Genomic DNA, 57,671 nt, shown 5'->3' with positions numbered 1-57,671 from the left:
CTCCAGCATCTCGTCATCGACCTGGCAGAGGGTGAACGACGCGCCCGCCATGTCCAGACTGGTGACGTAGTTGCCGACCAGACTCCGCGCGATGGTGACGCCGCGTCCGGCGAGGAGCCGGGACACCTCGTGGAAGAGGATGTACAGCTCCGACAGCGGGGTCGCGCCCAGCCCGTTCACCATCACGATCACGTCGCCGCCGTCCGCTCCGGTTCCGGCTTGGGCTCCGGCCTGGGCTCCGGCCTGGGCTCCGGCGAAGACCGGTTCGGCCAGGATCGCGTCCAGGGCGAGCTTCGCCACCTCCCGGGCCGAGGCCAGCTTCGCCCGCCGCCGGCCCGGCTCGCCGTGGATGCCGACGCCGACCTCCATCTCGTCCTCGGGCAGCAGGAAACCGGGCTTGCCGTTGGCAGGCGTCGTGCACGCCGTGAGCGCCACCGCGAACGAGCGTGACCTCGCGTTGACCCGGCGTCCCATGTCGGCCACGGCCGCCATCTCCGCGCCGCGCTCGGCCAGCGCCCCGGCGATCTTCTCGACGAGCACCGTCGCTCCGGTGCCGCGCCGCCCCGCCGTCCACGTCGAGTCCTGGACCGCCACGTCGTCGTCGACCAGGACCGTCTCGACCGCGATCCCGGCCTCCTCGACCGCCAGCTCCGCGGCCATCTGGAAGTTGAGCACGTCGCCGGTGTAGTTCTTCACCACGAACACCACGCCCGCACCGCTGTCGACCGCCCTCACGGCAGCGAGCATCTGGCCGGGCACCGGGGAGGTGAACACCTCGCCGGGGCACGCCGCGTCGAGCATCCCCACGCCCACGAAGCCACCGTGCAGCGGCTCGTGGCCGGAGCCACCGCCGGAGACCAGCGCCACCTTGCCGGGCCGGGTCCTCGCGGTCCGCCGCACGAACGTCGCCCCGCCCTCCGCCGCGTCGGTGACCACCGTGAGCGTCGGGTGCGCCGCCGCCAGTCCGGCCAAGCTCTCGGCGACGTAGGCATCGGGGTTGTTGAGGAACTTCTTCACGACAGACATCCCTCCCGTACGGCCGACCCGACCCGACCCGCGCGGCGCGCTTCCGGTTCGGCGAGCCGCGAATCTAGCATCGCGAACATGACCGAGAGCAGTAACGCGCCCACCGATCGTGTCCGCGTCTCGCCTCCGGCGGAAGAGGGCGGGCGCTCTGCCGGACCAGGACCGGTCACCGTCGGCCTGGTCCTGGTCTCCCACAGCGCGCGCCTGGCCGAGGGCCTGCGCGAACTGCTGGAGCCGCTGGGCGGCGGGCTGGTCCCGATCGCCACGGCCGGCGGCGCGGAGGACGGCTCCCCCGACGGCGGCCTGGGCACCAGCTACGAACGCATCGAGGCGGCGATCACCGCCGCCGACGCCGGTGCCGGCGTGCTGGTCCTGCCCGACCTCGGCAGCTCCGTGCTGACGGCCCGCCTCGTGCTGGCCGACCTCGGACGTGTGGACGCACTGCTCGTCGACGCGCCGTTCGTCGAGGGCGGCGTCGCCGCCGTCGTGGCCGCCTCCACCGGCGCGTCGCTCCCCGACGTCGCCGCGGCCGCCCGCGAAGCCCGGTCCGTCCCGAAGTTCTGACCCAGGCCGCCCGCAGGGGCGACCGGGCAGCATGCCGGGAACCCTGGGAGAATGCAACCAGTACTGACCGAGGAGAGTGAGCGCTGACGTGGGCAGTCCCGTCGACAACCTGGTGGACCTGCTGGATCTGGAGCAGATCGAGGTCAACATCTTCCGGGGCCGCAGCCCCGAGGAGTCCCTGCAGCGCGTCTTCGGCGGGCAGGTGGCAGGCCAGGCGCTGGTGGCCGCCAGCCGCACCGTCGACCCCGACCGTCCGGTGCACTCGCTCCACGCCTACTTCCTGCGCCCGGGCACCCCCGGCGTGCCGATCGTCTACCAGGTCGACCGCATCCGGGACGGACGCTCGTTCACCACCCGCCGCGTGCTCGGTGTCCAGCAGGGCAAGACGATCTTCGCGCTCACCGCCGACTTCCACCTGCCCGAGGAGACGCCGTTCGAGCACCAGACGGCGATGCCGGACGTGCCGGCGCCGGAAGACGTCCCCTCCGCGCTGGACGAGGTCGGCTCGGTCCTGGGCGAGCTGCCGCCGTTCATCAGCCGCCGCCAGCCCTTCGACCTGCGCTACGTCGAGCGCCTGCGCTGGACCGAGGAGGAGCTCAAGGGCGTCGAACCGCGCAGCGCGGTCTGGCTGCGCACGAACGGCACCCTCCCGGACGATCCGCTGATCCACACCTGCGCCGTCACCTACGCCAGCGACATGACACTGCTGGACGCCGTCCGCGTCCCGGTGGAGCCGCTGTGGGGCAAGCGGCACTTCGACATGGCCTCGCTGGACCACGCCATGTGGTTCCACCGCCCGTTCCGGGCCGACGAGTGGCTGCTCTACCAGCAGGAGTCGCCGGTCGCCGTGGGCGGCCGCGGGCTCGCGCGCGGGCAGATCTTCGACCGCCAGGGGCGTCTGGTGGTGTCGGTGATGCAGGAGGGCCTCTTCCGCCGCATCGCCTGACGGGCCCGACCGGCCCGGTGCGGCCCTTTCCCCTTCGGACTCTTTCCTCTTCGGACTCTTCTCTTCGGACTCCGCCTCTTCGGGCTCTCCTTCCTTCGGACTCTCCCCTCTTCGGACTGGTGCGTGGGCACACAGCCGAATGGGGGAAGATGACCCGTGCCCATAGAACAGCAGTCCGACTCCGCCCCTGCCCCGAGCCCGGCCGAGCCCCGCCCGGACACCGGCCTCCTCGGCCGCCTGGGCCGATCCGTCCGCGGCTCGCTCGCCGACATCACGCCGCTGCGGGAGCACCCCCACTACCGGCGGCTCTGGTTCGGGCAGGCGGTCTCCGGCATCGGGCAGCAGATGACGGCGCTCGCCGTCTCCGTGCAGGTCTACGCACTGACACACTCGGCGCTCGCCACCGGTCTGATCGGCCTCTGCTCGCTGCTCCCGCTGGTCGCCTTCGGCCTCTACGGCGGCGCGATCGCCGACCGCGTGGACCGGCGCCGGCTCGGCCTCCTCGGCGCCAGCGGCGCGGCGGTCCTGTCGGTCGTCCTGGCCGTGCAGGCGCTGCTCAGCCTGCATCTGGTGGGCCTGCTCTACGGGATCGTGGCGCTCCAGGCGATCTGCTTCGCGATCAACGCCCCGGCTAGGGCCTCGATGATCCCGCGCCTGGTCCCGGCGGAACAGCTCCCGGCGGCGAACGCGCTGGGCAGCCTCAGCATGAACCTGGGCCTGACCGTCGGCCCGATGATCGGCGGCCTGTTCATCGGCCTGTGGGGCTTCCAGGCCGCCTACCTCGTGGACGCCGTGGCCTTCGGCGCCTCCCTCTACGCGATGTGGCGCCTCCCCGCAATGAAGCCGGAGGCCGCCGCCGACGGCAAGCGCGCCTCCGTCCTGGACGGCCTGCGCTTCCTGCGGGACCGGCCCAACCTGCGGATGACCTTCCTCGCTGACATCGCCGCCATGGTCTTCGGTATGCCCCGCGCCCTCTTCCCGGCGCTCGCCGCCACCGTCTACGGCGGCGGCGCCGGCACGGTCGGCCTGCTCACCGCGGCCCCGGCGATCGGCGCCCTCGTGGGCGGCCTGTTCTCCGGCTGGGTCGGCCGCGTCCACCGGCACGGCTTCGCCACCACCCTCGCCGTGGCCGCCTGGGGCCTGGCCTGCGCCGGTTTCGGCCTCACCCAGCACCTCTGGCTCGCCCTGGTGTTCCTCGCCTGCGCGGGAGCGGCGGACACGGTCTCGATGATCTTCCGCAACACCATGCTCCAGGCAGCCGCCCCGGACGACATGCGCGGCCGCCTCCAGGGCGTCTTCATCGTCGTCGTGGCTGGCGGCCCCCGCCTCGGCGACTTCGAGTCCGGCGTCGTGGCCCAGCTCACCACCCCGTCCGTCTCCGCCGCGACGGGCGGCCTGGCCTGCCTGGCCACCCTCGCCCTCCTCGTCGCCCGCTACCCGTCCTTCCTCCGTTACGACGCCCGCACCCCGACCCCTTGATCACCTTCCGGCACTCCCCGCCACCCCCACGCCCGTGACCTGCACGCATCCCCACGGAAACCCGTGCACAACCACGGCCCCGGATCCTGTATTGTTCTTCCTGTGCCCGGGAGACCGGGGACGGACCGCAAAGCCGGAAGGCAGCGCAGTCACGGGACGTGGCGCAGCTTGGTAGCGCACTTGACTGGGGGTCAAGGGGTCGCAGGTTCAAATCCTGTCGTCCCGACAGGCTTAAAGGCCCGTCGGCTTGGAAGGAAACTTCCAGGTCGGCGGGCCTTTGTCGTTGCCACGAGCGGAGTCACTTCACGATGCGCAGGTGGCGCTTCGGCTCGTCCCTGGGGACCACTTGGGGACCAGGAGCGTTCTGGAGACCAGCCGCGAGGTGCGCGCTCAGGGCCTCCCCCGCCAGCTCAATCGAGCGCAGGTTCGGGTGCAGGTAGCGCTGTGTCGTGGTCAGCGAGCCGTGTCCGGCAATCTTGCGCAGCACGTGGGGCGGGACGCCGGCGTCGGCCATCCATGTCAGCCCGGTGTTGCGCCTGCCGATTACCTCATCCGTGCAGTTCAGGCAGCATGTCGGTACTCGTGGATTACGCCGCCCAGGCGGTCTCTCCGGCGTATGTTCAGGTGGATGATCTGTCCGGGTTCGACTGGTTCGGGCACCGCGCGTAGTGGTGCCGCCTGACCCATGGCTTGGTGGGGCCGGTGGTCGTTGTAATGCTGCTCGAACTCGCGTAGTCCGCGGCGCAGGTGGCTCTCATTCCAGATCAGGGTGCGGTCCAGGAGTTCGTGACGGCAGGTCTGCACCCAACGCTCCATCAGGGAGTTCATGCGCGGCATCCGGACGCCGGTGAGCACGATCTGGATGCCGGCGTCAGCCAGGATCTGGTCGAAGAGCGCTGGGAACTTCGCGTCCCGGTCCCGGATCAGATACCTGACGGTAGCTCCGGCATCCTCCAGGTCCATGATCAGGTTCCGGGCCGCTTGCGTGACCCAGCTCGCGGTGGGGTGCGCGGTGGTCCCGAGGATCCGGACGCGACGGGTGGCGTGCTCGATGACGGCCAGGACGTACTGGCGTTGACCGGTCAGGGTGACGGTCTCGATGAAGTCGCAGGCCAGCAGCGCGTCTGCCTGAGCACGGAGGAAGTCCGCCCACGTGGTGGCTCCGCGGTCCGGGGCGGGGTCGATGCCCTCGGCCCGGAGGACCTCCCACACCGTCGAGGCGGCGACCTTGATGCCGAGCGCAGCCAGCTCGCCGTGGACCCTGCGGTAGCCCCAAGACGGGTTCTCGCGTACCAGCCGAAGGATCAGGAGCCGGATCGAACGGACCGTCGGTGGGCACCCGGGTCGCTTCGGCCGGCAGGTGCGCACCTGGCGCCGCCGCATGAGATCACGATGCCACCTCAGCACCGTGTCCGGGCAGACGAGCAACCGCAGCCGCCGCAGGAACTCCCGGGGCAGCGGCACCAGCAGAGCGGCGAGGAACGCGCGATCCTCCGGAGAGAACGTCACCTTGTCCCCGCCGAGCTGTCGTTCAAGGACGGCGATCTGGTGGCGCAGAACGAGGATCTCCGCGTCCTTCTCGCGGTCCCCCATCGGCAGAAGCCGCACGGCAGCGAAAGCGTGGGAGACGGCCAGGTAGGCGAAGCGAAGCAACACAAGTGATCATCTTGCCGTAACCCCAAGCAGCCTCTGACCTGGGCGGATGACATTCTCGGCAGGCGCACTGTCGCGGTCGAGTTGGACCGGGGCACGATCCCGGCTCGGAACCGCGTCGCGCGACGGCTCGTCGACCGCCGGGCTCCGCACCTCGTGCCCTTGGTGCCAAACGTGCAACCAGCTGGCGCTCTCTTGTGCTCTGGAACGAATAATCTGCTCAGTTGGCCTCGTATGGTGCCCGTATGTCAACGACACCCCTGACCGCGGAGCATCGAACGACTCCGCCGCGGGTCAGCCTGTTTACGCTGGGGGGGGACCATCGCTATGGCGTCGGCGACCTCGGGCGGGGCCCCCGCTCAGCTCCACGCCGGCAAGCTTGCGACCCCCGTGCCCGGCCTGGCTGCCTTTGCCAACGTCGCCGAGATCGCGTTCCGTCAGGTCGCAAGCACCTCTCTCACTATTGAGGACATCTACCAGCTCGCCGACGCCATCGATGCCGAGCTCGATGCTGGAGCAACCGGTGTAGTCGTGGCCCAGGGGACTGACACCCTCGAGGAGTCGGCCTATCTGCTTGACCTCCTGTTGCATCGAACGGCCCCGGTTGTCGTGACCGGCGCTATGCGCACCGCGTCTGCGGTCGGCTCCGACGGTCCGGCCAATCTGCTCGACGCGGTCACCCTCGCCGCCAGCGGGATGGACTGCGGTGGAGTGAGCGTGGTGATGGCCGGTGAGATCCATGCCGCGCGCAGAGTGAGCAAGGTCCACTCCTTTCTGCCGGCTGCCTTCGCCTCCCCGCGCGGGCCTCTCGGCGTGATCAGTGAGGGCCGAGTCGGCCTGGACACCCGTGCCGCTGCTTCGTCGCCGGTCATAGAACGGCTACCGAGGGGGCCGATTCCCTCCGTGCCGATCGTCACCCTCGGCCTCGGCGATGACGGAGTGCTCCTGCGCGCCGCGGCCGACGCCGTGATCATTGAGATGTTCGGTGCCGGTCACGCGCCAGCATGGCTCGTCAACGAGATCGAGACGCTCGCCCGCGAGGTGCCTCTGATCATGACCAGCCGGACCCGCAACGGGCTCGTCCTGCGGGAGACCTACGGGTACCAGGGCCCGAGGTCGATCTGCGGTCCCGAGGTGTCCTCACGGCCGGTCCGTTGACCTCAATGAAGGCGCGGATGCTGGTCATCGTCCTGTTGCGCAGCGGCGTCCGCGACCTGAGCGGCGCCTTGACCGAGCTGGAGGACCGGCTGTGACATCCGACGACGTCCGGGTTCGGCGGTTCGAGCAGTCATTGGTGCTCGAGGCCGACCCCACCGGCCGGCGCCGCTCGATCGAGGAAGTCATGGGGCACTACAACGTGCCCGGTGTGAGCGTAGCCATCGTGCACGGAGGCGAGATCGTCCATGCGCGGGGCTACGGTGTCGCCGACGCACACAGCGGGCAGGCTGTCGACCCCTCAACTCGCTTTCAAGCATGCTCGATCAGCAAACCCGTCTCCTGCTTCGGCATGCTGCGGATGGTTCACGACGGGGCGCTGGACCTCGACCGCGACGTGAACGACACGCTCCGGTCGTGGCGGGTGCCACAAAACAGCGACTGGCAACCGGTCGTCACACTTCGCCTCCTGGCCAGCCACCGCGCCGGCCTCACGGTCTCCGGCTTCCCCGGTTATCGCACCGACGACGCGCTCCCGACCCTCACGCAGGTGCTCTCGGGAATCTCACCCGCGAACACGGAGGGCGTACGCGCCAACATCCCGCCCGGACTATGCTTCCGCTACTCAGGTGGCGGCACGACGGTACTGCAGCAGCTTCTGGAGGACGTCCAATCCCGCCCCTTCGGCGATCTGATGGACGAGCTCGTGTTCGGCCCCGCGGACATGACGTCAAGCCTGTTCGCCCAGCCTCTGCCCCAGCCTCTCGAGCACACCGCAGCAAGCGCACACGACGGGTTGGGAGAGCCCGCGCGGGGCCGCTGGCGGGTGTACCCAGAGCTGGCCGCAGCCGGACTGTGGACCACACCGGTGGACCTTGCGAAGTTCCTCATCGCCACCCAGACGTCGGTGAGCACCGACCGAGGTATCCTGCCAAAGGACCTGGCCAAAAGCACCCTGGCGACGCCTCTGGCCCCGGCTCATCCGGGCACGCTGAGTCACATCGGAGTCGGCTTCTTCCTCGGACAGGCGGACGGTGCCGCGTACCTCGGACACTCGGGCTCCAACTACGGATTTCGATCCCTGGTCCTAGGCGAGCGCCGCCTCGGCAGCGGGGTCGCTGTCATGACCAACAGCGAAACCGGAGGCAACGTCATCCGCACGATCCTCCGGGCCGTCGCCAAGAGCTTCGAATGGCCAGGAGCCGGCGCACTCGACCTCGGCCCCACCGCCCCGGCGGCAACAGTTGTGCGCGAGCCGCTCGAGGGTACCTACCAAACCGAGGACGGAGCTTCGCTGTCGATCGACGACGACGGCACGGCGCTCCACGTTCGCGTGAGCGGCCAGCCGACGCTCCGGTTTGAGCGCTGGGGCGAAAGTCTCTACGGCTCCGGCGAAGTCGCCATGAGACTGGTTGTCGAGTCCGACGAGCGCTCCCGCCCCCTGGTGGTGCTTCGCGACGACGACACCGAAATCGTGTACCGGCCTCAGCCCTAGAGGTGTGCGGGATCTTGGTGCCTAATTCTAAGTTAGCTGTCTAGTAAGCGAGTTGGCTTCTGTCGTGGTGAGATCATGGCGGTCTTCCTGCTTCTGGGTGGATCGGCTCGCTGCTTTATTGCTGGAGTTGGCGCACATGGCCCGACCGGCGGCGCGATCCTTGGCTTCTCAGTGCCCTTCGCGGCGGGTGAAATCGCAGCAGAGGCTTGACGGTGGCGGGAAAGACCCCTGGCGACTTTGCATGATTCCCGCCAATCTGTCCCTATTCCAGGTGGCTTCGAGTGGCCGAGGGCTGCGATCACCATGCGATCACCAGGGCCGCTGCAACCTCCCGGGCCTGCCGGTCTCCCTTGCGGGTGCGCAAAGGGGGCCCCGCGCGACGCTGGCTGCAGGGGACGGCGTGCTGAACGCCGGGGCGCGCCGGGTGCGGCTGGGCCAGGTCCCCGGTGATGATGTGCCGCTCGGCCCGCTGGGCAGTCTCCTCCTCGACGGCTACCGCTCCCCCGGCCGCGACAGGCTCCTCCATGGCGACCATGCCTGCCGTCGACCGACCCCTGGCTCCCATCCGGCCCAGGTCGAGCTCGGGACCAGGGTGCTGTGCGGTTTCTGCGCGTGGACGCTGCCGGCGGAGCATCCCTTGAGCGAGTTCGCGGTCGCGGTGGCCGGGGTCCGAACTCCCGCCGTGGCAGCGAGGGACGGCGCACCCGAGGGTCCGGCTCCGGCCCCAGGAACAGCGCCAAGCGAGAATAGTCAGGCGGTGCGGATGTGGCGGCGCGCGCAGACACACGCGCTGCGGGGCTTCGGGGCGGTCGCGGTGTTCCCCTGGCTTCGGCCCTGGGCTTCGACAAGGCTTGTCGCACTGACCGATGTCGTCGATCTGGCGCGCGACGCGGTGGTGCGCAGCGCGGACGCTCGTGATCTGCTGACGGCCGCCTGCGTCGCGGCACTGCCCGCGCCGACGAGCCTGCGTGAGGCGCTGCCGGACGTCGCTGCGGGGTGGGGCCTGGACGGCGAGGCGTTGCTGCTGGAGGCCTGGACTCGTTGGCAGAGCGCCTGAGCCGAGGGCGAGGCGTCGGTGGCGTCGTGCGCACGGGCGGCGTCCGCGGCGGTCTACGAGGCGTTCGGCCGTCGGCGCAAGGGACGTGGTGAGGCGCTGGACAGCGTCCAGCGCCTCACCACGTCCTCGATCGAAACCTTTCGGTCTTCTCGCTTCTCTACCAGGGACATCACCCGTCTCGTCCCGTGCCCGCCTGTCCCGCCGCACGGCTGCCGTCGGCCTGCTCGCCACCGCGACCATGCTCGCTGTGGCGCGGTCCCGCGCTCGCACACGTCACCGTCCAACCCGGCACCGCCCAAGCCGGGCCGCGAACCAGGTCTTCGCATTCCGCGACCCCAACGAGTAGGACAAGGCCAGCACCGTCAAGGCGCAGGTCTTCTTCCCCACCGACCACCCCATCGCGTCCGTCCTGGCCACCAGGTACCCGGCTGGACCGACCAGATCCAGACCGCCAAGCTCGCCACCCCGATCCACACCGACGACGGCGACGTCACCGAAGCCGTCTCCTCGATCACCGAGACCGGCGGAACCATCAACCCCAGCCACCACCAGGACTTCACCGTTGACTTCGGCCAACTGCTGACCGGCACCGACCAACTGGTCTTCAAGCCACTGCAGACCTACTCCAACGGCAACGTCGTCCGCTGGATTGACCTCCAGCAGCCCGGCCAGGCCGCGCCCGGCCACCCTGCCCCCGTCCTCCACCTCACCCCTGTGTCAACCGTTAACGCCAGCACCCTCCAGCCATGTTCGGACAGTGGCGTTGTGCTCACCCAGCCGCGGTGGAGCGCAGTGCTGATGGCGGCCGCCGTCGTCGAAGCGGACGGCGGGACCAGGAAGCTCGATCGCGCCGAGCGACGAGTGATCAACCTTGATCACGAGCCCCTGCGAGCGAGTCTGCGGGCAGGTATAGACCTGGTCGAGCGTGCGGACCTCACCTGCCGGGATGCCAGCCGCATGCATGTGCGCCAGCCAGTGCGCCGGCGGATGCTGGAGCAGAGCCTTCTCGATCTCCTCCACGAGGTCGCATCGCTGGGCTGTGCGTTGCGCGTTGGTCGCGAACCGCGCGTCGGTGGCATCCAGCCCGACGATCTCGACGAACTTCACCCACAGCGCCTCATTCGCGACTGCCACCTGGATCTCACCGCCCTCGCAGCGGAACAGGCCGTAGGGGGCGATGGACGCGTGATGGTTGCCGGTGGCCCGGCCCACCTCACCAGCCACGGTGTATCGGGTGCCCTGGAAGGCATGCACTCCCACGATCGAGGCGAGCAACGAGGTGCGGACGACCTTGCCGCGCCCGGTGCGCTCCCGCTCGTACAGAGCGGACAGCACACCATAGGCACCATTCATCCCAGCTAGGACGTCCGCGATTGGCACGCCTGCCTTTGTGGGAGTGCCCGGGTCGGGGCCGGTCAGGGACATCAGACCCGCCTCGCCCTGGGCTATCTGGTCGTAACCGGGGCGCCCGCCCTGGGGGCCGTCGTGACCGAAGCCGCTGATCGAGAGGATCACCAGACGCGGATTGATCCTGTGGAGCTGTTCGGTGGAGAAGCCGAGCCGGTCCATGACGCCCGGCCTGAAGTTCTCGACGAGTACATCGCCGTGCCGTACCAGTTGGGTCAGCAGGTCGACGCCCTCCGGGGACTTCAGGTCCGCTGTGACGGATTCCTTGTTGCGGTTGCAGGACAGGAAGTACGTGGACTCCCGCGCGTCCTCAGGCCCGACGAAGGGTGGGCCCCAACTACGGGACTCATCGCCCTTTCCCGGCGCCTCGACCTTGATGACCCGGGCGCCCATATCGCCAAGCATCATGGTTGCGTGAGGGCCGGCGAGGGCACGGCTGAGGTCGACAACCACGATGCCCTGCAGTGGCCCCTGAAGGTCTGGCTCTTTGTGTGTGGTGCTCGCTGCCATGGGTCAGCGCTCCAGGCTCACGGAGACGTGTTTGCGCTGCGTGTAACTGTCCAGCATGCCCTCGAGTGAGAACTCCCTGCCGATGCCGCTCTGCTTGAAGCCACCGTAGGACTGGCCGAGCACCTGACCGCCGCCCTGGTTGACCTGGACCCAGCCAGCCTCGAGCGCGTGTGCTGTGCGCAGCCCCGCGCCGAGGTCGTGGGTCCACACGAATCCGGCGAGGCCGTAAGCGGAGTCGTTGGCCATGCGCACTACCTCCTGCTCGTCCTTCCAGGGGATGGCGCACAGGACCGGGCCGAAGATCTCTTCAGAGGCAATCCGCCAGTCGTTGTTCACGCCTGCGAAGACTGTGGGTTGCAGGTAGTAGCCGTGCGAGAGCGGACCCTCGGTCGGGGGCAGCCCGCCCAAGGGGACCTGCACACCCGGTTGCCCCATGCCGTCGGAGACGAAGTCACAAACTCGCTCGAACTGCTTGCGGTTGACGATCGCGCCCATATCGCTGGATTCGTCGAGAGGGTCACCGACCCTAAGCGTGGCAAGCTTGTCGACCAACTTGCCGAGGAAGGACTCATAGACCGATTCATGGAGGAACAGACGTGATCCGGCGGTGCACGACTGGCCCTGGCGGAAGAACCGCATCCCGGCGATGGTGCCGTCGATCACCCAGTCCTCGTCGGCGTCGGGGAAGACGATCTGCGGGCTCTTACCGCCGAGTTCGAGGGATACCGGCACGATGCGCTCAGATCCCTTCTCCATGACTCGGCGGCCAACCGTTGTGGAGCCGGTGAAGGAGAGCTTCGTGATGTCCGGATGTGAGGTCAGTGCTTCGCCGGCCTCGGTGCCATATCCGGAGATGACGTTGAGGACGCCCGCGGGAAGGAACTGCTGGCAGATCCGGGCGACGGCCAGAACCGCGAAGGGAGCGTCCTCGGCGACCTTCAGCACCAGTGTGTTGCCCGTCACCAATGCGGGGGCGATCTTCAACGCCGCCAGCATCAGCGGGGCATTCCAGGGAATGATGGCGCCAACGATTCCAAGGGGTTCGCGCCGCGAGTAGTCGAGGACTGAGGCGTTGAGCGGGATACTTTCGCCCTTGGCTTCGCTCGCCAGCCCGCTGAAATAGCGGAAGCAGTCGACGACGAACTGCATCTCCCCACGCGACTGGGTCCGCAGGGCGTTGCCGTTCTCCAGCGAGAGAAGCTGCGCGATGCGCTCCTGCTCGGGCTCCAGCGCATCGGCGATTCTCCGGAAGAGGTCACCGCGGACACGGGGCCGCAGGTCACGCCAGGCGGGGTGGGCCCGTCGCGCCGCGGCGACTGCCCTTTCGACGTCCTCTGTCCGGCCGCGGGGGATGCGCCCAATGACGGACTTGTCGCGCGGGCTCTCGACGTCGATCCATTCGCCTTCGGCGGCAATCGTCCAATCGCCGGCGATCAGCATCGGCTGGTCGCCCACGTGGTATCGGGATTCTCGCACGTCATGCATTTGAACAGTCACTTTGCGTACCCAATCTTGTGGTCGCGAGGTTGGCGGGCGGGGAGTGGGTCCTGACGGCGGCGTCTGCGCAGGCGCTCAGAGATACAGCCCGCGCTGCAGATGCGCCCGAGCCAGCCGCTCGGCGGCGAGAGAGGTCGTCAAGGTGCCCCCTCGGGACCTCTTGGATGTTGCTTGGTCACGCCGACACGTACCGGTCAGCGATATCGAGCGCGGTGTCGATGAGTCGCAGTCCTTCGGCCGCGTCGGTGTCCGAGATGTTGCAGGGGGGAACCACGTGGATGCGGTTGAAGTTGGTGAACGGCAGCATTCCCTCGGCCTTGAGGAAGACCGTCAGCTCAGCCATGGCAGGACTGGTTCCGCCGTAGGGCGCGAGCGGCTCGCGGGTCGCGGGATCGCGGACCAGTTCCAGGGCCCACATCGCCCCCGTGCCCCGTACCTCGCCCACGCTCGGGTGGCGCTCCGCGATGGCCCGCAGTCGAGGTCCGAAAATCTCTTCGCCCAATCGCCTCGCGTTCTCGACGATCCCTTCATCCTCCATCACGTTGATGGTCGCGACCGCGGCCGCTGTCGCGAGGGGGTGACCGGAGTAGGTGAGGCCTCCGGGGTAGGGACGCTTGCCGAAGTAGGAGGCGATCTCGCGGTTGATCGCCACGCCCCCGAGCGGCACGTAGCCAGAGTTCACGCCCTTGGCGAAGGTCAGAAGGTCAGGAACGACTCCCGCCTCGCCGATGGCGAACCAGGCCCCGGTCCGTCCGAAGCCCGTCATCACCTCGTCGGCGATCATCATGATGCCGAAGCGGTCACACAGCTCACGGACGCCCCGCATGTATCCGGGCGGCGGCACCATGACGCCGGCGGTACCGGGAATCGACTCGAGCACCACAGCGGCGATGGTGTCCGGCCCCTCGAAGGTCAGGACCTGCTCCAGGTGCTCCAGCGCGCGTGCGCACTCTTCCTCCTGGCTCTGGGCGTGGAAAGCCGAGCGGTAGAGGAAGGGACCCCAGAAGTGCAGCGTTCCGGACGTGCCCAGATCACTGGGCCAGCGCCGAGGGTCGCCCGTCATGTTGACCGCCGTGGCGGTACCACCGTGGTACGAGCGATACGTCGTCAGCACCTTGTACCGACCGGTGACCAGCCTCGCCATCCTTACGGCGTGTTCGTTGGCGTCGGCTCCGCCGTTGGTGAAGAAGACCCGGTTGAGGTCCCCGGGTGTGCGCTCGGCGATGAGCCGCGCCGCTTCGCTGCGCGCCTCGTTGACGTATTGGGGCGCGATGGTGCACAGACGGGCCGCCTGCTCCTGGATCGCAGCGATGACGCGAGGGTGCTGGTGACCGATGTTGGTGTTGACCAACTGGCTGCTGAAGTCCAGGTACTTCCTGCCGTCACCGTCCCAGACGGAGGAACCCTCAGCCTGGGTGATCACCATCGGGTCCAAGGTGTCCTGCGCGGACCAGGAGTGAAACACGTGCTCGCGGTCGAGGCGGTAGGCCCGCTGCGCCACGGATTCCGTCGCCACCTGCTGGGAGCCTGCAATGCTCATGGGTGTCCTCGCCAGTGAGTCGGGGAAAGGGGGCCGGACGTCGAGCGGCTTCTCGGTCAATGCCTGGTCCTTCATCGGTTGGTCTCGGTGATCAGGGCGGCGAGCAGCCTGGTGCGGTCGGGCAGGTGGCGGATCACGATGTGCTCGTGGTCGGCGTGTGCCCCGCCTCCGACGGCGCCGAGGCCGTCGAGGGTGAGGCAGCCGACGCCGGCGGTGAAGTTGCCGCCGGAGGCGCCGCCGACGGAGACGGACCACAGCGGGCCGAGGCCGAGGAGGGAGGCCCGCTGTTCGGCGCCGTCGAACAGTGCGGCGGAGTGCGCCGGCTCCAGCGGCGGCCAGTTGGGGCCGCCGGTCACCGTGACGGTTGCACCGGGGTGGACGGGTTGGAGCCGTCGGATCAGTTCGTCGATGCGGTGCTGGGCCGCGCGGGTGGGGACGCGGACGTCGACGCTGATGCGCGCCGCGTCCGGGACGGTGTTGCCGGTGGTTCCGGCGGTGACCAGGGTGGGCGTGACGGTGGTGACCTCATTGCCGGTCAGCGCGCTGACCCAGTCGGGCAGGCCGACCAGCGCGAGGATCTGGTGGGCGGCCTCGACGGCGGCGTTGACACCCTTATCGGACTCCAGGCCAGCGTGGGCCGCCCGGCCGCCGATCACGATCTCGTACCAGGAAACGCCCTTGCGGGCGGTCTTCAGCGCACCGTCGGCGGCGGAGGCCTCCAGGACGAAAGTGGCACGGCATCCGCGGGCGGCCTCCTCGATCAGGGCGCGGGAGGTGGCTCCGCCAGCCTTCTCGTCGCCGGTCACCACGATGGTGATGCCGTCGCGCTGCCGCTCGGTCAGTGAGGCAACGGCGTGCAGGAGCTGGACCAGGCCTGCCTTCATGTCGAAGATGCCGGGGCCGGTGGCAATGCCGTCGTGGACCCGCCACGGGTGGGTCGCCAGGGAGCCGATCGGCCAGACGGTGTCGTGGTGGCCGAGCAGCAGCACCCGGCGGGTGGTGCCGAAGGTCCAACGCACGTGGGTGACGCCGTCCACGACGAGGAGTTCGGGTTCCTCGCCGAGCAGGCGGGTGCCGACGGCGGCCATGGTGCGGGCGCTGGCGGCGACGGCCTGGTGGTCGGCCGAGAACGACTCGGCGGCGACGAGCTGTTCCAGGTCGGCCAGTATGGCGTGGAGATCGGGTGCGACGCTGGTCATGGCCTGCCCTTTCACGGTGGCGGCCGGAGTTCGGCCGCTGGCGTGACGGCCGCGGCGCAGCTGGCCCGCACAGTGCCCAACGCATGTCTTCGGGTCGCATAGCTGTGCGCGCGGGCGTGGGCCTTGTGGGTCGCCGCCAGGATGGGTCGCGGGTGGGCGCTCCGCTGGGGTGTCGGGATTCGCCCGGCCTCGGCAGCCGAGGCCGTCACGTGATCCATGGTGCCGAGCGCCCGATCGCGCGTCGTCGTCGCCAGAACCGAATCGGCACAGGCCTGTTCATCGCCCCGCACGAACCAGTGCCCGCCCCTTCCGAGGAATGCGCTGGGCCCCCGTCGACCGGTGTCGGCGGGGGCCCAGCACACGCAAGACGTGGGACTACAGGTTCGCGGCGAGCAGTTGGCGGAGGTTGCCGCCGAGGATCTTCAGGATGTCGTCCTCGGGCAGGCCGCGGGCCAGCAGGGCCTTGGTCACCTCGGGCATGCCGGCGGGCTCGTCGAGGCCGGGGAAGGAGAAGCCGGGGTCCTGGTCGTCGGCGAAGTCCTCGCAGCAGGGCGGCGTGAGGTCGGTGAGGATCTCCTTGACGAAGTCGGCGCCGATGCCGACGTGGTCGATGCCCGCCACGGAGGCGACGTGTTCGATGTGGTCGACGATCCGGTCGACGTGGACGTTGTCCTGGCTGTCGGTGAGGAAGTCGGGGACGAACGCGACGCAGACGATTCCGCCGGTGGCGGCAACGCCGCGGATCTGGTCGTCAGTCAGGTTGCGGTGGTGGTCGCGCAGGGCGCGGACGCAGGAGTGGGTGGCGATGACGGGGCGGGTCGCCAGCTCCAGAACATGGGCGACGCCGGACGCGCCGAGGTGGGAGATGTCGAAGAGGATACCGAGGCGCTCCATCTCCTTGACGGCGGCGATGCCGGGGACGGTGAGGCGGCTGCCGGTGGCGTCCTCGCGGCTACCGTCGGCGAGCGGGGTGCGGCCCCAATGGGCGATGGAGGCGATCCGGACACCGAGGCGGTGCATGGTGGAGAACAGCTCGACGGAGGCGTCGATGCCCGGGGCGCTCTCCAGGGCCAGGACGAGGGCGATCTTGTCGTCGGCCAATGCGGCGTCGATGTCGTCGCCGGTGGTGCAGAGGGCGACCTGGTCGTGGTTCTCCTCGGCCAGGACGTGCGCACATTCGATCATGCGGAGCGTCTGCCGCAGCGCTCCTTCGGGCTGGTAGGGGGCGTCGATGAAGACGGGCAGGACTTGCAGCTTGATGCCGCCGTCGCGCAGTTGCGGCAGCCAGCGTTCGCGGAAGAAGCGGCCCCAGTGCTGTCGAGGCCGGGCGGCAACGGCCATCAGCAGGTCGTTGTGCGCGTCGGCGACGACGGCGCGGCGGTGCAGGTCCTCGGACAAGGAAAGGCCTTTCCGTGAGAGGGAAGAGTGGGGACGCTGCGGGGCCGCGCCGGACGAGGAGGATGTCCTGGTGACGCGGCCCCGAAGCCGGTGGGCCGTCAGGCATGGGCCAGGCGCGGCACAGCGTCGGTCAGGGAGCGGGCGTAAGGGCTGGACGGGGTGTGGATCACCTCGTCGACCGGGCCGTGCTCCTCCAGCCGGCCGCCGCGCATGACCGCGACGCTGTCGCAGACGTAGCGGACGACGGCCAGGTCGTCGAGGGCGGAGGTGATCTCGTCCGCGACCAGATCGCGTTCCCGCAGAGTAGGCGCCCTACGGTCGCAACGGTTGGTGTGGCACGACGAATCGCCGGGGTCTACTTGGCGAGGCGGATGAACCGCGGGATGTCGGCGATTCCGAGGGTGCCGGGACCACCCACTTCCGAGGAGTTTCCTGACATGGCGCTCATCGACCACGACGACACCATGCTGGCCGTCATCGACGTGCAGACCGGTTTCTATCCGGGCGGGTCGATGTGGACCGGCTGAGGTACTACGAGGTGGTGCAGCGCGTCGCGTGGCTGACCGGCGTTGCCGACCGAATCGGCATCCCCGTCGTCACCGAGGAGGACCCCGAGGGCAACGGGCACGCCGAGCCCGCCATCGGAGACCGCCGGCCGGAGACGGCGGTGATCCTGCCTAAGAACGCCTTCTCCGTCTGCGACAACCCCGACATCGCCGCCGCGATCGACGCCACCGGCAGAAACACCATGGTGCTGGTGGGCCTGGAGACCGACATCTGCGTGGCCCACTCCGCGATCCGGCTCCACGAGGCGGGCAAGCGGGTCGTCGTCGCCCACGACACCACCTTCTCCCCAGCCATCGCCCATGAGCGCGGGCTGCGCCGGCTCGCGGCCCAGGGCATCGAGACCCTGTCGGCCAAGGAGGTGTTCTACGTACTGGATCCGCACCAACGAGCGCGCGAACGCCTTCCATGACGCCCACCACCTGGACCCGCCCATCCCGGGCGGCGTCCGCATGTGATCGCCGACCAGCCTGCTGCGTCAGCCGGTGGCGGTGCCTGTTCCGGGCCCTCCACCGGAGTCCAGCAGCCGCAGTTCGAGCATCGCGGCGAACCGCTGCGCGGGATCGTCCAGGTCCAGTCGGCTCACCTCGGCCACCCTGCGGATGCGGTAGCGGAAGGTGTTCTGGTGCACGAACACGCTCGCCGACGCCGCGATCACGTCTCCGAAGGCGTCCAGCCAGGCCCGCAGGGTCGCCACCAACTGGGTGTTGTGCTTCGCGTCGTACTCCACCAGCCGCGCGATCGGCGCCGAGGGCTCGTCGCCGTGGGCTTGGGCCAGGTCCCGCATCTCCAGCAGCAGCGCGTCCACGTGGACGTCCGCGATCGAGGCGACCTTGCGCCCGCTGCTCCCCTCTGCCAGCACGCGCAGCACGCGGTCTGCGTTCGCGCGTGACCGCGCGAGCGCACCCGGCTCGGCCGCCACGGACCCCACCCCGAACACGGCGTCCGCGCGCCCGCCCACGCGCTGCAGGAATTCGGCGCCCACCTGCACGGCTCGCTCACGCGCCACGGCGGCATCGCCCGCTGCGGGCACGATCGCGTAGGCCACGTCCCCCAGCAAGGCGACCGCTGACCGGGGCTGTACTGCCGTCAGGTGCAGGCCCAGCGCGCTGGTCAGGCGCTGCCGCTCTGCGGTGACGACCGCGTGGTCACCGTCTCCGGGCACGGCCAGTGCCAAGGCCATCACCAGCGTCGGCTCCTGGGCCAATCCGAGCCGCCGCAGTGCCTCCCCGGCGCCGGCGCCCCCTTCGAGCGCGGTCGCCACGAGGTCGGCCCGCAGCCGGTTCTCGGCGTCCGCGCCCGCGCGGACCCGCAGCATGTGCAGGGCGACGAGCTTCGCGGCCTCCTTGAACGCTGTCTCCCGCTCCGGCGTCAGCGGCCGGGCGACCGCCGCCCACATCGACCCGAGGATCTCGTCCCCCGCGCGGACGGCGACCGCCACGCGGGGCAGCGCGGTCTCGCCCTCGTTGATCGTCGCGGGCGCGATGTGCACCGGCTCGCTGCTGCGGTAGATCTCCCGGAACACTCCGCGGCTCTCCAGGATTCGCACGTACCCTTCGGGCACCTGCCGGGCGAGGATCGTCGCGACCCGCGAGGCGTCCGCCTCGTCCTGGCGACCGGAGAACGCGAGAATCCGCTGGCGCCGGTCCTCGATCGTGATCGGCGCGTCGAGCAGTGTCGAGACCGCGTTGGCCAGCGCGAACAGGTCGCCCGAAGGAACCCCGCCCAGCGTCTGCTCGCCGGCCTCCCCGACATCACCCTCGGCCAGCAGCATCCGCAGCATCGCCGCGAGCTGCGCCCATGACGCCCCGCGGGTGAGGGCGAGCAGGGCCACCCCGGTCTCCGCCACGACCCCGGCGAGATCCTCGTCGTCGACGACGGGCGCGCGCACCACAAGCGCGGCGGCGCGCCTCGCCGCCAGCTGCCGCAGCAACGGCTCGATCTCCTCGCGCGAACGCACCGAGACGCCGAGCACGATCGCCCGCTCCGGGAAGACCTGCTCGTCGTGCGGGTCGAAGATCGCCACCCCGCCGATCTGCCCCACCGCGTCGGCGTCGCCATGGACCAGGTCGAGCAGCGTCCGGCCGAAGTCCTCCAGGACCCGTCCCAGACTGCGAGCGGGATACGTCGACATGTGCTGAATCATCTCCGCAGGCTAGGACGGACCATCGCCCGTGAGTTCGTACCTGCGAACAACAATAGATCCGCCTCTGGTAGCAGCGAACAAATCACACTGCCAGGCTCGGCAGGCGCCCCAGTCGCACCAACGCCAGTACCACGAGCGCCCCCGTCGAGGCGACCACGGACAGCAGGTCCCGGGCCGAGCCGCTGACCAGCGGGATCTCCGTGCAAGCCGCGGTGACGGCCCCCGCACCGAGGGCTCGAAGCGTCCGCGACGCGTCTGCGATCAGCGCCTCGGCCGTCGCAACATGGCCGTCACGAGCCTCGACCCAACCGAGCAGAGCCGCAGGCGCTGGACCATGCGATGGAAGCCCGCGCTCCAGTCCTTCGACATCGCCTTCGGCGGCCGACTCTCAGTCGGCCGCCGATCAGTCAACCACCCGAGTTGCACCGCTGGCTGTACGGACCGGCATGTCGATCTACCTCTCCGTCACGGATCGTCAGACTTGTGCAGCGACGACGTTCAGACCGCCGGGGTCTGGATCGCGGCGCCCCTCACGTGGCCCGCCGGAAAGGCAGGTATATGACGGCCGTCGCGGCCAGTCATGTCCTCGTTGACAACCAGGGCGTTCAGGATCGCCTCCTCCACGCTCTGGACCGCTGCCTCGAACAGTGGATTCATCCGACCCCAGGGTACGAACTCGAGATTCTCATTGACCAGGTCAGCGTCGGGATCAAGCGGCGGAGTGCTCTGGAGCTGACCGGGATTGGCTGTTGAGAACGCGAGGAAGATGTCGCCAGAGAAGTGCGATCCCGTGGTGCCGGTGCGTCCAGCCCCCAGCGTGGCTCGCCTGGCAAGAGCTTCACATTCACCTGGCAGCAGGGGCGCATCCGTCGCAATGACGACGATGAGGGAGCCGGAACCCGGCGGCTGCCTCCAGTTCGGATCGGATTCGATGGGGTTGGGGTAGTCGACGAGCCGGGAGCCGACGGGATCGCCGCAGACCGTCAGCTCCGATCGCTTTCCGAAGTTCGCCTGGACGAACGCACCCACCGTGTAGCGAGTCTCCCCGTAGCGGACGACCCGTGACGACGTCCCGTTTCCGCCCTTGAAGCCGTAGCAGACCATGCCGGTCCCGCCGCCAACGGAGCCTTCAAGGACCGGGCCGGACTTGCCGCTCTCCAGTGCCGCCACGGCCTGTTCGGCGGACACGTGGTCACCGTCGATGTCATTGAGGTATCCGTCATAGGTCTCCCCGACAACCGGGAAGATCCAAGCCGGCGCAATGCTGCGGTCGGGTTGCGAGTTCGCCCAGTTGATCACGCCGCGATGGCACGGCCCGACGGCGTGTGTGTTGGTGATCAAGATCGGAGACGACATGGCGCCCCGCTCGTTGATCCAATGCGCGCCAGTCAGCTCGCCGTTCCCGTTGAACGAGTGGACCCCAGCCGCGCAGGGCTGGGTCAGGATGTTCTCAGGTCGAGGCAGGATGGCGGTTACCCCAGTACGTACAGGTCCTTGCCCGACCGACAGATCCCCATCCCCGGCGATCGTGGTCTGGTATCCGACCAGGACCCCCTCGACATCCGTAATTGCGTTGAATCGTCCAGGCTCCCCGAGCAGTGGAAAGCCCCAGTCGCGCGCTCGAACCGTCATCACGTTCCCTTGCCTCAATGTTTGACGAACGTCGGTGCCATGGGTGGTGTCGTGGCTTGTCGTCACACGCCGATCCATTCGGTCGACTCGGTCACGGCGGCCAGCCGCTCGGGGACGGGGGAGAGACCGATGCCGGGCCCCCGGGGAACGTCGAGGTGACCGTCCTTCAGGACGAAGGGCTCGGTGATGTCGGTCCGGTAGTACCGGTCCGAGGCCGAGGTGTCGCCGGGGAGGGTGAAGCCGGGCAGCGCGGCGAGCGCGACGTTGGCGGCCCGGCCGAGGCCGGTCTCCAGCATCCCGCCGCACCACACCGGGACGCCGTTCGCGGCGCAGACGTCGTGGATCCGGCGGGACTCCAGGTAGCCGCCGACCCGGCCCGGCTTGATGTTGACGATCGAGCAGGCGCCCAGGGCGATGGCGTCGGCCGCCGAGCGGGCCGAGACGATGGACTCGTCCAGGCAGATCGGGGTGCGGATCCGGCCGGCCAGCGCGGCGTGGCCGCGGACGTCCTCCTCGTCCAGCGGCTGCTCGATCAGCAGCAGTCCGAACGGGTCGAGCCGGGCCAACTGCGGGGCGTCGGCCAGGGTGTAGGCGGTGTTGGCGTCCACCTGGAGCAGCAGGTCGTCGCCGAAGCGCTCGCGCACCGCGCGGACCGGCTCCACGTCCCAGCCCGGCTCGATCTTGAGCTTGATCCGCAGGTAGCCCTCGGCCAGGTAGCCGTCGACGGCGTCGAGCAGCTCCGGGACGGAGTCCATGATGCCGACCGAGACCCCGGCCGGGACCCGCTCGGCGGTGGCCCCGAGCCATTCGGCCAGCGACAGGTCGTGGGCCCGCAGCCAGGCGTCGAGGACGGCGGTCTCCAGGGCCGCCTTGGCCATCCTGTGGCCCTTGAACTGCGCCAGCGCGGGCGCCACTGCCCAGGGGTCCAGCGAGGGCAGCGCGGCCAGTGCCGGGATGAGGTGGCTGCGCATGACGTCGGCGGCACCGGCGGCGTACTCGCTGGAGTAGAGCGGGTCGGCCATGGTGACGCACTCGCCGTAGCCCTGGTGGTGCTCGGTCTCGATCCGGACCAGCAGGATCTCCCTGGAGGTCATGGTCGCGAAGGACGTTCGGAACGGCGCGACCAGCGGCATCGCGATCCGGCGCAGTTCCACACCGACGAGTTTCATGGCTGGCTCTCCTGGTTTCGGTCGAGCGTGGGGTGGTCGAGCGGAGGATGGTCGACCTGGGGGCGGTCGATCACGTACCAGCCGTCCCGAGTGAATTCGGTGACGGCTCTGCCCTCGGCCATCAGTCCGCCGAGGACCTCGCGCAGCGCGTGCCGCCACGCCCGGGCGGTGGCCGGGTCGCTGCGGCGCAGCTCCTCGATGTCCGGTGGGATTCGGACCAGGGCGGGGCTGCCGTCGCAGCGGCCGACGACGGGCAGGCCGTCGGGCTTCGCGTCCAGTGCGACGACCGCGCCCGGGGTGTCGAGGTGTGTGGCGGCGAGGTGGGCGGCGGCGGGGCGGAGGCCGGCGGTGGCGTGGATGGCACGCTCGCCGGCCAGGTCCCAGCGGACCAGCAGCCGGTCGGTCTCGGCGCCCGCGTTGAGCTCGTCGTTCATCGGGCCGTAGAAGTCGGTGAGGTACTCGTCCGGCAGCGCGCCCAGCTTGGTCAGGTTGAAGTAGGCGTTGCGGCTGATCAGCGGGTCGTAGGTCCAGGTCACGGTGGTGATGCCGCGGGCCAGCGCCCAGGCCCGTTGGTGCAGTTTGACGGCGAAGCCGACGTTCCGGCTGCGGAGGCCGGACTCCACTCCGGCGATGTGCGAGTGGAGGCCGGTCGCGGCCAGGAAGCCCAGGCAGGCGCCGACCATTCGGCCGTCCCGGTGGACGCCTACGACGTAGCTGCCGGAGTGGGCGAACACCCGCAGCAGATCCGGGGTGATCAGCGGGTTGGTGGGTTCGGGCCGCCAGACGCGGTCGAGCAGCCGGCAGGCTTCGCGGATCCCGTCGGGTTCGTGCAGCTCGGTGATGGTCACGTCGGCTCCGCGCGCGGCGAGCGCCGCCGCCGCGGCCGCTGCGGCGCTCTCCGGGTGAGGGGTCTGGTGAGGGATCGCGTTCACGAGGGCACCTCGTCCGTCTTCGCTTGGAGTTCAGCTACCAGCGCCGCCACCAGCGCAGCGCGCCTGGGCATTTCGGCCACCAGGACGTGCTCGTCGTCGGCGTGCGCGCCGCCGCCGACCGCGCCGAGCCCGTCCAGCGTGGGTGTGCCCACGCCGGCGGTGAAGTTGCCGTCGGAGCCGCCGCCGACCGCCACCCCGCGCAGCTCGCCGAGGCCCAGTTCGGAGTAGAGCCTGCGGGCCTGCAGGAAGAGCCCCGTGGACGCGCCGGCCTGCAGCGGCGCCCGGTCGGGGCCGCCGTGCAGCTCGATCGAGGTGCCCGCGAGCACCGGCTTCAGCCCGCGCACTGCGGCGTCCACCCGGGCCTGCTCGGCGAGGGTCTCCACCCGGACGTCGAGCTGGAGCCGCGCCGCCGCCGGGACCGTGTTCTGGGTGGTGCCGGAGGCGGCCACGGTCGGGGTGACGGTGGTCCCGCTCGCCGGGTCGGCCAGCGCGGCCAACGCCAGTACCTGGTGCGCCAGTTCGGTGGTGGCGTTGACGCCCCGGTGGGGTTCCAGCCCGGCGTGCGCGGCACGGCCGGCGATCCGCAGGTCGTAGCTGGAGATGCCCTTGCGTGCGGTCTTCAACGCGCCCTCCTCGCTGGCCTCCAGGACCAGCACGGCCCGGGTGCGCCGGGCCTCGGCCTCGATCAGCTCGCGTGAGGACGGGGCGCCGGTCTCCTCGTCGCCGGTGACCAGGACGGACACCCCGTCCAGGTCGTCCAGCAGCGAGAGGGCGTGGAACAGCTGCACCAGCCCGCCCTTCATGTCGAAGCAGCCCGGTCCGGTGAGCCGGCCGTCGACCACCTCGCCGGGATGGGTGGCCAGTGAGCCCAGCGGCCAGACCGTGTCGTAGTGGCCGAGCAGCAGCACCCGGTCGCCGGCACCGAAGCGCCAGCGCAGGTGCGGCCGTCCGGCGGCGTCGAGCCACTCGGGGGCGGTGCCGGTGAGCCGGGTGCCGAGATCGGCGACGACCTTGGCGCAGGTGCTCACTGCGGCCTTGTCCGCGGTCGGCGACTCGGTGCCGACCAGCTCCAGGACGTCCTCGACCATGGCGGGCAGCCGGGCCTCCAGCGCGGCCGGGTAACCTCGCACGTCAGCCCACCTTCGGGGTGGCACGCGCGCCGTGGTGGAGGTAGGGCGTGCCGTCGGCGAGGGTGTAGAACACGACCGGGAACCAGGTCTCCATGCCCGGCTGCCGGACGGCGAAGACCCCGGGCCGCACCGGGTGCAGCGGCAGCTCCGTCGCCGCCTCCGGGAGCAACGAGGCCAGCGGACCGGTGGACGTGCTGCGCATCACCAGGCCGCCGTCGCGCTCGCTGATCTCGATCCGGACGCCGAGCCGCTCGTAGACGCCGACATGGTCTGCGGGATCGAACGGCACCGGCTCGTCCGCGGGCTCGATCGGCGTGCGCATGGTCACACCGCCGACCTCCTGGGCGATCTCCCGGAACAGGTCGCCGAAAAGGCTGCGGGTGTCACCGCCGTTGGTGAGCAGGCAGATGGCCAGGTCCGCGTCGGGCAGCACCCGCAGGAAGGCCGACTGGCCGAGGGTGGCGCCGTCGTGCCCGTAGACCCGGTGTCCGTTCCAGTCGTCGAGGAACCAGCCCAGGCCCCAGGAGTGACCCAGGGTGTCCGGGTCGGGCACCTTGGCCTGAGGGGTCTGCATGGCGGCGACGCTCCCGGCGGAGACGACCTTGGTGCCGTCGTCGGTGAGGCCGCCGTTCATGTGCAGCTGGGCAAAGGCCAGGACCTCGCGCGGGACCGAGCAGATCAGCCCGGCCGGTCCGACGGAGCGCATCAGCCCCCACACCTTGGCCGGCGCCGGGGGGTTGCCGAAGTGTCCGATGGCGGCGCGAAAGCTCAGCACCTCCTCCGGCAGGGTCGCGGTGTGGGTCAGGCCCAGCGGCCGGTAGAGGCGCTCGCGCATCAGCTCGTCCCACGGCACCCCGGTGACGTACTCCAGCACCCGGCCCAGCAGCGTGAAGCCCGTGTTGCAGTACGAGAGGGTGGCGCCCAACGGGTGGGTGGCCGGGACGTCGGCGAGCAGCGCGGTGTACTTCTCCAGACAGTCGTCACCCCGGCCGGTGTCGGCGAAGAAGTCGCCGTCGATCCCGCTGGTGTGGGTCAGCAGGTGACGGAGCGTCACACCGTCGGTCAGCTGCTGGTCGGCCGTCCGGAACTCCGGGAGGAAGGAGACGATCGGGGTGTCCAGTTCGAGCAGGCCCTCGTCGACCAGGGCCATCGCCACGGTGGCGGTCCACACCTTGGAGATGGAGCCGATCTGGAACAGGGTGTCGGTGGTGGCCTCGGTCCCGGCGTCGAGGTTGGCGGTGCCGGTGGCGGCTTCGGCGATGAGCCGGCCCCGGTGCAGGATCCCCAGGCTGGCGCCGATCACGTGGTGGCGGGCCGCCAACTCGTGCAGGCGGGCAGCCCAGTGGGCGGTGATCTGGTCGGGTGTTGCCGTCGTTGCGGTTGCGCCGGTCATGGCGGGCTCCAGTTCTGGTTCGGTCAGTGGTCGGTGTGCTTGGTCACCCAGTCGACGAGGCGACGGGAGTAGTCGGCGCGGTGCGAGGGGCGTCCGTTGAGGATGAACAGGTGCGATCCGCCTGGGTACAGCACCAGTTGGGAGACGACCCCGCGGGTGCGAAGGGCGTGGAACCACTGCTCGGCCTGGCCGACCGGGCAGCGGTCGTCCGCGCCGCCGTGGAGGATCAGGGTGGGGGCATGGACACTGTCCACTTCGCTCAGCGGGGACAGCGCGGTCAGCCGCTCCGGGCCGCCGCCCACCTCCAGGCCGGTGAGCCACTGCCCCATGTCGCAGGTCCCGGCCATGCTGATGAGGTCGGTGACCACGCCGCCGGGGACCACGGTGGCGAAGACGTCGCTGCGGGCGGAGAGCCAGCAGGAGAGGTAGCCGCCGTAGCTGTAGCCGGTCAGCGCCAGCCGTTCCGGGTCTACCAGGCCCTCGGCGACGAGGGTGGCGACCGGCTCCAGGACGTCCCGCTCGTCGGCCTCGCCCCAGGCGCCGACGGCGGCGGTGAAGAACTCCTCGCCGTAGCCGTCGCTGCCGCGGATGTTGAGGACGAGGACGGTCCAGCCCCGGGCGGCCAGTTCCTGGTGGTAGAGGTGGACGGGATCGGCGTGCGGGGCCCAGGCGTTGTGCGGGCCGCCGTGGATGTCGACCAGCAGCGGTCCGCCGACGGGGGCCTGCGGGTCCCGGATGACCAGGCCGTGCACCAGGGTGCCGTCCGAGATCTCGAACTCCCTTTCGACGACGGGGGCGAGAGCGACCTCGGGCAGGGCCGCCGCGGTGTGCCCGGTCAGCCGGGTGCGGGTGTCGGTGCCGAGATCGAGCAGGTCGATCTCGCCGAAGGCGGTCGCGTCGGACACCACCAGGGCGGCTCGTCCGGCCTTGGCGGCGACCGAGCAACCGCTGATTCCGGCGCCGGGGGGCAGCGGGAACTCGCTGATCCCGGCGGCGTCCAGCCGGTAGAGCCGGGAGACGCCGCGGTCGCGGGCGCAGAAGACGATGTCATCGCCGTGGAACTGCGGTAGCGCGCCGGGGTAGCCGGGGCCGCCGGGCATCACATTGCGGTCCAGGGCCCCGGTGAGCAGTACCGGCGCCGAGCCGTCCAGGGGTTGGCGGAGCAGTCCCAGGTGGCCGATGCTGACCGTCGTCCGGCCGGTGACCAGCAGCGCGGTCCCGTCGGGGAACCAGCCGACCGGCCCGACCAGCCCGGTGTCCGGGCCGATCCGCCGGGGTGCGGCCCCTTCGGCGTCGGCGTCGACCACGTGGGCGGCCGAGGCCTCGGTCAGGTCGGCGTCCCGGGCGATCCCGGCGGGGAAGGCGATCCGGGTGCCGTCGGGCGACCAGGCGGGCGGTCCGGCGTGGTAGCCGCCGCTGGTCAGCTGCCGGACCGCGGCGGACTCGACGTCCACCACGAACAGGTGCGAGCGGACCGGGCCGAGCAGGCCGGTGCCGTCGGCCTTCCAGCCGAGGGTGTCGATCACGACGGGGGCGTCGGGGTCGGGGGTGGACGCGGGGGCGGTGAAGGCGATCCGGGTGCCGTCCGGGCTCCACACTGGCACCCCGGCACCAGCCGGACAGGTCTGACGTGTCGTCAAGGCCACTGCCTCGCCCGCCTCGGCCGGCAGCAGGAAGATCTGTCCGGCGCGCAGGAAGGCCAGCTGGGAGCCGTCTGGGGACCAGCGCGGCGCCGCGTCGTCGGGTCCTGCGGTGAGCCGGCGGGCCGGGCCGCCGTTGCGGACCTCCCACAGCGCGCCGACCGCGCGGTCCTGCTCGGCGTCCTGGGTGGTCAGCACGTAGACGACGCGCTCGCCGTCGGGGGTGAGGGCGGGGTCACCCGGGGTCTCGATCCGGTACAGGTCATCGATGGCCAGTGGCCGGGTCATGACGCCTCCTCGGCGGGGGAGATCGTGGGCACGCAGGCCAGCAGGGTCCGGGTGGTGGCGTGTTCGGGCTGTCGCAGCACTCGGTCGGTGGGACCGCACTCGACCAGCCGTCCCTCGTCCATGACGGCGACCTGGTCGGACAGGTAGCGGACGACCGCGAGGTTGTGGGAGATGAAGAGCATCGCGAAGCCCAACTCCCGCTGCAGTTCGCGCAGCAGGTTGAGCACCGCGCCCTGGACGGAGACGTCCAGCGCCGAGGTGATCTCGTCGGCGATCAGCACCCCGGGCCGGGCGGCCAGGGCGCGGGCCAGGGCGACCCGCTGCCGCTGCCCGCCGGAGAGCGCGTCGGGCGTCAGCACGGCCCGGGACGGGTCGATGCCGACCAGCTCCAAGTAGCGTGCCACCTCAGTGCTGCGCGCCGCCCGGCCGGTGCGCGGCAGGGCCTCGGCGACGGCCGCGCCGACGGTCATCCGCGGGTCGAGCGAGGCGTACGGGTTCTGGAACACCAGCTGCACCGGTCCGCGTCCGCGCCGTCGGCCGAGGTCGCCGCCGTCGACCAGCACCTGGCCAGCCGTGATCGGGGCCAGCCCGACCACGGCCTTGCCGAGCGTGGACTTGCCGGATCCGGAGCCGCCCACCAAACCGGTGACGGTCCCTTCGGGCACCAGCAGGTCGACGTTCTCGACGGCCGTGAAGCGGCCGTAGCGCACGGTGATCCCGCGCAGTTCGAGCGAGCTCACGAGGCGGCCTCCGCATCGACCGGGCGGACGTCCAGCGGCAGGACCGCGCCGACCGGGTGCCAGCAGGCGACCCGTCGGCCGGTGTCGAAGCCGACCAGTTCGGGCCGGGTGCTGCGGCAGCGATCGGTGGCGAGGGCGCAGCGCGGCGCAAAGGAGCAGCCTTGGTCGGCGTCGCCCGGTTCCGGGGGCCGTCCTGGGATGGTCGCCAGTTCGGTGTTCGGGTCGGTGGTCATGGTGGGGATCGCCCCGACCAGCGCCCGGGTGTAGGGGTGGGCCGCGCCGCCGACCAGTTCGGCGACCGGCAGGTCCTCGACGATCCGCCCGGCGTACATCACCAGCACCCGTTCGCAGACCTGGGCGACGACGGCGAGATCGTGCGAGATCAGCAGCAGCGCCGCACCGGTCTCGGTGCGCACCTCGGCCAGCAGGTCGAGCACCTGCTGCTGGACCGTCACATCCAGCGCCGTGGTCGGCTCGTCGGCGATCACCAGCTTCGGTTCGCCCATCAGTCCCATGGCGATGACCGCCCGCTGCCGCATGCCGCCGGAGTACTCGTGCGGACGCTGCCGGGCCCGGCGGGCGGCCGAGGGGATGCGTACCGCCGAGAGCCGGTCGACGGCGCGCGCCCTGGCCTGGGCGCGGGTGGAGCCCAGGTGGACCTCGGCGACCTCGGAGAGCTGGCGGCCGACCCGCAGGGCCGGGTTGAGCGAGGCCATCGGGTCCTGGAAGACCATCGCCAGCGTGGTCCCCAGGTGCGGGTCCGAGCGCAGGTCGTGGCCGTCGAAGGTGATCTCGGCGGCCTGGACCCGGCCCGGGTGCGGGACCAGGTCGGCCAGGGCCAGGGCGGTCAGGCTCTTGCCCGATCCTGACTCCCCGACCAGGCCGAGCGCCTCGCCGTGACCGATGGTCAGCGACACCCCGCGCACGGCCTCCCGGCCGTCGGGGAAGCCCACCCGCAGGTCGTGCACCTGGACCAGCGCGCCCTCGGCGGACTCGTCCGGCAGCGGCGCAGGGGCCATCGCCGACTGCTCCGACGGCGGCTGTTGCCGGGACAGTGGGGCGCGGCGTCCGCTGGCCTTGGCGAAGACCTCGCCGACCAGGCCGAACGTCAGGCCGGTCAGCACCACGGCCACGCCGGGGGCGAGGGCCGCGACCGGGTTCACATAGATCCCGTTCAGCTGCTCGTTGAGCAGCCGCCCCCAGTCGTACTGCGGCGCCTGCACGCCGAGGCCCAGGAAGGACAGTCCCGAGAAGGACAGCAGGATGCCGGCCGCCGCCTGGGTGGCGAACAGCGCGGACGGTTCGGCGATGTTGGGCAGAAGGTGCCGTGACACCAGCCGGAACCGGCCGACGCCGAGGATCCGGGCAGCCGCGACGTAGTCGGAGCCGGCGATAGACGCCGTCATGTTCTGCACCAGCCGGGCCATCGACGGGACCGTCGCCACCCCGATGGCGAACATTGCGCCGGTGCTGCCCACGCCGAAGACGGTGGCCAGGAACAGGACGAAGAGCAGCCCGGGGAAGGCCACCAGGACTCCCACGGTCGCGGTGACCAGCCGTCCGAGCCTTCGGCCCAGCACGGTCGGCGCCACGCCGAGCAGCAGTCCGCCCACGACGCCGATGACGGTCGCCTGCAGGGTGAGCTCCAGGGACAGCCGGGTCGCCACCACCACTCGGGCCGCGATGTCGCGGCCGAGGTCGTCGGTGCCGAGCAGGTGCGCCATGCTGCTGCCCTGGTCGATCGCATTGGTGTCGACCCGGTCGGCCTCGGCGCCGAAGAGCATCGGTCCGAGCACGGCCACCACTGCCAGCACGATGCAGGCCGTCAGGGCGGTGACCCCGAGCGGTGTCCGCAGCGTGCGCCGCAGTCGGTGCAGCAGCGAGGAAGAGGGTACTGAGGGCGAAGGCAGGTGCGGCATCGTCAGCTCCCGCGGATCGTGGACTGGGGGTCGGCGAGGCCCAGGGCCATGTCGACGGCGAAGGTGATCAGCAGTGAGGCCGATCCGTAGACCAGCACGATGCCCTGGACCAGCGGGTAGTCCTTCTGGGTGATGGCCGTGACGATGGTCGCGCCGAGGCCGGGCCAGGCGAAGACGTTCTCGATCAGCACGGTGCCGGCCAGCAGCGAGGTGAAGAGCATCCCGCCAAGGGTGAGCGAGGAGGTCAGCAGGTTCGGCAGGGCGTGCCGCAGGTAGTGCAGCCGGGCCGGCAGCCGTTTCGCCCGTGCGGTGCGCATGTAGTCCTCACCGAGCACCCGCAGGGTCTCGACCCGGACGATCCGCGACAGCACGGCCGCCGGGATGACGGTGAGCGACAGCACCGGCAACACATAGGAGGACGGTCCGCCCTGGGACGCCGCCGGGAAGATCGGCAGTGCCACGGCGAACGCCGCCACCAGGCCGACTGCCAGCAGGTACTCGGGTACCGCGCCCAGGAGTCCCGTGGCCGTGGTGAAGGCCAACTCGCCGCGCCGTCTGCGACCGTCCTTGGTCAGGACGGCCGCAGACATCCCCAAGGGGATCGCGGTCAGCAGGATCAGCACGAACGCGGGCACCGCGATCTCCAGCGTCGCCGGCAGGCGGCTGGAGATGATCTGGGAGACCGGCAGCTGAGTACTGATCGACTCGCCGAGACGGCCCCGGAAGAGGTTGCCGAGGAAGGTGACGTACTGGCTCAACAACGGCTGGTCCAGGCCGAGCGAGTGCTTCTCTGCGGCGACGAGCGCCGGTGAGGCGGTGGTGCCGAGCGCCGCCCGGACCGGGTCGCCGGGGATCAGGTGGATCATCGCGAAGGAGGCCGTGACCAGGACCGCCAGCGACACCAGCAACCGCCAGCAGCGGCGCAGGGCGAATCCGGCCCAGGGGTTGCGGGTCAGCGCCGTCGTCATCGAGGCGGCGGCCCTCCCGATCGGCGTCGTTGCGGTCGTCGCCATCAGCCCTCGCTCAGCCGCAGGGTGTCGGGGAGGATACCGACGTCGGCCACCTGGAAGGTGGCGCCCTTCTGGTAGTACCGGACCGGGCTGTCCACGAACGGGGCCACGTCCGCCCGCTTGACCAGCGAGGCGTCGGCCTGGTCCCACAACGGGCAGCCCGCGGTGCCCGGCTGCTTCATCGCCTGCGCGACGAGCTGGTGGTACGCGGGGTTCTGGACGTCGCCGAAGTTGTTGCCCTGCGGGGGGCGCGGTCCGTCGAAGAACTGGGTCAGCTGGTTGGGGAGGTTGACCCCGACGGGCGCCCAGAACACGTCCCAGCTGCCACCGACGAGCGTGCTGCCGATGCTTGGACCGTCGGTGTCGACGGACGTCACCTTCACCCCGAAGGCGGTCCACTGCTGGACGATCAGCTCAGCGGCCGCGTTCAGCTTCGGTCCCTGGGCGGACGAGTAGTGCCAGTTGACGGTGAGCGGCAGGCCGTCCTTGGTCCAGACGCCGCCGGTCTTCGCCCAGCCGGCTGCGGTCAGCTCCGCGGCCGCCTGGGTCAGGCTCTGGGCCGGCAGGTTGCCGGCCACCGAGTTGCCGGTGCAGGGCGTCGGCCCGGTCTCGAGGTTGGTGGCGGGGGTGCCGGTGCCGCCGGTGGCGACGGAGCCGATCTGCTGCAGGTCGAGCGCGGAGAGCAGCGCCCGGCGCACCGCCTCGTCCGCGGTCGCATGGCCGGCGCCCTCGTTGAACAGGAACTCCCCGAACATGTTGGAGGCGCTGACGTGCTTCAGCTTGGCCGCCTCCAGCCGCAGCCGGTCGGGTCCGTTGACGATCGCCGCATTGATCTGTCCGGACAGCAGCAGGTTGGCCGCGGTGGACTCGTTGGTGACCACCTTGAACACCACCTTGTCGGGCATGGCCGCGTCGTTGGTCCCGCCGGGACCCCAGGCGTAGCCGGACCGCTTGACGTAGGTGTAGGAGGCGCCGGGGACCGCCGAGGTCAGCTCGTAGGGGCCGGTAGCATCGGTGGCTCTGGCCAGCGCTGCGGGGTTCGCCAGGCTCTTCTGGCAGACGAGCGGCAGCATCCGGCTCATCTGCACCGTGAACGGCGCGGGCTGCCCGGTGGTGACGGTGACCGTCCCGGTGGTCAGGTCGGCCTTGGCCGAGGCGGACGGCGGCACGGCGAGGCCGAGCATCGGCGACTGGTTCTTCGGGTTCGCGATGTAGTTGTACTCGGCGGCGACGTCGGCGGCAGTGAGCGCCGAGCCGTCCTGGCAGGTCACCCCGGGCCGGATGGTGAACTGCGCAGAGGTCGGCGTGGACGACCACTTGGTGGCGACCCCGGAGACCAGCGAGCCGTCCGCGGTCACATTGACGAGCGTGGCGTAGGCGAATCTGTTGATGAAGCTGGCGGAACCGGCCAGGGTGACGGTGGGACTGAGCGTGCCCGGGTCGGTGCTGATGGCGATGACGACCTCGTTCGCGCCGGTGCTCACACCGGCCGAGCCGACGCATCCAGCCGCTGTCGCAGTCAGGCCGAGGGCGACGGCCGCGGCCGCCAGGCGCGTGGTCCGCGCTCTCGTCACCGCTCTCGATCTCGTTCCCGGGCACGACTCCGGGGTTTCACTGTTGAGCATGATTACCTCCGAGGAGGCGGCATCCCGCCGCCGAGTGAGTGAACAGTAGGTTGCGGGGCAGTGCCTCGGATCGTCCGGGCACACGAAAAACCTGGCGGCCACTGGTGCTCCCGACCGAAGTCACGCTCCAGCGGTGGGCGTACGACGAAGGCCGCCAGGGGCGTGTGCCCCTCGGCGGCCCTGCGGGTCAGCTGGGGATCGCGTGGTCGCGGGCGTCGCGGACCACCTCCGCCAGGGCGGCGACGGTGGGGTGGTCGAAGACCGCGTCCAGCGGCAGGGCGACGTCGAGCCGGTGGCAGACCTAGGAGACGATCCGGGTGGCCAGCAGCGAGTGGCCGCCCAGCTCGAAGAAGTCGTCCTCGCGTCCCACCGGCCGGTCCAGCTTCAGCCCGTCCTGCCAGACCGACGCCGGTACCGACTCCTCCTCGCTCATCTGCTCGCAGCCGGTCGACTCCAGCATCGGCCTGGAGGCGGCCGAAGCGACGGCCAGGTCGAGCAGGGCCCGCCGGTCCGCCTTGCCGTTGGGGTGAGCGGGAGGTCTGTCGCCTCCGCCCACAGGCCGGGCACCAGGTACTCGGGCAGAACCGCGCGCAGCCGGGTCCGGACCGCGTCCAGGAAATCCGGCCGGCCTGCGGCGGACCGGGCCCGCAGCACGACCGTCACCAGCCGCCGGGTGTCGGCGGTGGCACCGCCGGCGAGCACGACCGCGTCCCGGACCTGCGGGTCGGCCCACAGCGCGGCCTCGACCTCGCTCACTCCTCGCCGTGGCGGTCTTTCGCCATTCGCAGCTGCACCATCATGGCCAGGCGCGTATGGGGATCCGCCAGGTCTACCTCGCAGATCTCGCTGATCCTGCGCAGTCGGTATCGCAGGGTATTGGGGTGGATAGCCAGCAAGGTGGCGGCTTCGGTGACGTCGCCGAAGGCGTCGAACCACGCCGATAGGGAGTCGAGCAGGTTCGACTTGTGCTCGGCGTCGTAGGCGATGAGCTGGCTGATCGGTCCGCTCACCGCGTCGCCGCGCGCGTCCGCGAGGTCCATGAGCTCCAGGAGAAGGGCCTCCAGATGCACGTGCGACAGACTCGCCGCTCGTGGGCCGCCCCCGTTCTGCGCGCGCAGCACCCGCAGCGCGCGTCCCGCGGTGGTCCGTGAGTGCGCCAGTTCGTCCGGAGTGTGGGCGAGAGGGCCGACGCCGACGACAGCCCGGTAGCGGCGCACACGGTCAAGGAACTCCGACGCGATGGAGATCGCGTGGTTCTCCGCGTCGGCGCCATGGCGGCTTGTGGGCATCAGACCGTATGCGATGTTGCCGACCAGGGCGGATGCGCTTCGTGGGTCCAAGGCGGTCAGGTGGACGGCGAACGCGTCGCTGAGTCGGCGGCGTACCGCCTCCATGGACGTGTCCTTGGCCAGGCTCCGATCCTGGACCGGACTGTCGAGGACTTCGAGGGCCAGGAGGACGACGGGTTGATCGGCCAGGCCGAGGCGGGCGAGGGCCTCTCGCGCTTCCGGACCGCCTTCGAGGGCGGTAGCCACGAGGTCGCTGCGCAGCCGACTCTCCGCGTCTTCACCCGCCCGGGCCCGCAGAAGGTGCAGAGCGACAACTTTCGCTCCTTCGACCAGCGCCTGAACCTGTTCGTCCGTGGGCCTGGCGCGCATGGTCGCCCAGATGAAGCCGAGGACCTCGTCCCCCGCGCGTACCGCGATGGCGGTGCGTGGCATCTGGTCGAGCCCGAGTCGGTCCGGATCGATCCAGATGGGGTGGTCGCTTCGGTAGAGCGCCCTGAAGACGCCACGGTCGAGGTAGACCTGGGTGGTCTCCTCCGGGACCTGGCGCCCGAGGATGGCCTCAACGCGTGGGCCGTCGGCTTCGTCCTGGCGCCCCGAGAAGGCCAGGAGGCGCGACGAGCGGTCCTCGATGGTGACCGGCGCGTCCAGTAGCGCGGTGATGGCGTTGGCCAGGGCGAACAGGTCCCCGGTGGGGACGCCTCCGAGGGTGCCGGGTTCGGCCTGGCTGACGGTGTCGACGGTCAGCAGCGAGCGGAGCATGACGACGAGCTGGGCCCAGGCGGCCCCGCGCGTCAGTGCGAAGACGACGATGCCGGCTTTTGCCGCTGCTTCGGCAACCTCGGGACTGGTGGTGACCGGTGCCCTCAAGACGAGTGCGGACGCGCCCTTGGCTCCCATGTCGCGCAATGCCTCGATGGTCGCCTCGTCTCCTTGCAGGGAGACGCCGAGGACGACGGCGCCGGGCGGCAGGTCGGGGCTGTCGAGCGGGTCGTAGATCGCGACTCCGCCGATGTGCTCCGCCGCGTCGGGGGTGCCGTGCACCAGGGCGAGCAGGGTCGTGCCCAGGTCGTCGAGTACACGGCCGAGAGTTGCGCGCGGTCGGAGGCTGTCCATCGGGATCATCACCCTCTTGAATCTATGCTGGGTGATTCCCTGCCAGTATGTAGGAGAGGCAAAAAGCGAGGCCCGCTGTTTGGAATAACCGACAACCGACTCGCTCTATGAACCGCTTACGAAGACCGCCGACTTGACGGGATATGGAAGCTTCATTGGGAGTCGCTGGAGTACAAGGCAGTCGGGCGACGCACCGAAAGGCTTCGAGTCGTGCTCAGCTGGGATGCACGGCAATGCCGATGGTCGCGCGCACTCGCCAGCCTTTCTGTTCCTGGAGGATTTCGGCTCGGTCGGCGAGAAGGTTCACGATGCCGATCCCCCGGCCATGCTCGTCGTCTGTGGCATCGGCGTAGCAATTCCGCTGATCGGGATTGATGTTGCCGAAGTCGGCCACCTCGATCCGAAGGGTGCTGTGGACCAGGGACAAGGCGACTGTCATGTTGGAGCGGCCGTGTTGGGCTGCGTTGGCAGCCAGTTCGCTGACGATGAGGAGAGCTGAGTCCCGGTCGTCATCGGCGACACCCCATCGGGCCAGGAGAGCTGCGGTGAACTGCCGAGCCGCGCGAACGTGGCATTCTTTGGCCGGTAGGGTGACTCTTCCTTGATGCTTGTCACCGCCGCATCGGCGGGGCCATGGCGCCCGGCGGGGGTTCTGGCCTGTGAGCAGGGAAGCGCCTCCCCTTGTCGCTGGCACGTTGCATTCGGTAGTGCTAGCCAGAGCCATGGGGCACCTCCTGCGGCTTCCGGGCCGAACCGGCTTCCTGGCGTTCATGCAATGCCAAAATGGTGGCCTTTCCTATGTTCATGTGAACGGATATCGTCCGTCCGTTTGGTAGCGGAGCACAGTCCAGGGCTTTCGGCGCAGACGGCTGATGTCCGTTTCGTGATCACGCGAGGCCGAGGAGTTCGAGGGGTCGGCGGGCGTCGCGCGCGTTGCGGCGGAGCCCGGCAGCGATGTTCGTGACGCCGTTCAGCCGGAGGGCGCCGACGGCGAGGTTGCGCCAGGTCGCCATGGCGCGGAGCGTTGCCGGTCCGTAGCTGGGTGGGAGGCGTCCTCCGCGAAGGTGGTGTCGACGTGCGTGCCGAGCGCGGCGATGCAGGCCCCGGTGAGCGTTGCCACGTCGACGATGGGGTCAAGGTCGAGCTCGTGTGCCTTGGCCAGGGCGTCGGCGAGCACCAGGCGTCCCTTCCCTCGGCATCGGTGCTGGTGACCTCGACGGTCTGGCGGTCGTACATCCTCAGCACGTCGCCGGGCCTGAGGGCATCGCCTGCGATCATGTTCTCGGCCAGGGGCGCGTGGGCGGAGATGCCGATCGGTAGCCCAAGGTCGGCGGCGGCGAGTACGGCGGCGATGGCCGCGGCGGCGCCCGCCATGTCTGTCTTCATGGTCGCCACCAAGTCGGCTGCCTTGATGGACAGGCCTCCGGAGTCGTAGGTGATCCCCTCGCCGACGAAGGCGATCTGACGTTCGGCGTCGGCCGGCTGGTAGTGCAGTTCCAGAAGCAGCGGCGGGGTCGTCGAGGCCCTTCCGACGCCGAGGATGCCGCCGTAGCCGCCCTCGACCAGGTCCAGGCCGGCCAGGAGCCGGAGCTGGACCGGGTGGCCGCTGCGGCGCTTGCTCAGCTCGATGACGGACTGGGCGAATCTGTCCGGGGTGAGGTTGCCGGGCGGTGTGTTGACCCAGATCCGTGCGAGGTTCTGCGCCTGTGCGACTTGGGCGCCTTCCAGTGCCGCGGCCTGGAAGCGTTCGTCGGCAGCGGCACTGGTGACGATCGTGACGTACGTTGCGCGTTCGGTCCGCCGTGAACGGTACGCGTCGAAGGAGTAGCCTCCCAGTTCCCAGCCCCGGACCACGGCTCGCACGAGTTCACGGGTGGTGGCGGGCAGCACGAGGGTGGCGGTGCTGGCCGAGCCTGTGCAGCGGGCTGCGGCGCCGGCGGCGCGCCTGACCGCTCCCGCTGTTGGGACAGGCGGACAGATTCCGTTGCTCCGGATTGGCGCAGGGTGCGAATGCCGGGCGCGGCGGCGCAGGGGGCCACGGTTGCAGGCGGCCTGTTGTTCGAACCGACAGATTGATCGTCCCTACTGGTGCGAGTGCGCCAATGTGGAGGCCGCTCCCGGTCCGCAGACTTCAGGTAGCTGCTGAGCCAGCAGCCGCCTGAACTCGACTTTCCGAGGGAGCTTTGGATGGGAGACCTTAGAGGTCGCACGCATACGGATGCATTCATTGAGGCTCCTCGCACGGTCGTCACGCACAACGATGTGCCTGCTGCTACCCGCGGCTCGGCCGGGCGTCTGCGGACGCTCGGCGAATCCGTCGGTCGCTTCCCGGTCGGCCGTACCAACACGATCGTGGACGTTCCGGGTCTGCGGGTTGGCCAGACGACGGTCACCGACGGTCAGGCGATCTTCAGCGGTGTCACGGCCCTGGTCATTGACGACGTTTCACCTCATCGTCCGGCTCACGCGGGCCTGTTCGTCGGGAACGGACATGGGAAGTTCGTGGGCGCCACCCAGATCGACGAACTGGGTGAGGTGGAGACCCCGATCGTCCTGACGTCCACGCTCTCCGCGTTCCGAGCGGCAGACGCGGTCGTCACCTGGGTCCTGCGGACTCAGGGGGAAGGAGGGGGGATCACCTCGGTCAATCCTGTCGTCGGCGAAATCAACGACTCCTGGCTTTCCGCGGGCGACCCCAGGCCGGTGACGGCCGAGCACGTCTTGCGGGCCATCGACTCGGCTTCATCGGACCCGGTGGAGCTTGGCAACGTCGGAGGCGGGACCGGAGCATGCGCGCTCGGGTTCAAGGGCGGCATCGGGTCGTCCTCGCGGATCGTGTCCGTCATGGGTGAGCGTGTGACCGTCGGCGCACTGGTTCAGGCCAACATGGACGGCCCTCTGCGGGCGTGTGGCAACGTCGTACTGCCCTCTGACTACGGGCTCCCCACTGCTGGGCCTGCCACCGCTGACGGGTCGTGCATGGTCGTACTGGCCGTGGACGCCCCGTTCGACACGAACACGCTGCGCCGCCTCGCGTCGCGTGGCGTGTTTGCCCTTGCCCGCGTGGGAGCCCGGTTCAGCCACGGAAGCGGTGACTACGGTCTCGCGGTCTCCACCTCGCTGCAGTCGGAGCGGTTCAAGCCCGGCAACGACGAGGCGTCGGTACTCTTCGAGGCCGCGATGGACACCGTCGAGGAGGCTGTGCTCGACTCATTGCTTGCAGCTGACACCGTTCCCTCTGCTAACGGTCGTCTCGCCGCGGCGCTTCCCGCCCGGTCCCTGAGCCGCGGGGGCGCCAGGTGAACGACGCCTCATACGAGGGGCCAGCGAAGACGATCGTGGGCATTCTCGGCGGGATGGGGCCGTCAGCGACAGCCGACTTCATGGCCAAGCTCGTTGCCAGGACCCCTGCGGCCATGGAGTTCGAGCACCTGCCCCTCGCCATCTGGTCCAACCCCGAGATCCCCGATCGCACGCGTGCCCTGCTGGGCCTTGGCCCCTCCCCGGTTCCGTCGATGGTGGATGGCGTTCGCCGGCTGATAGCCATGGGGGCCCGATCCATCGCCATCCCGTGCAACACTGCGCACGCGTTCCTGCCCGAGATCCGGCAGCTCGTGGACGTCCCGTTCATCGACATGATCAGGGCCACCGTCGATGCGATCGTCTGCGAGTACGTCGGTGTGCGCTCTGTGGGCCTGCTGGCTACCGAAGGGACACGCCGGGCGGGCCTGTATGCCGCGGAGTGCGAGCGCCGCGGCCTGACGCTGGTGAACCTCGATCCCGGCGAACAGGGCGCCTGGGTGAGCCCCGCCATCCACATGGTCAAGACAGGGGGTGACCTCGCCGTCGCCCGTCTGGGCATACGCAAGGCCGCGCAGAGGTTGCACCAGCTCGGAGCCGACATCGTCGTCGCCGGGTGCACCGAGATCCCTCTCGTCTCCCAGGACGCCACGCAGATCGTGTCGATCGTGGACGCGACCGACTGCCTTGCCTCGGCCGTCGTCCTGCAGAGTGTGGGACACGTCTGCTGAATCGCGACCGGGTCCCGGACGAATGACACTGTGGGTGCCGACTATTACGTCCATGCAGGTCAGACACCTTCCAGTCCACAATCCTAAGACCGGACAATCCGATAGCTGACCTGCGCCGATCAGCTATCGGATTGCCAAGTGCGACTCCCCGGAACCAGCAAGTCCGAGAACACACCCGACCTCAACCAGCCAAGGCAGGCCAGCGCCGTGCACCTTCTCCGGGGGAGCCTGAGAGCGCCAAGGCCATCGAGGCAATGACGGGGAGATCGTCGCCACTTGCGACTGAGCGCTCCAGTTGGCGAGTCTGAGCGCCACGGCTGGCGGGCCGGAGGTAGTCAGTGGGGCGGGTGTGTTGCTACGGGGCGGCCGTCCAGGACTTGGCTGCGGCGATCCATACGGTCACCTTGTCGTCCCGGTCGGAGAGGTCGCGGGTGGCACGCTCGGCCTTGTCGGGATCGACGGCGGCCAGCGCTACCAGGGCGTGCACCCACGCCTGGTCCCTCCAGCCGCTGGGGGAGATGCCTCTGGCCAGGCGCTGAGCGCGCTTCACCAGCGACCGAGCTGGCTCGCGGTGCTCGGCCACGAGCCAGCCGACCGTCTGAGCCATCGCCTCCACGACCTCGTGTTTCGGGCGGGCAGTTTCCCCGTGGGGCATGTCGTCGATGCAGCCTTCCGCAGCGCGCAGTGCCTGCTCGGCCCGGTCGGGGTCGCCGACCGCATGCAAGGCCATCGCGGTCATCGCTCTGACGACCTGGCCCAGCACGCGACCCTGGACGGCGGCCGTGGACAGACCATCCGCAAGGGGCCGGGTCCGTCCCAGGAGGTCGAGCGCGCGGTCGGGGTCGGTCAGGGCCAGGACCTCGGCGACCGCTGTCAGTGCCCCCACCGCCGACTCCAGCTCGGGGTCGGTGGAGATGTCCTGGGTGAGGTCCAGGGCCTCGGTTGCCAGGGCCACGGCATGATCCGGCCTGTCGAGCGCCACGGCGGTTGCGACCACGGCCAGTGCCGTCGCTCTCGCCCCCAGCAACCGCTGCTTGGACGGGCCGTCCGGCATGGAGCGGGCAAGGCCCGCAGTCCGATCCACCCAGCCGAGAGCGAGGGCCGGATCCGTGCCGGCCAACTGCTGCGCGATCCTCGCCTGGGCGTCACCGATGTCGGCGCAGGCCTCCGCCCGCGCCGAACGTGTGAACATCTTCTCGGCGGTGTGCTCGGCCTCGCCGATCAGTTGCTGGGCACGGCTCGGGTCAGTTCCCGACCACTGACACGCCACCTCCGACAGTGCCTTGACCCTGTTGCCCCGACCGGAGGCGGCACGGGCAAGGTCTTCGTCCTCCTCCTCGGGCGGGTCCACGGGGATGACGAGGACGACCTGGACCGCCCTGGCCCGGAGCCGAGCGGCCCGACCGGGATCGAGCTCGGCCAGCGCATCGGCGGCCGTGTTCAGCGCCTCCGCCGCGCGGAAGCGGTCCGGGACCGTGCGGGCGGTGCGCTCGACCGCCTCAGTCAGCCGCCGGATCCGGGCAGGATCGATGTCGGTGAGGGACTTGGCAACCTCAGCCAGTCCCAGTGCTCGATCCGCGCTCTTGGGAAGGCTGTCCGCGATGCTTTCGGCCTCTCCGGCGAGCCGCACCGCCCGGCCGGGATCGACGCCGGCCAGGCCCTTCGCCACCTCAGCCAGCAGCCAGGCGTCGTACATGTCCTCGTCCGGCGGAAGATTGCGGACTACGCACTCGGCCTCGTCCGCGAACTGCCGAGCCAGGTCGGCATCGAGGACGGCGGCGACCTGCGCCACCCGGCACAACCCCCAGGCCTTGTCCAAGTCCTCAGGCCCACCCCGGGCGAGACGTCCGGCCTTGGCCAGGGCCGCTACGGCCCGTTCATGCCGATCCGTGGTCAGGTCGGGCCCCCCGTTCCGGCCCCGCGGGAACCGGGCGCGGCCGCTTGCAGCATGCAGCAGGACCCGCGCCGTCGCCATGGTCGGGCGCCGGTCGAGGGACTTGGCCATCAGCCCGGCGATCAGGTCGGTGAGCTGCCCGGCGTTTTGCATCGGCGGTGCTCCCTCGAACAGCACAGCGGCCAGCGTCGCCTCGAAAGTGGCCCGGCGGAACGGCGAGACACCCTCCACCGCCTGATAGAGCATCACCCCGAGGGAGAACAGGTCGCTCGCCGCCAAGCCGTCCTGGCCGCGGGCCCGTTCCGGGGCCATGTACTCCGCGGAGCCGATGAGCATCCCAGTGCCGGTCAGCGCGGTGTCCTGCTCGTGTACCGCGATCCCGAAGTCCGTGAGCAGGAAACGCTCTCCGGCCACCATCACATTGGCGGGCTTGACGTCGCGGTGCACGATCCCGCAGTCGTGGGCCGCGCCCAGGGCGCCCAGCATCGCCGAGGCCAGCGCCGCGGCCCGGTCCACGGACAGAGCGCCGTGCGCGTCCAACTGCTCCTGCAATGAGGAGCCGACGACCAGCTGCATGACGGTCCAGGGAACGCCGCTATCGATGACCACGTCGTGCACGGCGACGACGTTGGGATGGTCCCGCAGCCGGGCCGCGTTGCGGGCCTCGCGCGCGGCCCGCGCCAACCTCTCGGCCTGCTCCTCTGTCGACACCGCCGGTGGCACCCGCACGGCCTTGACCGCGACGTCGAGCCGGAGCGTTTCGTCGTGGGCCTTCCAGACCTCCCCGAAGCCGCCGGCGCCGAGCTTCGACAGGAGCCGGTAGCGGCCCGCGATCAACTGTTCCGCCTGTGCCTCCTGCGCCACGATCCCCCACCCGTGTCCCGCGCGGCTCGAACACTCGCCAGCCTACGACGCGGATCTACGCGGTGGTGGAGAGCTGGACGAACTCCCGTGTCGCGTCCGCAAGCGGGTTCTTGGCGCGTGGTCCGGTTGAGCAGAAGAGGCACTGACGCTCAATCCGCCAACTTGGACACTCCCTCGCCAGCTGAAGTGCTCAGTCACACCACGGCCTCGGCATCCACCCGGGCGCATCTCGACGACTATACGAACATGTTTTCGATTGACGAGCCGACTCGCCCGCGTCTGGCGGCATCCTCGGCATGATTGTAGGTGCCGAAATCCCCGTCCGCGCAGGTCAAGCAGCATGTCGGTACTCGTGGAGGACTCCGCCGAGTCTGTCGCGCCGGCGTATGTTCAGGCGCTCGACCTGGTGTGGCTCGAGCCGGGCGGGGCTCGTAGACCAACAGCACACGACGCAGGCGGGCCTCGTTCCAGACGAGGGTCCGGTCTAGGACCGGCCCGGAGTGTCCTGACCCAGCGCTCCATGACCGCGTTCTTCCGCGGCACCTGTACGCCCGTCAGAACAGGCGCGATGCAGACAGTCTGGAGGATCTCGTCCATCATGGCTGGGTACTTGGCGTCCCGGTCGCGGATCAGGAACCGGAATGTGGAGGGCTGGCCGGCGTCCTCCAGGTCCATGAGCAGGTTCCGCAGTACCTGGGTGACCCAGGCATGGGTCGGGTGGGCGGTGGTGCCGAGGATCCGGACCCTGCGGCTGGCGTGGTGGATGACCGCGAGGATGTACTGGCACTGTGCGGTGAGGGTGACGGTCTCGATGAAGTCCATCGCCAAGATCGCCTCGGCCTGCGAGCACAGGAATTCCGACCACGTGACGCTTGAGCGGTTCGGCGCGGGGTCGACGCCCTCGCTTCGCAGGAGCTCCCGGACCGTTGACGGTGTCAACCGGATGCCGAGGACGGCGAGCTCGCCGTGGATGCGGCGGTCGCCCCAGGAAGGGTTCTCGCGCGCCAGCCGCAGGACGAGGCGGCGGACTTGCTCACTTCGGGCAGGCGTCCTGGGTGACCTTTCCGGTGGCCTGCATGGCTGTGGCTGGGTCCATGGTCACGCACAGCCCGGTCCACTGGTCGGCGAACGCGTACGCCGAAGTGTCCTTGAGTTGGGTGGGGAGGACGTTCCACATCTGGTTGCCGGAGAACCAGCGGGTCTCGCACGGCCACCACAGCAGCTGGGTGCCGGCCGGTGGCGTCACGCCGTTGTTGTAGGGGACGGTGAGGCACTTGCCGTCGCCGGACTTGATCCAGAAGTAGCCCTTGCCGTCGAAGTAGGCCGACGGGTTGGTGGCCGTCCACTGCTCGCTGCTGGGGACCGGGTTCTGGCAGGCGCGATCGATGACCAGGCCGCCGGTCCCGGTGCTGTCGAGCGCGGTTCCGCGGCTCAGGCACCGCCCGTTCAGGCTGTTGACGTACGTCCGGTTGGGGTTGACCCGCCAGATCGCCGGACCTGCCGGCTGGTAGGTCGGGTTGCGGGCGATGATGTCCGCGATCGTCTTCCAGCCGGGGAAGTCCATCATGACGATGCCGATGTGGGCTCCGGCGTCGCCGCCCTGGTCGAGGTAGTCCGTCAGGTACTGGTTGACGCCTTCGACCGTGGTGGGCCAGAGCACGTAGCCGCCGGCGACGTCGATGGGCCCGCGGGCATCGGCCGTGCCCCAGCCGTTCGCACTGCTGTAGGTCATGAACATGCCGCCGGTGGAGTCGGCGGCGGCCTGGTCCAGATTGGCCTTGACCAGCGACCACTTAAGGTGGGTTTCGACGGTCGTGTAGGCATCCTCGATGTTGCTGTTGTAGCCGTTGACGCCGAGGCCGATGCTGCCACCGTGCGGGTTCTCGAACCCGAGCAGGACGATCTTTCCGCGGACCTGGCCGAGCTGTGGAACGGTCGTCGTACCGGTCACCGAGGGACTGTAGAACAGCCCCGGGTACCGGCTGACGTACTGCTGAAAGATGGTCTGGCGGGTTGCGTCGGTGGTTCCGGGGTCGTCGATGCAGTTGAATGCCCCGCCCGTGCATTCGGAGTGCAGGCGCATCAGGACCGTCTCGCCCGGGTGAGCGGCAAGGAACGCCTGGGTCTTGGCCAGGACGTCGTCGAAGTTCGCGTTCTGGGGGTATGAACCGTGGAAGATGTCGAACTTGCCGCCGTTGACCCGCACACGGATGTCGACCGCGCGGATTCCGCCCTGGTACTGGGCGGTGAGGGTCTGCGCGTTGTCGCCGAAGTCCTGCTGGGCCTGGACGGGATCCCCTCCGTGGATGGCCAGGCTCTCGTGCGTCCCGGGAATCGACATGGCCGCGAGCCAGGTGTGGTCCGGGACGCGGGACATCCAGTCGGGCTGCGAACTCGAACTGAGGGTTTCGAAAGCCGCCGTCGGCCCTGGCTGCGGCACAGGCCGTGGCACATCCGCAGCGGCGGGGGCGCTCGGCGCCAGGGGAACGAGGGCGGTGGCGGTGAGCAGCAGTGCGGCGCGCAGGGCGCGGCTCGCTGGCGATCGCCGGGCGGCGCTGGGGCCAGATCGGTGCGCGGTGCGGGGCATCCAGAGGTCTCCGTTCGTGGCGGCTGGACGGGTTTGTCCAACAAGGAGCGGGTGTCAGGGTCAGTGGCTTGCTGTCGGTCCGACGTGGGGCGTGCCGGTCATGGCTGACCGCGTAGCACGGCAGCGCCCCGTCGCCGGGCAATCACGATGGGGCGGCAGCCGTCCCGGATGCCACAGGTTCGCCGCAATCCGGGACGCTGGAACGATTCCGACGCCCTGAACTGTGGCGATTGCCGCGCCGGGAACGGGTGGGTGGAACGAAGGAGGAGGCTGGAACGGCCCCCGCATATCGAGGATGTCGCCTCGGCGCTGGGAGCCGAAGGAGCATGCGGAGCACAGCTACGGCCGCTCGCCACGCAGCTGCCCCGTCCGCGCAGAGCCCCAAGGTGCCCCGCATGACGTCGTTCAGACCATCGGCCTGGCACTTCGGATAACCGCCCTGAGTGGGCGGTTGGCAAGTCCGCTTGGGGGCTGGGCCTGGGTCCATCGGAGTAACAGTGTCGAACGTCGATCAAGAAGGTGCGAGCTGCCCCCTGTTGATTGGGAGCGTCCGCCAGATCGCGCCGAACTGCCCTAGCAGAAGAGTGGTATGACGGCATTTCTGGGGGTCAAGGGGTCGCAGGTTCAAATCCTGTCGTCCCGACAGGCTTAAAGGCCCGTCGGCTTGGAAGGAAACTTCCAGGTCGGCGGGCCTTTGTCGTTGTCCCGGACTTCTCAACGGACGATCCGCAGATGCCGCCCCGAGGGCTCCTCTGGGACCACTTGGGGACCAACCTCGGTCCCGGACCTGGCCAGATGGGCGCTGCCGCTACTCGCCGGGCTTGGCCCATACCTCACGATCCGGCCGCCTCACCGGCTTCGCCCCCCGGGGCGTGTGCGGGTACCGGGCGATGAACGCGTTGATGACCTCGGCGCGCGTGGTGCTGGCGGACTTCATCTCGCCGCCGCTCCTCTGGAGCCTCACGTCGCCAACGATGGACCTCAAACTCCGGGTCAGCGAGGAAACGGGGCGACGAGAACACCGACCTCTGGCGGGTCGTGATCTGCGACGGTTGCACCGGTCGGGTCGAGCCGCGAATCGTCTGGCCCGACGAGGAGTAACCGCCCGGCCGCCAGGGTGGGCGCTGGTGCCGTCCGTTCCGCGCCCGGGCTGGCTACTTGGCGGCCTTGCGGTGCTTCACCCACCAGCCGATCCAAAGCCGCCCCACGGCGAAGACCACGGCCACGAACGCAAAGCAGAACGCCTCGAAGAGCTGGCGTCCCGGAGTCGGGTCCAGATGGCTGCTGCTGTAGCCCCAGAAGCCGACTGCGAGCAGCACGAAGACGAGCGGCATCAGCCAGCCCTTGAGCATCGTGTGGGGAAGTAGGGGCCGCAGGTAGGCGGGGAGCGGAAAGTCCACCAGATCGGTCGCTGTGGGCTGATGGCTGGAGTCGTCGTTCATGACGGGCACTGTAGGGCTCGACGAGTCTGCCGGTCGAGCGTCAGAAACCGGGCCTGGGCGGCCGCCGCACGCGGCCGCCACAACCCGACAAGAGCACCATGGCCGGACTGCCCCGCACCGCCCAGACCGGCCACGACTACCTCGCCCGCTTCGCCGGCTCCGCGTCCGGCGGCTGGCTCGCGCTGGTCTCCCGCGACCCCGCCAAGCCCAGCAACGGCGTCTCCCGGCCCGCCCTCGACCGGCTGCTCCGCGACGGCCTGGTCCAACTCGGCGACCACACCGGCCGCGGCCGCCCGATCCACGTCACCCAGCTCGGCCACGCCGTGCTCGACAGCCAGGAAGCCCCCGAGGCCGACATGGCCGATGCGCGTCTCGCCTCGTATCTCCACAACCGGAAGTAGGTGAACACATAGTGCGCGCCGTGCAGGGGTGTGATCCTTGACCGAGGCCAGGCAACACGCGTCTGGCCTTCGTCATGCACGGCCAGAGGAGGGGACGGAATGCGCATCAAGCTGGGACGTCTTACCGCCACAGTGACAGCAGTAGCCGCACTCACGGTAGGCGCGACGAGCCTCACAACGGGGAACGCGTTCGCCGCCGGCCCGGGCGGCGTGGAGGCGTGTCCGAGCGGGAACGTGTGCCTGTACTTCAACTCGCCACAGTACGGCTGGGGCGCGTGGGAAGACTGGTCGCCTGGCCAGAGCCTCAGCCTGACGGACTTCACGTTCGCTCACTGGGGGAACGGTTCTGGCTACGGGCAGACGGTGTACGACCGCGCTGCCTCGATCGTCAACAACACCGGCCACACGGTGATCGTCGAGTCGGACCTTGGCCACGACGACTATGTCGTCGCGGGCTACGCCGGATCCCTGGACTCCGGCACCTACAACAACGACTCTCTCCTGTACTGCTGACGCCCAGCGAAGCATCGTGCGGCCCCCTCTGCACCGACACGGTGGAGGGGCCGGCACCGCGCCGTCCTGTGGCCACCCGCCTGTCCAGCTGGCGTCGACCCTGCAGGCGGTTACATCACGTAGCACGGCAGCGGAGGTCGCACGCTGACACACTGCGCCTGCCGATGACCTCATCCGTGCAGTTCAGACAGCATGTCGGTACTCGTGGATGACGCCACGGTGGCGTAGTGGTGCCGCTTGGTTCATGGCTTGGTGGGCCGGTGTGCGTGGTGATGCTGCTCGAACTCGCGAGGTGTGCGGCGTCGGTGGCTTTCGTTCCAGATAGGGGTCCGCTCGTGGAGTTCGTGGCGGCAGGTCTGCACCCATCGCTCCATGATGGAGTTCGTGCGCGGCACACGGACGAGGGCGAGCACGACCTGGATGCCGGCGTCCGACAGGATTTGGTCGAAGAGCGCTGGGAACTTCGCGTCCCGGTCCCGGATCAGGTACCTGACGGTGGCTCCGGCGTCCTCCAGGTCCATGACCAGATTCCGAGCAGCCTGGCTGACCCAGCTCGCGGTGGGGTGCGCGGTGGTGCCGAGGATCCGGACGCGGCGACTGGCGTGCTCGATGACGGCCAGTCCCCGCGAACGACCGCAGCCTGACCGGGGCGAGCCCACAGCAGGTGCGGCAGGTGGTGCGAGCCGTCGATGCGCACAGCCTCCGGCACACGGTCGTCACCGTGGGCTGCTCATGGGGCTCATCTCGGCCACTCGCCGGCCGGCGCGTCGTGCGAGACGGCGAGCCAGAGTGCCGGCGCAGGCTCGCCGCAGGCCGACGAGGCGAGCTTCCGCAGCGGAGGCGTGGATCACGGCACGGAACCCGCTACTGCGGGCGGGCCGCCCTCAGATCCAGCCGCGACGCGCTGCGTGCAGGGCGAGCTGGATGCGGGTCGTGACGGCCGCGTCGTCCATGAGTCGGCGGATGCGGCGTTCCACGGTGCGCGTGCTGATTTCGAGGTGCACCGAGAGCGCCTGATCCGTCAGGCCCGCGACCATGAGCGAGAGCAGACGTACGTCCTCGGCCGAGGGGGCGTCGCCGGACATCTCCTGCGGCCCCGCTTCGGACGTCCGGGGGGTGGTGGCGTCCTGCCACGGCGCGAGCGGAGTGGAGGACACCCAGACGCGTTCGAACAGGGCCTCCAGGACGTCGATCAGGCTGCGGTGGCGGACGAGCACGGCGGAGGGCTCGGGTGTGTTGCGGTCCAGGGGGACGATGGCCTGCGAGGCGTCGGCCATCATCAGCTTGACCGGAACATGGCTGGTCGTGCGAACGAGCTCGCCGCAGCGCAGCGAGGTCTCCAGCAGCCTGACCTCGGAGGCCTCGCTGAGCATCGACTGCTCGTAGACGGTGCGGTAGCAGATGCCCTTGGACATCCGGGAGGTCTGCACCTCGACGTTGTCACCGGCCGGCTGGGCGAGCACCGGTGGTTTCACCATCGAGCGGACCTCGTACTGCGCGCTCTCCTGAAGGTCGCAGGTGGCGGCGGCGACGGCGGCGCGACCGGTGATCACCTGGACGATCTCGGAGGTGTCGCGCGCGGCCGCCGAGCGGCGGAACACCTCGGCCAGGCGCTCCACATGGGCGCGGTCGTCGTCGAGTTCACGTTGGCGGCGGTCCAGCAGGTCGCGGAACGCGTACTCCGGTGTGCGGGCCCGGTAGGCGCCGTCGTCGAAGGGCTGGACCAGGCCGGCGGTGGCCAGGGTGGTGACCGCGGCCTGCACCCGCGGCAGGGCGAGGTTCGTCTGTTCGGCCAGCGCCTCGGTGCGCGCAGCGGTGCGGGTGACCAGAGCCAGGTAGACCTTCTCGGCTTCGAGGCCGAGCCCGAAGCGGGACAGCATCCTGACGTGTTCGTCCGCGGATTCCAGCACCGGGGTGCTCCTTACCATCGTTCGTGGACCTCACCTCGCGAGGTGAGGGCAGCCGCCCGTTGAGAGGAGGGCGGGCGGCTGCCGGTCTTGCTCCGGTGTGGATGTCTACCGGAAGGAGTCCAGGTAGGCCAGGGTGGGGCTGCCCACACCGGTGGCGTCGTCGTATCCCTTGACCGCGTTGAGGCTGGTGTCCTCCCCGAACGCGATCAGGCTGGCGTGCAGCCGCCCGGCGATGACGCCGAAGTCGGCCACCGCGTTGAGCGGCGCCCGGTCGTGCGCGGCCGCCTGGTCGACGACGTCGGTGAAGTCCTTGCTGTTCGCCCGCAGGTAGATCGCCGGGTTGCCGAAGCCGATCGGCCTGCCGTGCCGCGCCTGGATGGCGTCGGCCTGGACGGCGGAGAACTCGGGTGCCGCGACGCTGGTGCCGCCGTAGCCGCCCTCACCGTACGGCGCGCCGTCGCTCATGCCGACCAGGACGGAGGTGTACAGGTCGCCGTTCATGGCCACGTCCGGGGTGACCCGCCGCGCGGAGCCGCTGTGAGCGCCCGTCATCAGCGTGTGGGCGAGGCTGCCGGGCACGGCGTGCTGCTGGTACCAGGGCTGGGCGAAGTCCTCGCTGGTGCCGCCCCCGCCGCCGAAGTAGAAGGCTCCCGGAAGCGGGTACCAGCCGGTGCCGTCGGCGGTGAGCGGTGAGCGCAGCGTGCCCATGTCCGTCTCGAAGCCGTAGCTCCCGCCGGCGTCCTTGATCCCGAGCGCGGTGCCGCCGACCGAGGTCACCCACGGGTCGGAGGAGGGGAACTGGGCCTGCGCGCGGGTGGTGGTCGGGTCGCAGTTGACGCCGGTGGCGGCTGCGGCCGGGGAGTCGTCGCCGCAGTCACCCGCGGAGAACTCGAAGCCGATGCCCTCGATCGCGCCCTGCTGGAACACCTGCTCATAGGCCGCGACCAGGCCCGGGTCCATGTCGCCGCCGGCCGAGTGCATGATCTCGCCCCAGGAGTTGGAGACGACGTCCGCGAGGTGCTGGTCGACGACCGTGGACAGGGCTCCCAGCAGGTCCGGGTCGGTGCACGAGTTCGCGCCGACGTAGACGACGTTCGCGTCCGGGGCGAGGCCGTGGACCATCTCCACGTCCAACGCCTCCTCCCCCGACCAGCCCGCTGGACCGCCGCACGCGTCCTGGCTGTTCCACTGGGCGGAGTTGACGACCTCGGTGTACTGGCCGGGCCGGAAGGCCTTGTCCCCGTGGCGGGTGGCGAAGCGGTTCGCGTCGGCGAGCATCGTGGAGGAGGCGTAGGCGTCGACAACGGCGACCCGGGCACCCTTGCCGGTCAGCCCGGAGGCGGCGATGCCGTAGGCCTTGCGCAGTTGCGAGGGGACGAACGAGCACTCGTCGTAGGCCGTGGACGGTGTGTAGCCGGCGGGGGCACCGGTGACCTTCTTCTGACCCCAGTAGGCCGAGCAGGTCGCGGTGGTGCGGATGCCACCCGCGGCCGCGGTGGCCGTCCCCCGTTGCCCGGCCTCGGTGCGCGGCAGCGGCACGGACTGCGGGTGGGCGTGCGTGGTGACGCTGCTGAGGCCGCTGACGGCGAGCACGGCGGAGGCCACGCTCGCGGGCAGGACGGCGTTCCCGACGGGCGCGTGCCGGATCGTGCCGCCGACCGCGTACTGGTGGATCGCGGTCCCGAAGGCGCGGGCGAGGGCGGCGGCGTCACCGCTGACCTCGACGTAGTGCGCGGTGGTGGCGGTGACGGACAAGCCAGCGCCGGTCAGCCAGCCGTGGACGGCCGTGAGCTGGGCGGCGGTGGGCCCGTAGCGGTGCTGGACCTGGGCCGGGGTGAGGTACTGGCCGTAGCGGGGGCTTCCCGGGGTGGAGACCGCGCGGGCGTAGGCGGCCAGGCCCGCCGGGTCCTGCCCGGCGAGGTAGACGCGGACGGTGAGTCGGGTCGCGGCGGACAGCGCGCCGCGGTCGGCGGTCGCCCAGGCCGGGTGCGTGCCCGTCAGGGCCCGGGCGGCGGGGCTCGGGGCGCTGGCCGCGGCCTGACCCTGGGCGGCCATGGTGAGCGCGGAGGTGGTGAGGGCGAGGGCGGCTATCGCGGCCGCCGTGGCGCGGGAGTGGCGTGAGGTGTTGATGGTGGGCTCCGGGTTCATGGCTGCTCGACCTACTTCACGCCGTAGGCGCGCAGGACGGTCTGGGTGACGGTGTTGTGGGCGCTGTCGTGGGAGGTGGCTCGCAGGGAGACGTAGCGGGCCCAGGAGGGGGCGGTGATCTGCGTGCTCCAGCTGCCGTGGCCGCCCTTCAGGCTCACGGTGTGCCAGGTCGAGCCGTCGTCGAAGGAGACCTGGAGCGTCGCGCCGGTGATCGTCCCGGCCCCGGTGGCGCCGGGCAGCTGGGAGGCGGTCAGGGTGAGCGTGCTGTGGCGGGCGGCGTCGCCGTTCAGGTCGGTCGCGACGCCGTAGTCGAGCTGGATCAGCGGGATCCACGCCCCGTCGGTGTTGGTGCCGGAGGTGAAGCCCCACTCGGTGCGGGTCGCGGTCGAGGTCGGGAACACGCCGTTCTGGCTGGTCGCGGCGACGAGCCGGTAGGGCAGCGTGGCCTGGCTCGGGGCCTGCACGTTGAGCTGCTGGTAGATCGTGGAGCCGATCTTCGTCGAGCCCTGGTAGAGGGTGACGGTCTCGAGCATCTTGTCCGGCGTGCCGCTCCACAGGCCGTAGTCGAAGCCGCTGTGTCCGGCGTTGCCGTCCCCGTAGCCGGGGATGTTGAGGGAGAACCAGTCGCCGCCCCGGAAGGGCAGGGAGCCGGCGTTGTTGAGCCGCGGGTGCACGACAGGGGTGAGCCAGTTGACGGTGCTCCTGGTGCCCTTGCGGTAGTCCGTGATCAGGGCGCGCTCGTTGACCACGTTGGTGATGCCGGCCTCGTCGTACCACTTGAAGCCGCCCGCGCCCGGCGTGACGTAGTCGGTGCGGACCGTGCCCAGCTGCTGCACCATGTCGAACCCGACGCCGAACTGGTCGAAGTTCTGCATGTCGTAGCGGCCCTCGTAGCCGGGCGCGGTGGCGGAGCCCGCGAAGCGGGAGTCGACACGGGCCAGGTCCGTGAGCTTGGGGCGGTAGGTCAGGTCCTGGTTCGGGATGTTCCCGTCCTTGCGCTCCACCAGGTCGTAGACGTAAGGGGTGTTGGGCGTCGAGACGGTGTCGAGCTGGACACCGCCGCGGAGGGTGGCGCTGACGAGAGCGGAGCCCTCGTCGTGCCGCACGCCCACGACCTCGATCGGGCTGTTGGTGGTGAAGTCGGCGGCGCCGTACCACTGGGCGAGTCGGCCGTAGCTGTCGTTGACGACGATCAGCAGCTTCGCCCCGGCTGCTGCGGCGGCCTGGGCCTGGGCGGTGGCGTAGGCGGCGGTCTGGTCGAAGGAGGCGCCGGTGAGGTGCTGCACTACCACCGCCATGCCCTTGACGTTGCGTCCGGTGTAGTCGGCAGCCAGGCCGTTGCCCAGGTAGGCGACCTTCAGACGGCGGCTGCCGGCCGGGAGCAGCGTGCTGCCGGGCTCCACCACCGCGTCGGGGAAGGACTCGGACGGGAAGCGCGGTTCGGTCGCCGTGAGCGTGACCGGGGGCGCACCCTTGCTCCACCGCGTGTCGAAGTGGAAGCTGCCGTCGGTGACCGGCGCGGTCGGCTGCGCCCACACGCTGGTGTACTGGATCGGAACCAGGAAGTTCTCGTTGAGCAGTCCGCCACCCGGGGTGGCGCGGTTCCACTCCACCCGCAGTTCCCGGTCGGCGCTGGTCTGCGGCGTGACCGCCGCCACCTGGCGCGCGGTGCGGGCGTCCAGCGCCGCGGTGCGGTTGGCGTCCAGGTCGATCTGCGGAACCGACAACACGCCCAGGCCGAGGTCGTCCCCGGCGGTGGCACCCGGCAGGTCGGCGTACATCAGCAGCGAGTACTCGCCCTTGGGCAGACGCATGGTCAGCGTGCCGGAGGCGGGGATCGTGATCGGGTTCGGGTACGGGTCACCGGTGCGGTACAGCACGGCCGTTCCGGAGAGCGGGGCACCGCTGCGGTCGGTGGCCTTGACGGTGAGGTTGTAGCGCTCGTCCTCGCGCTCGACGCCGATGAGGGTGTGCGCGACGACGGCCCCGGTGGCGTCGGTCGCCTGCACCTGGCCGTCCGTCACCCCGTATGCCGCCGCGTTCGGATCCCCGGTGACGCTCACCTGCGCGGTGCCGTGCGCCGGGACGGTCACGCTCTGGGCGGAGAGCGTGAAGACCCCGGCGGGGGCTGGGTTGCCGTCCGGGCCGGTCGCCTTGGTGGCGAGGCTCAAAGTGACGTCGGACGCGCCGGTGTTGGTGTACGTGACGGTCTTGGTGGTCGACTTGTCGCCGGTGTGCGGCCACGGGTAGTAGCCGGACCACGCCTCGGCCGAGGCGTCGATCGAGCCGAGCACGGCCGCGTGCGCGTCGACCCGGCCCGCGCCTCCGTCCACGACAGGGATGTCCGGGGTCTCCTTGCTCGTGCTGACCAGGGCGTCCTTGAGCTGCTGCCCGGTCCAGTCCGGGTGCTCCTCGGCCAACAGCGCCGCGGTCCCGGCGACGTGCGGGGTCGCCATCGAGGTGCCGCTCATGGTGATGTAGGAACCGCTGCCCTCGCTGTCGTACTGCGAGCGGGCGGCCAGGATGTCCACACCCGGGGCGGTGATCTCGGGCTTGAGGCCGCCGTCGATCGTGCGCGGGCCCGTGCTGGAGAACCAGGCCAGCTGGTCGTTGGAGTCGACAGCGCCCACGGTGAGCGCGTCGGTGGCCGCGCCGGGCGAACTGACGCCGGGGCCGCCGCTGTTGCCCGCCGCGATGACGAACAGCGCGCCGGTGGAGGCGCTCAGGTCGTTGACGGCCTGGCTCATCGGGTCGGTGCCGTCGCTGGCTTCGGGACTGCCGAGGCTCATGCTGATGACGCGCGCGTGCTCGGTCTGCGCCGCCCACTGCATGCCCGCGATGATCCAGGACTCGTCGCCTTCGCCCTGGTCGCTGAGCACCTTGCCGACCAGCAGGTGTGCGCCGGGCGCAACGCCCTTCTCCACCCCGTTCGAGGCGGCGCCGGTCCCGGCGATGGTGGACGAAACGTGGGTGCCGTGGCCGTAGTGGTCGGTGGTGTCCTCGCCCGGGACGAAGCTCTGCGAGGCCGCGATCTGCGTGCTGAGGTCCGGGTGTCCGGCGTCGATGCCGGTGTCCAGGACCGCGACGTCCACTCCCTTGCCGGTGACGCCCGCGTTCCACGCGTCCGGGGCGCCGATCTGCGCGGTGGACTGCGCGAGCGTGGCCTTCACCTTGCCGTCCAGCCAAACCCGGTCGATGCCACCACCGAAGCGGGCACCGGTGGCCGCCGCCGTCGCCGGTTGCGTGAGGGACTGCCACAGCCGCGCACCGCCGGAGCGGGCCGCGGTCACGGCCGCGCCGTTGATCGCGGTGAGCGGCCGTGCGAGCGACATCCCCGCGGGAGCGACGGCCCGCGCCGCGCGGGCCGCGGCGCCGGTGGCCTTCGCGTACTGGACGATGAGCGGCAACTGCGCGGTGTGCGCGTCGTCGTAGCCGTCGGCGATCAGCAGGCTCACGTCGAACAGCCGCTTGTCCAGCGCACCGGAGGCGACGTAGGGCAGCGCCTCGGCCGGGTAGACGTACAGGTCCTTGCCCACGGTCTGGGTGAGCACGCCGCCGGTCGAGCCCTGCACCTGGTGGACCGTGGCCACACTGCGGCCGTCGGCGAGCGCGGTGACGGTGACCGTGTCACCGGTGATCAGCGTGACCCTGTGCACGGTACCGCCGGTCGCAGCATGCGCCTCCCCCTGCGCAGGGGGCGTCGCCCGGGGCGAGGCCAGCGCATGCGAGGGGTACGCTGCCAGGACGAACAGGGCCGAGGCGGCGAGCACACTCAGCCCACGGCGACGGGAACTTGGGCGTGACAAGGGAAGGCCTCCGAGGGCTGAGGGGGTGCTGGGGGGAACTTGGGCGCCATTCTTGGCGCTGGCGGCAAGCCACGTCAGCGGCTCAGCCTGTCGAGCTCCCGCCATGGCGGGAGCTCGACAGCCAGACCTGACACCTCGTACGGATCGACGAACCCCGGCTCCGGAGCCTCACACCGATCTCGGCCGGGCGGCGGTGGCCGCGCTTGCCCGGAAGGAGCTGCTCGGCTCCGCGTTCGACGCCTTGGCCACCGTCCAGTCGATCGGCCACCTGGCCGCCTCCGCGATCGCCGGAGTCCTGTGGAGCTCGGTCTCCCCGACCGCCGCTTTCGTCCACCTCGCGAGGTGGACGGTCCTCGCCCCAGCCGGACTGCTCGTCAGCATCCGGCGCTGAATCCGGGTCGTCCCAGAGGCCCTCACGAGGTGGTGTCGGATCTCGGCGCCGGCGAAATCCGGCCCCAGGCCCGGCCGAGGCCGATGCCGGGCGGTTGCCGGTCTCCGCACTCTCGTTCTTGAATCACCGGACTTCATCCGCCGCCACGGGCCGAACCGCCCGCGCTCACGGCGAGGCGTGGGAGACCGTCAGAGACGCGAAGCATGCGAGCACAGAACACGATCACGCCGCACAGGGCCCAGGGGGACAGCGCGGCCCTGACCGGCATGGACGCAACAGACGGCGCCTGCATCATTGACGTCTTGTCATGTCTTCTTCTAGCATCCGCCGGGCCCGCGTCTCCGACTACGGGACGGCCTTGCCTGGCCTGCACCACCCCGGATCTCCGCATGCGCAGTTGAAAGGGGTGCCACCACCATGTACCACGTCGGGTCCCGCCACTTAGCGGCCTCTCGCCGACGGCTGCGAAGCCTCGCCGCAGCGGCCTCCGCCGCCGCCCTCCTCCTGTTCGGCGCCGCAGCCACGGCCCAGGCGGCACCGCACCGCCTCGCCGCCACAGCGCCGATCGTGAACGTGAGCTCGTCCTGCTCCGGCCAGAACCAGGAGGTCGTGGCCGCCGCCGACACCACCGGCGACGTCTTCCAGTCATGGATCGGATGCGGCGGCATCGGGTTCGCCCGGTCCACCAACAGCGGTGCCAGCTACAACGCGCCGATCATGCTGTCGGGCTCGTCCGGGGCCTGGGACCCGGCGCTCGCGGTCGCGCCGAACGGCACCGTCTACGCGGCGTTCATGTCGCCGAACAACTACCCCGTGGTGGAGGCCTCGTTCGACCACGGGGCGACCTTCACACAGACCGCCTCGGTCAAGCCGTCCGGGAGCGGCTACTTCGGAGACCGGCCCTACATCGCCGTGGCACCCGACGGGACCGTGTACGTGACCTGGGACTACGGTCCGGACCAGACCAACGTCCAGACCACCTGCAGCGCGGTCGGATCGTGCTCCTTCGCCGACGGCCAGCTGAACGCCGTGATCGAGAAGTCGACCGACGGCGGCAAGACGTTCGGCGGATTCACCGCGATCGGCCCCGACTACCCGACGATGGGCGGGTTCGCCGCGCCACTGCTGGTCGACCCGCACGGCCGCGTGGACTCGCTCTACGAGGGCCACCCGACCGACACGACGTCCCCCTACGCGATCCACAACGGCTACGAGTACTTCACCTGGTCGAACGACGCCGGCACCACCTGGCCGAACCCGACGGTGCAGGTGCGGCCGGACGCCGGGACGGACGCGGTGGCGAACTGGTGGATCAACGGATCCATCGCCATCGACGCGGGCGGCACGCTGTACGCCACCTGGGACACGCAGTCCTCCGGCACCGACATCGGCTGGCTCAGCTACTCCACGGACAACGGCGCCACCTGGTCCGCACCGACACACGTGACGCCCGACAACACCACCGCGGCGCACATCATGGAGGTCGTCGGCGGCCCGGCAGGCACCGCGTACGTCGGATGGCAGACCAACGCGCCGAGCCAGGGCTACGCCACCTACCTGCAGACCTTCACCACCGCCTCGGGGCTGGTCGGCACGCCGACTCAGGTGTCGACCAACTACGGCAACGCCTCGGTGTGGCCGGGTGACACCTTCGGCCTGGCGACGCTGCCGAACAACCAGATCGCAGTGAGCTGGGGCAGCGCGGACAACGGCGGTTCCACCGCTGAGATCTACGCGACGACCGTCTCCACCGCGCCTCCGGCCTCCGACTTCTCGCTCGCCGCGAACCCGACCTCCGGCTCGGTCGCGCAGGGGTCGTCGGCCACCACGACGATCGCGACCACCGCGAGTGGCGGGGACACCGAGTCGGTCGCGCTGAGCGCGTCCGGCCTCCCGGCCGGCGCCACCGCGGCATTCAGCCCGTCCTCGGTCACGGCCGGCGGCTCCTCGACGCTGACGGTCTCGACGGCCTCGAGTACGCCGGTCGGGACGTATCAGATCACCGTCACGGGAACCGGGACCGCGCACACGCACACCGCCACCTTCTCGCTCACCGTCAACGGCGGGTCGGGTGGCGGTGGCGTCACCAACGGCGGCTTCGAGACGGGTAGCTTCTCCGGCTGGACCACGACCGGCAACGCGGCCGTGACCACCGCGGCCAAGCACAG

The 57,671-nt window shown here is 70.2% G+C and carries 45 protein-coding genes, 1 tRNA gene and 2 pseudogenes (1 of these 48 running past the window's edge); 15 read left to right on the top strand and 33 right to left on the bottom strand.

Translation table 11 applies throughout. The features are described from left to right. Positions 1 to 1,017, bottom strand: the 5' portion of a protein-coding gene (dhaK, locus tag BMY61_RS34205; protein WP_042457707.1) for a dihydroxyacetone kinase subunit DhaK. 48 nt of this gene lie to the left of the window's left edge; the window shows 1,017 of its 1,065 coding nt (coding positions 1-1,017); its start codon is at positions 1,015 to 1,017; its stop codon lies beyond the left edge, outside the window. 87 nt (positions 1,018 to 1,104) lie between these two features. On the opposite strand from dhaK, the gene BMY61_RS34200 reads away from it, so the two are divergent. The 4 genes from BMY61_RS34200 (at position 1,105) to BMY61_RS34185 (ending at position 4,241) form a co-directional block, all read left to right on the top strand. Beyond that, positions 1,105 to 1,590, top strand: coding sequence for a PTS-dependent dihydroxyacetone kinase phosphotransferase subunit DhaM (locus BMY61_RS34200; protein WP_082015554.1), 486 nt, complete (start codon positions 1,105 to 1,107; stop codon positions 1,588 to 1,590). Between the two features lie 76 nt (positions 1,591 to 1,666). Further along, positions 1,667 to 2,536: an acyl-CoA thioesterase II gene (tesB, locus tag BMY61_RS34195; RefSeq protein ID WP_425314726.1), complete on the top strand. Its 870-nt coding sequence runs from the start codon at positions 1,667 to 1,669 to the stop codon at positions 2,534 to 2,536. A gap of 156 nt (positions 2,537 to 2,692) precedes the next feature. Further along, complete coding sequence (locus BMY61_RS34190; protein ID WP_082015553.1) at positions 2,693 to 4,015, top strand: MFS transporter; 1,323 nt, start codon at positions 2,693 to 2,695, stop codon at positions 4,013 to 4,015. A gap of 152 nt (positions 4,016 to 4,167) precedes the next feature. After that, positions 4,168 to 4,241: transfer RNA gene (locus BMY61_RS34185), tRNA-Pro, on the top strand. A gap of 72 nt (positions 4,242 to 4,313) precedes the next feature. Here the strand turns inward: BMY61_RS34185 and BMY61_RS48060 are convergent. Both BMY61_RS48060 and BMY61_RS34175 read right to left on the bottom strand, forming a co-directional pair. Beyond that, positions 4,314 to 4,529, bottom strand: a complete 216-nt coding sequence (locus tag BMY61_RS48060; RefSeq protein WP_063773387.1) for a hypothetical protein — start codon at positions 4,527 to 4,529, stop codon at positions 4,314 to 4,316. Positions 4,530 to 4,576: 47 nt separating this feature from the next. Then, entirely contained in the window at positions 4,577 to 5,671 is a 1,095-nt protein-coding gene (locus BMY61_RS34175) for an integrase core domain-containing protein (RefSeq protein ID WP_042457702.1), read from the bottom strand. A 270-nt stretch (positions 5,672 to 5,941) separates the two neighbouring features. Here BMY61_RS34175 and BMY61_RS34170 point away from each other — a divergent pair, with 270 nt between their 5' ends. From BMY61_RS34170 to BMY61_RS48900, 4 genes and pseudogenes are all read left to right on the top strand, one after another. Then, positions 5,942 to 6,826 carry an asparaginase gene (locus BMY61_RS34170; RefSeq protein ID WP_269083991.1) on the top strand — a complete coding sequence of 295 codons (885 nt, stop codon included), beginning with the start codon at positions 5,942 to 5,944 and terminating at the stop codon, positions 6,824 to 6,826. Positions 6,827 to 6,917: 91 nt separating this feature from the next. Then, complete coding sequence (locus BMY61_RS34165) at positions 6,918 to 8,318, top strand: serine hydrolase domain-containing protein (RefSeq protein ID WP_063773386.1); 1,401 nt, start codon at positions 6,918 to 6,920, stop codon at positions 8,316 to 8,318. Positions 8,319 to 8,718: 400 nt separating this feature from the next. After that, positions 8,719 to 9,375 (top strand): hypothetical protein, encoded by a 657-nt coding sequence (locus tag BMY61_RS45535; RefSeq protein ID WP_143094670.1) that lies wholly within the window; start codon positions 8,719 to 8,721, stop codon positions 9,373 to 9,375. Positions 9,376 to 9,393: 18 nt separating this feature from the next. Continuing rightward, positions 9,394 to 10,023: pseudogene (locus tag BMY61_RS48900) on the top strand (DUF1775 domain-containing protein); the annotation flags it as partial. 69 nt (positions 10,024 to 10,092) lie between these two features. Here the strand turns inward: BMY61_RS48900 and BMY61_RS34145 are convergent. The 5 genes from BMY61_RS34145 to BMY61_RS34125 all read right to left on the bottom strand — a co-directional run bounded on the left by BMY61_RS34145 (position 10,093) and on the right by BMY61_RS34125 (position 16,926). After that, positions 10,093 to 11,292 carry a CaiB/BaiF CoA transferase family protein gene (locus tag BMY61_RS34145; RefSeq protein ID WP_042457684.1) on the bottom strand — a complete coding sequence of 400 codons (1,200 nt, stop codon included), beginning with the start codon at positions 11,290 to 11,292 and terminating at the stop codon, positions 10,093 to 10,095. Positions 11,293 to 11,295: 3 nt separating this feature from the next. After that, positions 11,296 to 12,747, bottom strand: a complete 1,452-nt coding sequence (locus BMY61_RS34140) for an aldehyde dehydrogenase family protein (RefSeq protein WP_201777644.1) — start codon at positions 12,745 to 12,747, stop codon at positions 11,296 to 11,298. 217 nt (positions 12,748 to 12,964) lie between these two features. Further along, the gene (locus BMY61_RS34135) at positions 12,965 to 14,329 is read right to left on the bottom strand and encodes an aspartate aminotransferase family protein (RefSeq protein WP_042457680.1); all 1,365 of its coding nucleotides are present in this window, start codon (positions 14,327 to 14,329) and stop codon (positions 12,965 to 12,967) included. Positions 14,330 to 14,400: 71 nt separating this feature from the next. Then, complete coding sequence (locus BMY61_RS34130) at positions 14,401 to 15,528, bottom strand: M20/M25/M40 family metallo-hydrolase (protein ID WP_042457679.1); 1,128 nt, start codon at positions 15,526 to 15,528, stop codon at positions 14,401 to 14,403. 375 nt (positions 15,529 to 15,903) lie between these two features. Beyond that, on the bottom strand, positions 15,904 to 16,926 hold the full coding sequence (locus BMY61_RS34125) for a dipeptidase (RefSeq protein WP_042457677.1): 1,023 nt from the start codon (positions 16,924 to 16,926) through the stop codon (positions 15,904 to 15,906). Positions 16,927 to 17,440: 514 nt separating this feature from the next. Here BMY61_RS34125 and BMY61_RS34120 point away from each other — a divergent pair. Then, positions 17,441 to 17,902: an isochorismatase family protein gene (locus BMY61_RS34120; protein ID WP_236656611.1), complete on the top strand. Its 462-nt coding sequence runs from the start codon at positions 17,441 to 17,443 to the stop codon at positions 17,900 to 17,902. Positions 17,903 to 17,968: 66 nt separating this feature from the next. Here BMY61_RS34120 and BMY61_RS34115 read toward each other — a convergent pair whose 3' ends face one another. The 16 genes and pseudogenes from BMY61_RS34115 to BMY61_RS48890 form a co-directional block, all read right to left on the bottom strand. Then, complete coding sequence (locus BMY61_RS34115) at positions 17,969 to 19,624, bottom strand: PucR family transcriptional regulator (protein ID WP_143094669.1); 1,656 nt, start codon at positions 19,622 to 19,624, stop codon at positions 17,969 to 17,971. A 510-nt stretch (positions 19,625 to 20,134) separates the two neighbouring features. Continuing rightward, positions 20,135 to 21,334: a DmpA family aminopeptidase gene (locus BMY61_RS34105; protein ID WP_236656610.1), complete on the bottom strand. Its 1,200-nt coding sequence runs from the start codon at positions 21,332 to 21,334 to the stop codon at positions 20,135 to 20,137. Continuing rightward, positions 21,331 to 22,437 carry an o-succinylbenzoate synthase gene (gene menC / locus BMY61_RS34100; protein WP_042457668.1) on the bottom strand — a complete coding sequence of 369 codons (1,107 nt, stop codon included), beginning with the start codon at positions 22,435 to 22,437 and terminating at the stop codon, positions 21,331 to 21,333. Before menC ends, BMY61_RS34105 begins: the two co-directional genes overlap by 4 nt. Then, positions 22,434 to 23,369 (bottom strand): GNAT family N-acetyltransferase, encoded by a 936-nt coding sequence (locus BMY61_RS34095; protein ID WP_082015551.1) that lies wholly within the window; start codon positions 23,367 to 23,369, stop codon positions 22,434 to 22,436. Before BMY61_RS34095 ends, menC begins: the two co-directional genes overlap by 4 nt. After that, entirely contained in the window at positions 23,366 to 24,499 is a 1,134-nt protein-coding gene (locus BMY61_RS34090) for a M20/M25/M40 family metallo-hydrolase (RefSeq protein WP_342342545.1), read from the bottom strand. Before BMY61_RS34090 ends, BMY61_RS34095 begins: the two co-directional genes overlap by 4 nt. Position 24,500: 1 nt before the next feature. Next, entirely contained in the window at positions 24,501 to 25,892 is a 1,392-nt protein-coding gene (locus tag BMY61_RS47220; protein ID WP_201777643.1) for a serine hydrolase domain-containing protein, read from the bottom strand. A 23-nt stretch (positions 25,893 to 25,915) separates the two neighbouring features. Further along, complete coding sequence (locus tag BMY61_RS47215) at positions 25,916 to 27,820, bottom strand: S9 family peptidase (RefSeq protein ID WP_201777642.1); 1,905 nt, start codon at positions 27,818 to 27,820, stop codon at positions 25,916 to 25,918. Continuing rightward, positions 27,817 to 28,560, bottom strand: coding sequence for an ABC transporter ATP-binding protein (locus BMY61_RS34080; RefSeq protein ID WP_042457665.1), 744 nt, complete (start codon positions 28,558 to 28,560; stop codon positions 27,817 to 27,819). The genes BMY61_RS47215 and BMY61_RS34080 overlap by 4 nt, the downstream gene beginning before the upstream one ends. Next, positions 28,557 to 30,479 carry a dipeptide/oligopeptide/nickel ABC transporter permease/ATP-binding protein gene (locus BMY61_RS34075; RefSeq protein WP_082015550.1) on the bottom strand — a complete coding sequence of 641 codons (1,923 nt, stop codon included), beginning with the start codon at positions 30,477 to 30,479 and terminating at the stop codon, positions 28,557 to 28,559. The genes BMY61_RS34080 and BMY61_RS34075 overlap by 4 nt, the downstream gene beginning before the upstream one ends. Positions 30,480 to 30,481: 2 nt before the next feature. Next, positions 30,482 to 31,492, bottom strand: coding sequence for an ABC transporter permease (locus BMY61_RS34070; RefSeq protein ID WP_236656609.1), 1,011 nt, complete (start codon positions 31,490 to 31,492; stop codon positions 30,482 to 30,484). Further along, positions 31,492 to 33,063, bottom strand: coding sequence for an ABC transporter substrate-binding protein (locus BMY61_RS34065; RefSeq protein WP_042457662.1), 1,572 nt, complete (start codon positions 33,061 to 33,063; stop codon positions 31,492 to 31,494). The genes BMY61_RS34070 and BMY61_RS34065 overlap by 1 nt, the downstream gene beginning before the upstream one ends. 352 nt (positions 33,064 to 33,415) lie before the next feature. Then, complete coding sequence (locus BMY61_RS34055) at positions 33,416 to 33,670, bottom strand: phosphopantetheine-binding protein (protein ID WP_042457657.1); 255 nt, start codon at positions 33,668 to 33,670, stop codon at positions 33,416 to 33,418. A 196-nt stretch (positions 33,671 to 33,866) separates the two neighbouring features. Then, positions 33,867 to 35,525 carry a PucR family transcriptional regulator gene (locus tag BMY61_RS34050; protein WP_042457654.1) on the bottom strand — a complete coding sequence of 553 codons (1,659 nt, stop codon included), beginning with the start codon at positions 35,523 to 35,525 and terminating at the stop codon, positions 33,867 to 33,869. 205 nt (positions 35,526 to 35,730) lie between these two features. Beyond that, the gene (locus BMY61_RS34045) at positions 35,731 to 36,240 is read right to left on the bottom strand and encodes an ATP-binding protein (protein WP_082015548.1); all 510 of its coding nucleotides are present in this window, start codon (positions 36,238 to 36,240) and stop codon (positions 35,731 to 35,733) included. 246 nt (positions 36,241 to 36,486) lie between these two features. Next, positions 36,487 to 36,693 (bottom strand): hypothetical protein, encoded by a 207-nt coding sequence (locus BMY61_RS48895; RefSeq protein WP_075004177.1) that lies wholly within the window; start codon positions 36,691 to 36,693, stop codon positions 36,487 to 36,489. A 26-nt stretch (positions 36,694 to 36,719) separates the two neighbouring features. Next, positions 36,720 to 37,496: pseudogene (locus BMY61_RS48890) on the bottom strand (M17 family peptidase N-terminal domain-containing protein); the annotation flags it as partial. Positions 37,497 to 37,703: 207 nt separating this feature from the next. Here BMY61_RS48890 and BMY61_RS34025 point away from each other — a divergent pair. Continuing rightward, a complete protein-coding gene (locus BMY61_RS34025; RefSeq protein ID WP_082015545.1) occupies positions 37,704 to 38,819 on the top strand; it encodes a P1 family peptidase in 1,116 nt (371 codons plus the stop codon). Then, a complete protein-coding gene (gene cuyB / locus BMY61_RS34020; RefSeq protein ID WP_052439394.1) occupies positions 38,816 to 39,547 on the top strand; it encodes a cysteate racemase in 732 nt (243 codons plus the stop codon). Before BMY61_RS34025 ends, cuyB begins: the two co-directional genes overlap by 4 nt. 355 nt (positions 39,548 to 39,902) lie before the next feature. On the opposite strand, the gene BMY61_RS34015 is transcribed toward cuyB, so the two are convergent. The 5 genes from BMY61_RS34015 to BMY61_RS34000 form a co-directional block, all read right to left on the bottom strand. Next, entirely contained in the window at positions 39,903 to 42,305 is a 2,403-nt protein-coding gene (locus tag BMY61_RS34015; RefSeq protein ID WP_052439392.1) for a serine/threonine-protein kinase, read from the bottom strand. A 390-nt stretch (positions 42,306 to 42,695) separates the two neighbouring features. Continuing rightward, positions 42,696 to 43,127 (bottom strand): hypothetical protein, encoded by a 432-nt coding sequence (locus BMY61_RS48045; RefSeq protein WP_236656608.1) that lies wholly within the window; start codon positions 43,125 to 43,127, stop codon positions 42,696 to 42,698. Between the two features lie 211 nt (positions 43,128 to 43,338). Beyond that, positions 43,339 to 44,682, bottom strand: coding sequence for a phosphatidylinositol-specific phospholipase C domain-containing protein (locus BMY61_RS34005; protein WP_052439391.1), 1,344 nt, complete (start codon positions 44,680 to 44,682; stop codon positions 43,339 to 43,341). Positions 44,683 to 45,700: 1,018 nt separating this feature from the next. Next, complete coding sequence (locus tag BMY61_RS48505; protein WP_269083990.1) at positions 45,701 to 45,829, bottom strand: hypothetical protein; 129 nt, start codon at positions 45,827 to 45,829, stop codon at positions 45,701 to 45,703. A gap of 217 nt (positions 45,830 to 46,046) precedes the next feature. Then, positions 46,047 to 46,334, bottom strand: a complete 288-nt coding sequence (locus BMY61_RS34000; protein WP_042457641.1) for a hypothetical protein — start codon at positions 46,332 to 46,334, stop codon at positions 46,047 to 46,049. Positions 46,335 to 46,432: 98 nt separating this feature from the next. On the opposite strand from BMY61_RS34000, the gene BMY61_RS33995 reads away from it, so the two are divergent. Next, positions 46,433 to 46,735, top strand: a complete 303-nt coding sequence (locus tag BMY61_RS33995) for a hypothetical protein (RefSeq protein ID WP_042457638.1) — start codon at positions 46,433 to 46,435, stop codon at positions 46,733 to 46,735. A gap of 99 nt (positions 46,736 to 46,834) precedes the next feature. Further along, positions 46,835 to 47,248, top strand: a complete 414-nt coding sequence (locus BMY61_RS33990) for a peptidase inhibitor family I36 protein (protein WP_075004176.1) — start codon at positions 46,835 to 46,837, stop codon at positions 47,246 to 47,248. A 242-nt stretch (positions 47,249 to 47,490) separates the two neighbouring features. Here BMY61_RS33990 and BMY61_RS33985 read toward each other — a convergent pair whose 3' ends face one another. The 4 genes from BMY61_RS33985 to BMY61_RS33970 form a co-directional block, all read right to left on the bottom strand. Next, positions 47,491 to 47,769, bottom strand: coding sequence for a hypothetical protein (locus BMY61_RS33985; protein WP_052439390.1), 279 nt, complete (start codon positions 47,767 to 47,769; stop codon positions 47,491 to 47,493). A gap of 363 nt (positions 47,770 to 48,132) precedes the next feature. Continuing rightward, entirely contained in the window at positions 48,133 to 49,158 is a 1,026-nt protein-coding gene (locus BMY61_RS33980) for a helix-turn-helix domain-containing protein (protein WP_042457632.1), read from the bottom strand. A gap of 105 nt (positions 49,159 to 49,263) precedes the next feature. Then, the gene (locus BMY61_RS33975) at positions 49,264 to 51,306 is read right to left on the bottom strand and encodes a S53 family peptidase (RefSeq protein WP_042457629.1); all 2,043 of its coding nucleotides are present in this window, start codon (positions 51,304 to 51,306) and stop codon (positions 49,264 to 49,266) included. 11 nt (positions 51,307 to 51,317) lie between these two features. Then, the gene (locus tag BMY61_RS33970) at positions 51,318 to 54,962 is read right to left on the bottom strand and encodes a S8 family serine peptidase (protein ID WP_052439388.1); all 3,645 of its coding nucleotides are present in this window, start codon (positions 54,960 to 54,962) and stop codon (positions 51,318 to 51,320) included. A gap of 343 nt (positions 54,963 to 55,305) precedes the next feature. Between BMY61_RS33970 and BMY61_RS33965 the strand changes: the two genes are divergently transcribed. Beyond that, complete coding sequence (locus tag BMY61_RS33965) at positions 55,306 to 55,503, top strand: hypothetical protein (RefSeq protein ID WP_042457626.1); 198 nt, start codon at positions 55,306 to 55,308, stop codon at positions 55,501 to 55,503. A 417-nt stretch (positions 55,504 to 55,920) separates the two neighbouring features. After that, positions 55,921 to 57,671, top strand: a 1,751-nt coding sequence (locus BMY61_RS33960) for a sialidase family protein (RefSeq protein WP_075004175.1), incomplete at its 3' end; no start/stop codon positions are given.

This window comes from Streptacidiphilus jiangxiensis (assembly GCF_900109465.1).
GTDB lineage: Bacteria > Actinomycetota > Actinomycetes > Streptomycetales > Streptomycetaceae > Streptacidiphilus > Streptacidiphilus jiangxiensis.
This window is presented reverse-complemented; position numbering and strand designations above follow the sequence as displayed.

What these genes read in the sequence shown, in the direction of transcription:
- BMY61_RS34200 (WP_082015554.1), top strand. Translation starts at nt 1,105, where the DNA reads ATGACCGAGAGCAGTAACGCGCCCACCGATCGTGTCCGCGTCTCGCCT.
- BMY61_RS48060 (WP_063773387.1), bottom strand. Translation starts at nt 4,529, where the DNA reads ATGGCCGACGCCGGCGTCCCGCCCCACGTGCTGCGCAAGATTGCCGGA.
- BMY61_RS34145 (WP_042457684.1), bottom strand. Translation starts at nt 11,292, where the DNA reads ATGGCAGCGAGCACCACACACAAAGAGCCAGACCTTCAGGGGCCACTG.
- BMY61_RS34135 (WP_042457680.1), bottom strand. Translation starts at nt 14,329, where the DNA reads ATGAGCATTGCAGGCTCCCAGCAGGTGGCGACGGAATCCGTGGCGCAG.
- BMY61_RS34130 (WP_042457679.1), bottom strand. Translation starts at nt 15,528, where the DNA reads ATGACCAGCGTCGCACCCGATCTCCACGCCATACTGGCCGACCTGGAA.
- BMY61_RS34115 (WP_143094669.1), bottom strand. Translation starts at nt 19,624, where the DNA reads ATGTCGACGTATCCCGCTCGCAGTCTGGGACGGGTCCTGGAGGACTTC.
- menC (WP_042457668.1), bottom strand. Translation starts at nt 22,437, where the DNA reads ATGAAACTCGTCGGTGTGGAACTGCGCCGGATCGCGATGCCGCTGGTC.
- BMY61_RS47220 (WP_201777643.1), bottom strand. Translation starts at nt 25,892, where the DNA reads ATGACCGGCGCAACCGCAACGACGGCAACACCCGACCAGATCACCGCC.
- BMY61_RS47215 (WP_201777642.1), bottom strand. Translation starts at nt 27,820, where the DNA reads ATGACCCGGCCACTGGCCATCGATGACCTGTACCGGATCGAGACCCCG.
- BMY61_RS34075 (WP_082015550.1), bottom strand. Translation starts at nt 30,479, where the DNA reads ATGCCGCACCTGCCTTCGCCCTCAGTACCCTCTTCCTCGCTGCTGCAC.
- BMY61_RS34070 (WP_236656609.1), bottom strand. Translation starts at nt 31,492, where the DNA reads ATGGCGACGACCGCAACGACGCCGATCGGGAGGGCCGCCGCCTCGATG.
- BMY61_RS34050 (WP_042457654.1), bottom strand. Translation starts at nt 35,525, where the DNA reads ATGATCCCGATGGACAGCCTCCGACCGCGCGCAACTCTCGGCCGTGTA.
- BMY61_RS34045 (WP_082015548.1), bottom strand. Translation starts at nt 36,240, where the DNA reads ATGGCTCTGGCTAGCACTACCGAATGCAACGTGCCAGCGACAAGGGGA.
- BMY61_RS34025 (WP_082015545.1), top strand. Translation starts at nt 37,704, where the DNA reads ATGGGAGACCTTAGAGGTCGCACGCATACGGATGCATTCATTGAGGCT.
- BMY61_RS48045 (WP_236656608.1), bottom strand. Translation starts at nt 43,127, where the DNA reads ATGGACTTCATCGAGACCGTCACCCTCACCGCACAGTGCCAGTACATC.
- BMY61_RS34005 (WP_052439391.1), bottom strand. Translation starts at nt 44,682, where the DNA reads ATGTCCCGCGTCCCGGACCACACCTGGCTCGCGGCCATGTCGATTCCC.
- BMY61_RS48505 (WP_269083990.1), bottom strand. Translation starts at nt 45,829, where the DNA reads ATGAAGTCCGCCAGCACCACGCGCGCCGAGGTCATCAACGCGTTCATC.
- BMY61_RS34000 (WP_042457641.1), bottom strand. Translation starts at nt 46,334, where the DNA reads ATGAACGACGACTCCAGCCATCAGCCCACAGCGACCGATCTGGTGGAC.
- BMY61_RS33995 (WP_042457638.1), top strand. Translation starts at nt 46,433, where the DNA reads ATGGCCGGACTGCCCCGCACCGCCCAGACCGGCCACGACTACCTCGCC.
- BMY61_RS33990 (WP_075004176.1), top strand. Translation starts at nt 46,835, where the DNA reads ATGCGCATCAAGCTGGGACGTCTTACCGCCACAGTGACAGCAGTAGCC.
- BMY61_RS33985 (WP_052439390.1), bottom strand. Translation starts at nt 47,769, where the DNA reads ATGGACCTGGAGGACGCCGGAGCCACCGTCAGGTACCTGATCCGGGAC.
- BMY61_RS33975 (WP_042457629.1), bottom strand. Translation starts at nt 51,306, where the DNA reads ATGAACCCGGAGCCCACCATCAACACCTCACGCCACTCCCGCGCCACG.